This window comes from Streptomyces sp. NPDC005494, from assembly GCF_042872025.1.
In the GTDB taxonomy this organism is placed as follows: Bacteria; Actinomycetota; Actinomycetes; order Streptomycetales; family Streptomycetaceae; genus Streptomyces.
In genome coordinates this window covers 142,758-199,153 of sequence record NZ_JBIAJR010000012.1, presented here as the reverse complement: position 1 = coordinate 199,153, position 56,396 = coordinate 142,758, and the positions used below count along the sequence as shown (strand labels likewise).

The following is a 56,396-nucleotide window of genomic DNA, read 5'->3' as shown; positions in this document are numbered from 1 at the left end:
GGAACTTGTCCGCCTGCGAGGCGAGCCCGACCCGCTCCAGCAGTTCCCGGGAGCGCCGGTCGGCCTCCGCCTTCCTGCGCTTGCGGACCTTCAGCTGGGCGAGCGAGACGTTCGCCAGCACGGTCATGTGGGCGAAGAGGTTGAACGACTGGAAGACCATGCCCACTTCGGCCCGCAGCTGGGCGAGTCCCTTCCCCTCCTCGGGGAGCGGCTTCCCGTCGATGGCGATGCGGCCCGACTCGATCGTCTCGAGTCTGTTGATGGTCCGGCAGAGCGTCGACTTGCCCGATCCGGAGGGACCGATGACCACGACCACCTCCCCGCGGCCGACGGTGAGATTGATGTTCTGCAGTACGTGCAACTTCCCGAAGTACTTGTTGACGTCCCGCAGCTCGATCAACGGATCGACGGCCATACGTTGCCCTACCCACTTATCGCTTGTGTCGAGGTCAGCGCAAACTATCCACGGCGGACGCACGGGCAGGGGCCGACACGCACCGACAGCGCATAAGGCTGTTTATCGCGTTTTGGCCTCGGGGCCGCTCTCCGCCGATTCCGCGTACATCTCGGAGAGCTCCGGGCTCCCGGACATCGCCCAGTCCAGACCAGCGGCGACGACGTCGATCTCGCGCCCCGAGGCCAGCCGGACCACGGGCTGTCCGCCCGCCAGGATGTCCCAGGCCGCGCCCGGCACCGTACGCACGAGTACGGTGCCGAGGTAGAGGCCCGCGTCGTTGCCCACCCAGGGCAACTCCTCCGGATCGTCGCGCCAGACCGGCGGCAACTGGTCGAGCGCGGACAACGAGGCCGGGGTGTCGTCGAGTTCGAGCCCGCCCTGCGCCGCGCGCGCACGGAGCAACTCGCATTCCGCGAACAGCTCGGCCACGCCGTCGGGATCGGTCTCGACGGCTGCGGCGAGTGACACCGTGCGCGTACCGCCCTGACGCTTACGCCAGTTGTCCAGGAAAGGGATGTTCATACCAACAGGATCCCACTCCACGCGCCTTCCGCACCGCAGGCCACGCGACTCTTCCGGCACCCTGGCCGGGGGGAACAGGGTCCCGCTGTCTACTGTGTGGGCATGACCTCGCAGAACTACCTCTCCGAACTCTTCTCGCTGGAAGGCCGCGTCGCCGTGGTCACGGGTGGCAGCTCCGGCATCGGCCGGGGCATCACGGGAGCGCTGGCGAAGGCCGGCGCGAGCGTCGTGGTGGTGGCCCGCAGGGAGGCTGAGCTGACCCGGACGGTCGGTGAACTCACCGCCGACGGCCTGCGGGCGGCCTGGGTGAGCGCCGACCTCGCGACCGGTGAGGGTGTACGCACGGCCGGCGAGCAGGCGGTGGAGGCGTTCGGCGAGCCCGACATCCTGGTCAACTGCGCGGGCGTCAACCTGCGGCCTCCGATGAGCGAGCTCGACGAGGACGTGTGGGACACCACGATGACCGTGAACCTCAAGGCGCCCTATCTGCTGGGCCGCCGGTTCGGACCCGGTATGGCCGAGCGCGGCTTCGGCCGCATCATCCACATCACCTCGCAGCAGGCGCACCGCGCCTTCGTGCAGAGCGGGGCGTACGGGGTCTCCAAGGGCGCCCTGGAATCGCTGGCCCGCTCCCAGGCCGAGGCCTGGTCACCGTACGGCGTCACCTGCAACACCCTGGTCCCGGGCTTCGTGATGACGCCGCTGAACGCGCGGCTGTCGTCGGACCCTGAGCGGGTGTCGGCGCTGGCGGCCCGCACGATGGTGGGACGCAACGGGCTGGCCGAGGACTTCGAGGGCGCCGCGGTGTTCCTGGCCAGTGCCGCTTCGGCGTACGTGACAGGCCAGTCGATCTTCGTCGACGGCGGGTTCTCCGTGCACTGAACGCGCGATGCCGCCCCCCGGGAGGGGCGGCATCGGTCGTCCGTGAGCGCACGAGATCGAAGGCGGCGACGGAGACAAGATGCTGGGCCGCTGCACCACGTCCCGGCCGGAGCCGGGCCGCCAGGATTCGAACCTGGGTCCTCTTTTTTGCAGAAAGAAGTATCCGTTGCCTGCGCACCGGGCGCTCGGCGGCAACTCTAGCTCCTGGCGCCCGGGGACGGCTCCTGGATTTCGGCGGCCACGGACGCGGCGACGGCGGCCGAGGCGGCTTCCTTGTCGACGCCCAGTCCGGACAGGACACCGCTGCCGCCCTCGAACTCCAGGAGGGCCAGCAGCACATGGCCCGATCCGACCACGTCGTGGCCGAGGCGCAGCGCTTCCCGGAACGTCAGCTCCAGGACCTTGCGGGCCCCCGCGTCGAAGGGGATCAGCGCGGGCAACTCGTCCGCCGGGGCAGGCAGGGCGAGGGTCGCCGCTTCGCGGACCGCGTCCGGGGACACGCCCTGGCCGGCCATCGCCCGGACGGCGAGGCTGTCCGGCACGGCCACGAGGCCCAGGACGAGGTGCTCGGGGCGGATCTCGTCGTTGCCCGACGCGTGGGCGGCGTTGCTCGCGCCCACGACGGCGTTCCTTGCCTGCTCGTCGAACCGGCTGAAGCCCTGGCTCATGTCCAGGTCCGAGGCCTCGTCGGGCTTCTTGGGCACGAACCGCTTCTGGGCGGCCTGCCGGGTGACCCCCATGCTTCTGCCGATGTCCGTCCATGACGCGCCGGAGCGGCGCGCCTGGTCCACGAAGTGGCCGATGAGGTGGTCGGCGAGCTCGCCGAGGTGATCGGCCGCCACCACGGCACCGGTCAGCTGTTCCAGGGCGTCGGTATGGGTCTTCTTGATGCCCGCGATCAGGTCGTCGAGGCGGATGGGAGGGCTGGGCTGCAACGGATTCGCCATGGGGCAACCCTAGGTTGACACCCTACGTGCGTCAACCCGAAGTTGACACCTGGAAGGCGTTGCCCACTGCGCGTCGGGGCTGTTGAGTGTGAGCTGCGGAAGACCGGGAAACCCGAAGGAACCGATGGAAGGGCGTCCGATGGCGGGGACGCGCGGCGGCATGGTCGTCTACTGGCGGCCTGGCTGCCCGTACTGCATGAAGCTCCGGCTGCGGCTGCGCTTCTCCGGGCTCACCTACACGGAGGTGAACATCTGGCGGGACAAGGACGCCGCCGCCTTCGTGCGCTCCGTCGCCGACGGCAACGAGACCGTGCCGACGGTCTCCGTCGCGGGGCATTCCCTGGTGAACCCCTCCAAGCGTCAGGTGGTGCGGGCCGTCGCCGAGCACGCCCCGCACCTCCTGCCCGCGAAGGCGGCGCCGGCGAAGCGTTGACTCCGCACCGCGCCCGCACCGCCGGCCGTCAGACGTCGAGGTCCACCACCACCGGGGCGTGGTCCGACGCACCCTTGCCCTTGCGCTCCTCGCGGTCGACGTAACTGTCCTTGACCGCTGCGGCGAAGGGGGCGTTCCCGTAGACCAGGTCGATGCGCATGCCCTTGTTCTTCGGGAAGGAGAGCTGGCGGTAGTCCCAGTAGGTGTACGGGTGGTCGTACTTGAGGGGGCGCGGCACCACGTCCGACAGCCCTTCCTCACGCAGCGCGGCCAGCGCGGCGCGCTCCGCGGGGGTCACGTGCGTGGCGCCCTCGAAGACTGCCGGGTCCCAGACGTCCTCGTCCGTGGGCGCGATGTTGAAGTCGCCGAGGACCGCGAACGGCAGTGAGCCCGCCGCGTCCGGCGCGACGGCCTTCTGCAGGGCCTCGAGCCAGCGCAGCTTGTAGGCGTAGTGATCGTGGGCGACCTCGCGGCCGTTGGGGACGTAGACCGACCAGACGCGGACGGGCCCGCAGGTCGCCGAGACCGCCCTCGGCTCCTGCACGTCCTCGTAGCCAGGGCCCTCGGGCAGGCCCGTCACGACGTCCGCGAGACCGACACGGGAGAGCAGTGCCACGCCGTTCCACCGGCCCGTGGCGTTGACCGCGGACTCGTAGCCCAGCTCACGCAGCGCTTCGGCCGGGAACTGCTCGAGCGTGCACTTGGTCTCCTGGAGGCACAGCACGTCGGTGCCGCTGCTCTCCAGCCAGGCCAGCAGCCTCGGGAGCCGGGCGGTGATCGAATTGACGTTCCAGGTGGCGATGCGCATGCAGTAAACCTAACCGCTCCCACTGACAGCCGGGTCAGAGTCGGGTCGCGTCGCCCGGGGTGAGGCGGCCGTGGTCCGTCCCGCCGAGTGCGCCGATCTGCTTGTCGTAGATGGGGCGGGCGAGGTCGGTGAGCAGGGCGTCGTGGATGTCGATGGCACGGCGCGGCTTCACCTCGCGTACGTAGTCGATGACCTCCGAGATCTTGCTCCAGGGCGCCATGACCGGCAGCATCAGCGTGTCCACCGGGTGGTCGGGCACCGTCAGGGCGTCGCCGGGGTGGAAGACGGAACCGTCCACGAGGAAGCCGATGTTGGTGATCCTCGGGATGTCCGGGTGGATCACCGCGTGCAGCTCGCCGTGCACCTGGACGTCGAACCCGGCGGCGGTGAACGTGTCACCGTGGCCCACCGTGTGCACCCGCCCCGGGAAGGCGGCGGACAGCTGCCCAGCCACGCTCCGCAGGGTCCACAGCTGCGCGGCCGGGTTGGCTTCCAGGCCGGCGCGCAGCCGTTCCTCGTCGAAGTGGTCCGGGTGCTCGTGCGTCACCAGGAAGGCGTCGGCACCGGCGGTGGCGTCGTCCTCGGAGAATCCACCGGGATCGATGACGAGCGACTGCCCGCCGCGCTCCAGCCGGACGCAGGAGTGGGTCTTCTTGGTCAGCGTGAGAGACGAAGCGTTCATGCCACCATCCTGCTACGCGGGCGGGGTGGTTTCCTCCTCGATCACGGACTGCGCGATCTCGAACGCCGCGCCCGCCGCCGGGATGCCGCAGTAGACGGCCGTCTGCAGCAGCACCTCCTTGATCTCGACGGGGGTGAGTCCGTTGCGCAGGGCCGCCCTGACGTGCTGGCCGAGACCTCCCAGGTGACCGGAGGCGACGACGGCCGTGAGGGTCACGCAACTGCGTGACCTGCGGTCGAGGCCCTCCCGGGTCCAGATCTCGCCCCAGGCGTAGCGGGTGAGGAGCTCCTGGAAGTCCTCGGTGAAGCCGTCGGACGCCGCTGTCTCGGCGTCCACGTGGGCGTCGCCGAGCACTTCACGCCGGACCTTCATCCCCCGGTCGTACAGGTCACTGCGTCCTGTGGCGGAGTCCTCGGGCATCTCGACCGCGGCGGTGATCTCGGCCACGGGCACGACCGGGCCGAACGGCGCGGCGAATCCGGGGGACGGCGGCACCGGGATCGACGCCTGGGTGTCCTGCCAGGACGTCGAGAAGTGCATGAGCAGCAGGTCGGTGACGGCGGCAGGCTGCTCCACCGGGGCCAGGTGACTGGCTCCCGGCACGAGGGCGAGCCGGGCGTCGGGGATGCCCGCGACCAGCGTCCGGGCCTCGGCGGGCCCGGTGACCTTGTCCTCGGCACCGACCAGGACGAGGGTCGGCACGCCGATGCGGGAGAGTTCCGCCCGGATGTCGAACGCGGCCAGGGCCTCGCAGGACGCGATGTAGCAGCCGGGGTCGGTGGTGCGGACCATCTGGACGGCCCACTCCACGATCGCGGGCTGCGCGGCGGCGAAGCCGGGGGTGAACCAGCGCTCCGGGGAGGTCCGCGCGATCGGCTCCAGGCCGTTGCTGCGGACGATCACCCCGCGCTGACGGAACTCGTCGGCACTGCCGAAGCGCGGCGAGGCGGCGACGAGCGCCAGAGCGGCGACCCGGTGCGGATGGCGCAGGGCGAGGTCGGCGCCGACGGCTCCGCCTATGGCGCAGCCCGCGTAACCGAAGCGCTGCACGCCGACGCTGTCCAGGGTGGCGAGGAGCCGGTCCGCGAGGTCGGTGACCCCGGCGGCGGGGTGGGCGGGGGCCCCGCCGTGTCCCGGCAGGTCGTAGCGGAAGATCCGCCAGTGCTGGGAGAGCTCGGGTATCTGGCGGTCCCACATGTGCCAGGTGGTACCGAGGGAGGGCCCGATCACCAGGACCGGGGCGTCCTCCGGCCCGTCGAAGCGGTACTGGAGCAGCCGCCCGGACTGCGGCCCCTGGGGCGTCTGCGGCGCGGCGGGACCGGGCTGCGGTACCGGGGCGGGAGCAGAAGGCTCGGCGTAAGCGGGCCGGGGCGCCTGCGGCGCGGCGGGACCGGGCTGCACGCCTCGGAGGTCCTGAGGGCCCTGGGGATGCTGCTGCGCCTGGGGCAGGCTGTACTGCGGGCCGGGAGCCGGCTGTGCGTACGGCGGGGCGGCCTGCGGAGGCGGGGCGGCCATCTGCGGCGGCTGGAGGGCCTCTCCGGCGACCTGGGCGTACGGCTGCCCGGCTACGGGATGGGGGGTCGGGGGCAGCTGTCGGATCACCTCGCCCTGCAGGGGCTCGGGGTGGGCCGTCTGCGGGTGCATGGCGGGCTGGGGGGCGGTCTCGCTCACTTCACTCACTTGCTCCAGGGTAATGAGCGGCCCGTCCGCTCCCCGTCAGGGGGTCGCCGCGGAGACCACGTAGACGACCGGGGCCGCCGGATCGGTCATGTTGACGGTGATGTTCTGGGTCGGACGCGGGTCCTTGTTCTTGTGCACCGTGCCCGCCCAGTCGACCCCGGGTCCGAAGTACCACCCGGTGATCTTGATGTCCCGGTCGCTGATGGTGACCTTGCCGGTCTCCAGTGCGGCGCGCCCGGTGCCCACGCCGCTCAGGAAGCGGTCCAGCCCGGCGGAGGTCGTACGGAACTTCACGTACATCCGGCTGGCTTTCCAGTTGTTCGTCTCGTAGTACTGGACCCCGATCGCGTTGCCCGGGATGGGCAGTTCGAAGATCCGGCGCTGCATCCCGGACGGCCAGTCCTCCCGCAGCCCCTGGGCCGCCGCTTCGGCCTCCTTGTCCTTGCCGGAGCGCCTGCTCTGTCCGGCGGAGATCACGAGGTAGCCGGCCGGGATCCCGATGAGCAGCACGATGATGGTCAGCGTGATCAGACGCCGGCGGATCACCTTGCGCCGGTCCTGCGGAGGCGTCCCGCCTCCGTCTCCGGACGCACCGGTGGAACCCGGGCCGGAAGGGCCGGACGGCTCCGGTGAGCCGGACGGGGGCTGTCGCGGCACGATGTGGTGCTCGGCTGCGGTCATGTCGGAAGTCCCTCGATGCTGCGGTGCGGAGTGCGGGTGGCCGGGTGCCGCGTGCGCGGCCGCGGGTCAGTCGTCGGTGCGGGTACTGCGCGTGTTGCGGATGGTGCTCGCCGCCTGGTCGTAGAACTGGGCGTACCGCTCGTAACGCTCGACCCGGCGCCGGTTGGTGCGCCGGAACCTCCGGGCGACCAGACGGGCCAGATCGGCGGCGCCGACCATGCCGGCCTCGGGGCCGAGCTGCGCCTTCGCGATGCGGGCCTCGGGGCGGTAGCCGCGGCCCGTGAGGTGGCGCTTGAACGCGTCCCTGGCCGGACCGATCAGCAGGTCGTCGGCCGCGCTGACACCGCCGCCGATGACGAAGCACGAGGGGTCCAGGGCGGCGGCGAGGTTGGCGATGCCGACCCCGAGCCACTGGCCGATGTCCTGGAGGAGCTCGACGCACATCGCGTCGCCCTCGCGGGCCAGCTCCGTGATGAGCGGGCCGGTGATGTCGGGGATGTTGCCCTTGACGCGCTCGATGATGCCGTGTGCCACCGGGGAGTCCGCGGCGGCCAGCTCCCGGGCCTCGCGCACCAGGGCGTTGCCCGAGCTGTACTGCTCCCAGCAGCCGCGGTTGCCGCACGGGCAGCGGTGCCCGCCGGGCACCACCTGCATGTGCCCGAACTCCCCCGCCACGCCGTACTTGCCGCGCTTGACGTGCCCGTCCTCCAGGATCGCGCCGCCGATGCCCGTGCCCAGCGTGATCATGACCAGGTGGTCCTCGCCGCGTCCGGCTCCGAAGCGCCATTCGGCCCAGGCGGCCGTGTTGGCGTCGTTGTCGACCATCACGGGCACCACGAGCCGGGAGGCGATCGCGTCGCGCAGGGGTTCGTCGCGCCAGGCGAGGTGCGGGGCGAACAGCACCTTGGACCGGTCGGCGTCGACCCAGCCCGCCGCTCCGATGCCGACGGCGTGCACGTCGTGCCGGTCGGAGAGGTCCAGGACCAGCTCGACGATGGTGTCCTCGACGACCTTGGGGCTCTTGGACTTGTCCGGCGTCTCCGTGCGCAGGGTCTCCAGGATGTTGCCGTCGGCGTCGACGACCCCCGCCATGACCTTCGTGCCGCCGATGTCGATGCCGACGGTGGGTACCCGCGGCGCCGTGAGGTGCGAGCGGCGCTCCCTCGTGCCGACGGTCCGCAGGACGGTGGCGCGGGCGGAGCCGCGGTGTGTGAAGTCGCGGTACGTGCTCATCGTCCCTGCGCAGGTCGGAGGGCCGGTCGGTGATCCGTCCGGCGGCGGGCGGCGCCCGCCGTGCACGATTCTGCCATTCCCGCGCCCCCGGAACCGGTCCACCGGCCGGGGGCACGGGGCCAGGGGCACGGCTTACGGGGTGTCGTCCCCGGCCGGACGGCCACCGAGGTGACCCGGTGCGGGGGCGCGTTCGAGCTCGTGGCTGAGCTCCTCCAGCTCGCTCCCACCCGCCATCTGACGGGTCAGTTCGTCCAGGGTGACGTCGTCCTTGGTGTGGCTCCCGGACATCGCGCCGCGCTTGAGGAGCACGAACCGGTCGCCCACGAGATAGGCGTGATGCGGGTTGTGCGTGATGAGGACCACGCCGAGCCCGGCGTCCCTGGCGGCGGCGACGTACTTGAGCACCACCCCGGACTGCTTGACGCCGAGCGCCGCGGTCGGCTCGTCCAGGACGAGGACCTTGGCACCGAAGTACACGGCGCGCGCGATGGCCACGCACTGGCGTTCGCCGCCGGACAGGGTGCCGATGGGCTGGTCGACGTCACGCAGGTCGATGCCCATCCGGAGCAGCTCGGCGCGGGTGGTCTCCCGCATCTGCCGTACGTCGAGCCGTCTGAACGGCCCCGAGCCCTTCGTCGGCTCCGAGCCGAGGAAGAAGTTGCGCCAGACCGGCATGAGCGGGACCACGGCCAGGTCCTGGTAGACGGTGGCGATGCCACGGTCCAGGGCGTCGCGCGGGTTGGCGAGGGTGGTCTCCTCGCCCTCGATCAGGAACGTCCCGGCGTCGTGCCGGTGCAGCCCGGCGATGATCTTGATGAGCGTGGACTTGCCGGCACCGTTGTCGCCGAGGACGCAGGAGATCTCCCCCGCGTGGACCTCCAGCGAGACGTCTTCCAGGGCCTTGATGTTCCCGTAGTACTTGCTCACGCCGTCGAGCTCGACGAGCGCCGCACCGGCCGGGTCGCGGGGGGCCGGAGCCTGGGTGGCCGTCATTTCGTCGCCTCCGCGCGCTTGCGTACCCATGCGTTGAGCAGGGTGGCCAGGAGCAGCATCGCCCCGAGGAAGAACTTGAACCAGTCAGGGTTCCACTCCGCGTACACGATGCCCTTGCTGGTCATGCCGAAGATGATCGCGCCGACCGCGGAGCCGATCGCCGAGCCGTAGCCACCGGTGATCAGGCAGCCGCCGATGACGGCCGCGATGATGTAGATCAGCTCGTTGCCGACGCCCTCGCCGGACTGCACCACGTCGTAGGAGAAGAGCAGGTGCTGCCCGGAGACCCAGGCGGCGAAGGCCACACCGAGGTAGAGCCCGATGCGCGTACGGATCACCGGGACGCCGACCGCGCGCGCCGCGTCGGCCTCTCCGCCGACGGCGAAGATCCAGTTGCCGAAGCGGGTGCGGATCAGGATCCAGGTGGCGATCGCGACGAGTGCCGCCCACCACAGGATGGTGACCTTCAGCTCGACCTCACCGATGGTGAGGTAGGAGGCGAAGACCTTGCGCGCCGACTCGAAGCCCTCCATGTCGCCGATGGCCTTGGTGGAGACCGTGCCGCTGATCAGCTTCGTGAAGCCGAGGTTCAGGCCGGTCAGCATGAGGAAGGTGCCGAGGGTGATGATGAAGCTGGGCAGCTTGGTGCGGGTCAGCATGAAGCCGTTGAACGCGCCGAAGCCCAGCGTCACCAGCAGCGAGACGAAGACGCCGACCCAGACGTTGGCGGTCATCTGGTAGCTGAACATCGACGAGATCAGCGCGGAGCTGGTCACCATCACGCCGGCCGAGAGGTCGAACTCGCCGCCGATCATCAGCAGAGCAACCGGAGCCGCCATGATGCCGATGGTGGAGGCCGCGTAGAGGACCGTGCCCAGGCTGGATGCCTGGAGGAAGCTGTCGGCGAAGATCGCGAAGAAGAGGAAGACGGCCACGGCCCCGACGACGGAGCCGAGCTCGGGCCGGCCGAGCAGCTTGCGCAGCGGTGAGGTGCGCAGCAGGCGTTCGTCGGTGCGGGGCGCCACCGGTTGCCCGGTCGCCGTCATCGCGTGCCCCGCTTCGTGTACTCGGCGAGCGCGTCGGCGTCGTCGGCGGTGATGACCTGAGGTCCGGTCAGCACGGGCAGGCCGCCACCGAGGACGTTGCGGTTGTAGCGGTAGAGCCAGAGCAGGTCGACGGCCTCGTACCCCTGGAGGTAGGGCTGCTGGTCGACGGCGAAGCCGAGCGTGTCGTTCTGCAGTCCGGTGGCGACGCTCGCGTTGAGGTCGAAGGTGTCGATCTCGGCCTTGCTGCCGGCCGTCTGCTTGGCCTTGACCGCCGCGGCGGCGAAGGGTGCGCCGAGGGTGACGACCGCGTCGATGCTCTTGTCCGAGTCGAGCTTGGCCTCGATGGACGCCTGCACGTCGGGCATGTTGGTGCCGTCGACGTAGAGGTTCTGCATGGTCCCGTCGAAGGTCTTCTTCGCACCGGCGCAGCGCTGCTCGTGGCCGACGTTGCCCTGCTCGTGCAGGACACAGAGCACCTTCTCGCGCTTCCGCGTGTTCAGCTCGTCGCCGACGGCCTCGCCCGCGATGGACTCGTCCTGGCCGATGTGGGTGAGCGCCCCGAAGGCCTTGGACTCGGCGGACCCCGAGTTCACCGTGATGACCGGGATGCCGGCCTTCACCGCCTTGGCCACGACGGCCTTCATCGAGTCGGGCTTGGCCAGCGAGACGATCAGGCCGTCGACCTTCTTGTCGATCGCGGTCTGGACGAGCTCGGCCTGCTGCTGCCCCTCGTCGTTGTGCGAGTACAGGAAGTTGATGTTGTCCTTGGCGGCCGCCTGCTTGGCGCCCTTCTGGACGATGTCCCAGAAGGTGTCGCCATCACCCGAGTGGGTGACCATGGCGAACGTCCAGCGTGGCGTGCTCACCGCGGACCGGCCCTCGGCGGCCTCCTGGGCACGCTCCTCCGCCCGCTTGCCGCCGGTGCTGCTGCATCCCGCGAGGGAGGCCGCCAGTACCGCTGCCAGCACGGCGCCCATCGCGCGTACCCCTGTCCGAACCCTTGCCACGACGCCGTGCCCTTCTAGTGCTGCTCGCTGTGCTGCCTGGTGATGCCGGCGGGAGCGGACTCGCCGCCCGGCGGGCCAAGTATCCCCGAGCCCGGGTCGGCCGTGCCCGGCAGGGGCGCGGGCCGCGCCCTCCCGCCGTTCTAGCGACCTAGCATGACCGCGTCAATAACCTTGTCCGAACATACTGACCGCGGACCGCCGGGCGGAGGCGTCAGGACCGGACGAGCAGCTGGAACTCGAAGGCGTACCGGGAGGCGCGGTAGACGTGCGAGCCGAACTCGACCGCCCGGCCGCCGTCGTCGAAGGTGATCCGCTCCATCGTCAGCAGCGGGGCCCCCTCGGTCTCGGCGAGCAGTTCGGCCTCCTCGGCGGTGGCCGCACGGGCACCCACGGACTGGCGGGCGCTGTGCAGGGTGATCCCCGAGGCGCGCATCATCCGGTACAGCCCGGTCGACTCCAGCCGCTCGGTGGCGAGGTCGAGCAGCCGGAGCGGCAGATGGTTGCGCAGCAGGGCCATGGGCTCGCCGTGGGCGTGACGCACCCGCTCGACGACGTGCACGTCACCTCCCTCCTCCACGCCGAGCGCGGCGGCGACCTCGGGCGTGGCCGGTTCGAGCGTGTTGCGCAGGACCCGGGTCGCCGGGTGCCGCCCCGCGGTCTCCAGGTCGTCGTAGAGGCTGCTCAGTTCGAGCGGCCTCCTGATGCGGCTGTGCACGACCTGGGTGCCGATGCCACGGCGGCGCACCATCAGCCCCTTGTCCACGAGCGACTGGATGGCCTGACGGACGGTGGGCCGTGACAGTCCGAGCCGCGCGGCGAGCTCCAGTTCGTTGCCGAGGAGGCTGCCCGGGGCCAGCCGCCCCTGCTCGATGGCCGCCTCCAGCTGCTGGGCCAGCTGGTGGTAGAGCGGAACGGGACTGGTGCGGTCCACGCCCAGCCCCAGGGCGGCGGAGTCGGCGGCGGGTTTGGGCACGGCAGGGAGCGTACCCCGTGGGGCCGCGCCGCACCCCGCACTTTGTCAGGACATATAGTTGACAGTGCGCCTGGAGGGCGGCACGTTGGGTCCATGCGCATCGGACTCATCGGCACGGGCCGTATCGGTTCCTTCCACGCGAACGTCCTGGCACGCCATCCCGAGGTCGAATCCCTGCTGGTGACGGACCCCGACGCCGCCCGGGCCTCGGGCGTCGCGGCGCGGACCGGAGCTGTCGCGGTCGCCTCCGCGGACGAGGTCATCGGCGCGGGGGTGGACGCGGTGGTGATCGCGTCGGCGACCTCGGCCCACGCGGAGCTCATCGGCATGGCGGCCCGGGCCGGTCTGCCCGCTCTCTGCGAGAAGCCGATCGCCCTGGACCTGGCGGGGACCCTGGGCGCTCTGCGCGAGGTGGAACGGACGGGCAGCGTCCTCCAGCTCGGCTTCATGCGCCGCTTCGACGCGGGATACACGGCGGCCCGGGCCGCGGTGCGCGGCGGGGCACTGGGCCGGCTGCACACCGTACGGGCGACGACGTCGGATCCCGCGCCCCCGCCCGCCGCGTATCTGCCCCTGTCCGGTGGCCTGTTCAGGGACTGTCTGGTGCACGACTTCGACATGCTGCGCTGGGTCGCGGGCCGCGAGGTGGTGGAGGTGTACGCCACCGGTTCGGACGCGGGCCCGGCGATCTTCCGCGCCGCCGGCGACGTGGACACGGCCGCGGCGCTGCTGACCCTGGACGACGGCACACTGGCCACGGCCACCGCGACCCGCTGCAACGGGGCGGGTTACGACGTGCGCATGGAACTGGCGGGCGAGCGGGACCAGATCACCGTCGGCCTCGACGACCGCACACCTCTCACCTCCGCCGAGCCGGAGGGCCCGCCCGCTCCGGCCAAGCCGTGGCCCGGTTTCCTGGAGCGTTTCGCCCCGGCGTACGAGGCGGAACTGGACGCCTTCCTCGCCGTCGTACGCGGCGAGCGGGCGAACCCGTGCGACGGCAGGGAGGCGCTGCACGCGCTGCGCATCGCCGAGGCGTGCGAGCTGTCGCGCGCGGAGCGCCGTCCCGTGCGGATGACGGAGATCGCCGAGGACTGAGCGGCGTCACCAGGCCACCGGCAAGCTCACCGGCCCCCTTATCAGCATGCCGGTACGCCAGGCCAGCCGGGCCGGGTCCGCGTCGAGCCGCAGCCCCGGGCAGCGCTCCAGGAGCGAACGGATGGCCACGCGGGCCTCGATGCGCGCGAGCGGCGCGCCGAGGCAGTAGTGGATGCCGTGCCCGAAGGCCACATGCCCGCGGGCGTCCCGGGTGATGTCGAAGCGCCCGGGGTCCGGGAAACGGGCGGGGTCGCGGTCGCAGTCGGCCATCGCGATCAGGACGAGCTCGCCGCCGCCAGGGATCACGGTGCCGAAGACGTCGAGCGGCTCCGTGGTGAAGCGGTACGTCGGCGTCTCCACGGGCCCCTCGTAACGGAGCATCTCCTCGACCGCGTTGTCCATGAGCCCGAAATCGGCCCACAGGGCCGCCAGTTGGTCCGGGTGGGTGAGCAGGCTCAGCACGCCGTTGGAGATGAGGTTGACCGTGGTCTCGTGGCCGGCGACGAGCAGCAGCCAGGCCATGCCCAGGAGTTCGTCGGCGGAGAGCTGGTCGCCGTCCTCGTCCGAGGTGTGGATCAGGGCGCTCAGCAGGTCGTCCCCGTGACCCGCGCGCTTCTCCGCTATCAGCCCGGTCAGGTAGTCGTTCATGGCGGCGGCGGCCCGGCCCCGCGCATCCGCGTCGAGGGACGACACAGCGGTGTCGGACCATTCCCGGAACGCCTGCCGGTCCAGGGAGGGCACACCCAGCAGCTCGCAGATGACGGCCATCGGCAGGGGGGACGACAGCGCGCCCACCAGGTCGGCGCTCCGGGCCGGCCCCGCGGTCATGGAGTCGAGGAGCTCGTCCGTCATCTCCTGGATGCGGGGGGTGAGCCGTTCCATCCGGCGCGGGGTGAACTCCCGGGCCACGAGTCTGCGTAACCGGGTGTGCGCCGGGGCGTCCGAGCTCAGCATGGTCGTACCGGCGGACACCTTGCCGACCCCCAGCGAGGGCGATGCCCGGCGCCAGTCCTTGGAGAGCCGCTGGTCGGCGAGGAGGGCTCGTCCCGCCTCGTGACCGACCACGAGCCAGGCCCACGCCCCCTCCGGGATGCGGACGCGATGCACCGGCCCCACGGCGCGCAGCCGCGCGTAGACCGGATACGGGTCGCGGATGAAGTCGTCGCCGAGCGCTCCCAGATCGATCAGGTCCTCAGTGGTCACCACAGGTCCCTTCAGGCCGGACGGACGGACGGACGGAGAGGACGGTGCCCTGCGCCACCGCGCACAGCATCTCGGCGCCCTCGTCGTCCACGGTGTACAGGTCACAGCGCACGGTTGCCTGCCTCCGGCCGGTGTGGACCACAGAGGCACGGGCGAGCAGGGTGCGACCGCTCGCGGGACGGACGTACTGGATGGAGAAGCCGCCGGTCAGGACGGCGGGACCGAGCGTCGTCCCGGCGGCGAAGGTGAGCGCGTTGTCGGCGGCGTAGGACAGCACCCCGCCGTGGAGGAAGCCGTTCTGCTGGGTCAGCTCCTCGCGCACGTCCACTTCCAGGACGGCCCCGCCGTCCCCGAACTCCGTGATCCGCGCACCGACGAGACCGCTGAACGGCTGGCTGTCGAGTACCTGTTGCGCCGCTTCGAAGGAGAGCTCGGTCATCGTTCCCGTCCATGTCACCAGCGCACCGGCAGGCGCCGGACGCCCCGGAGCAGCAGTCCGGGCAGCCAGTCGGGCTCGCCGCCGTCCGGATCCCGTTCGAGTCCGGGGCACCGGTCGAGCAGCGCGCGGATCGCGATCCTGCCCTCCATGCGCGCGAGGGGCGCGCCGAGGCAGAAGTGGATGCCGTGGCCGAACGCCAGATGGCCCCTGGCCTCGCGCCGGATGTCGAAGGTGTCCGGGTCCGGATAGCGGGCGGGGTCGCGGTCCCCGGCCCCCAGGGCGATCAGTACGGCCTCGCCCTGAGGAATGACGACCTGCCCGATCGCGACCGGTTCCCGCGTGAAGCGGAAGGTCGCCGTCTCGACGGGGCCGTCGTAGCGGAGCATCTCCTCGACCGCGCCGTCCAGCAACTCCGGCCGGGCGCGGAGCAGGGCCAGTTGCCCGGGGTGGTCCAGCAGGGCGCGTACGCCGTTGGCGATGAGGTTCACGGTGGTCTCGTGGCCGGCCACCAGGAGCAGGAAGGCCATGCCGATGAGTTCGTCGCGCGAGAGCCGGTCCCCGTCGTCCTGACGCGCCCGGATCAGTGCGCTCATCAGGTCGTCGCCGGGGGCGCAGCGCTTGTCCTCGACCAGTTCCTCGAGGTAGGCGCCCATCGACCGGACGGCCTCCCCCTCCGCCTCCGCCGAGACGGGCGCGACGATGGCGTTGGACAGCAGGCGGAAGGTGTCCCGGTCGATGTCGGGTACGCCGAGGAGTTCGCAGATCACCGTCATCGGCAGCGGGAAGGCGAAGGCGTCGACGAGGTCGGCGCTCCCCGTCGGCACCATGGCGTCGAGCAGACCCGCGGTGATCTCCTCGACGCGCGGGCGGAGCGCCTCGATCCGCCGGGCGGTGAACTCGCGTGAGACGAGGCCGCGCAGCCGGGTGTGGTGCGGGGCGTCCATCTCCAGCATGTTGGCGTTGATCGGGTTGCCGGTGGCCGACCAGCGTTCCGTCGTGCGCCAGTTCTTGCTGAACCGCTGGTCGGCGAGGGCGGCGCGGGCCTCCTCGTATCCGACGACCATCCAGACGCGCTCGAAGTCGTCGGTGCGGACCGGGTGGGCCGGTCCTTCGGCGCGCAGCTTCGCGTAGTACGGATACGGATTCGCGCTGAAGTCCCGAGCCCCGCGCAGATCGACCACCGACATCGTCCCGCCCCCTCGTCCGGTCCGCTCCCTGCTCCGGTCAGCGTAGGCCGCCACCCCGCGCGCCGTCCTCGTCCTCATGGAGGAGACCGGCGTCATGCACCAGCAGGGCGATCTGCACACGGTTGTTGAACCCGAACCTCGCGAGGATCCGGGAGACGTGCGCCTTCACGGTGGCCACACTCAGGTGCAGTGCGGCCGCGATCTCGGCGTTCGAGCTGCCCCGCCCGACGGCTGATGCCACGTCCCGCTCCCGCTCCCCCAGTTCGGCGAACCGCTGCCGGGCGCGGTCCCGGCGGGTGTCGCCGTCGTCCGAGGAGCCGCCTGCCGCGCGGGCCATGAGCCTGCGGGTGACGGCGGGCGAGAGGACCGGCTCCCCCGCGGCGACCCGCAGCACCGCCTCGACGATCTGCGCGGGCGGGGTGTCCTTCAGCACGAACCCCGCCGCTCCCGCGCGGATGGCCCGCAGTACCTGCTCGTCGGCGTGGAAGGTGGTCAGGACGATCACCTCGGGCGCTGCGGGCCGGCGGCGCAGCGCCTCGGTCGCGGCCAGCCCGTCCATGCCGGGCATGCGGATGTCCATCAGTACGACGTCCGGCCGCGACCGGTCGACGAGCGCGGCGACCTCGGTGCCGTCTGCCGCCTCCCCGACGATGTCGATCCTTTCGGCTCCGCCGAGCATCAGGGCGAGTCCGGCCCGTACGAGCGGGTCGTCGTCGACGACGGCCAGCCGGACCGGTGGTGCCTCCGGAGACGTGGGAATGCTCATGCGGGCCACGGTAGCCGGGCCCGGACCGTGAATCCGCCGTCCGGCCGGGGCCCGTGGTCCAGGCTGCCGCCGGCCAGGTTCGCCCGTTCGGTGAGGCCGATGAGCCCCTGGCCGGATCCGGGTACCGGTGCGAACGGTTCGGCCGGTGCGGGATTGCCGACCTCCACGGCCAGCCCGTCCCCCGGTCCGCCGGCCACGGTGACGCGGACGGGCGCCCCGGGAGCGTGCTTGCGGGCGTTGGTAAGTGCTTCCTGGGCAATGCGGTAGACCGTGCGCCCGGTGGCAGCGGGTGCCTGGGCCGGGTCCGTGACGGTGTTGTCCAGCGTGACCTCCATGCCGGCCGACCGGGACTCCTCGATCAGGGCGTCCAGGGTGACCAGGGTGGGCTGCGGCCGGTTGCCCTCGTCGCCCTCACCGGGTGCCCGCAGTACGCCGATGATCTCGCGGAGGTCCTGGAGCGCGTCGTGGGCACTGTCCCGGATGACCCCGGCCGCCCTGCCGATCTCGGCCGGGGGCGCGTCGGGCCGGAACTCCAGGGCGCCCGCGTGGACGCTGAGCAGGGTCAGCCGGTGGGCGAGGACGTCGTGCATCTCGCGGGCGATGGCCTCCCGCGCCAGCCGCTGGGCCTGCTCGGCCCGCAGGGCGGCCTCGGTCTCGGCCCGGCGCGCGCGTTCACGGAGCGAGACGACGAGCCGGCGCCTCGACCGTACGACCATGCCCCAGCTGAGCACGAGGAGGACGAGCAGCACCCCGATGACGGTGGAGGCCACGAAGGACGTCGCGGGGTCCGGGCGAAGCATCGGCTGTACGGGGGCGACGACGAGGGCCACCGCGCCGACGAGGGCCACCGGCCTGAAGGGACGGTGCACCGCCAGGCTGAACAGGGCGATGAGCATCGCTCCGGCCGCGACGGGCTCCACGGCGCTCAGCACCGTCAGGGCCGAAGCGACCGCCACGGGCCACCGGCGCCGGGCCCAGAGGGCACAGCAGGCCGCGGCGCCGAGCAGCGAGTCGGCGAGGACGACGCCGTCGGGGGTGGTCCGGTCGGCGTCCACCGCGGCGAGGGCCAGCATCCCGAACCCGGCGGCGCAGAGGAAGAGCGTGAGGTCCACGGCCCAGTCCCGCACGGTCCGGCGCGGTCCGCCCGGGTCGCCGGGGCTCTCGTGTCCGGTCAGTGCAGAGGGCAGCAGCCAGGGGTATTCCGTACGGGCCATGTCGGCAAATGTAGGCAGGCCGCAGGCGCTGCCGGGCCCCGCGGGACGAGGGAGATACCGAAGTCGCACGACCGGATACTTCCGTCGGCCCTCGGCAGACCCCTGGCCGACGCGGGGCCCCGAGGGTTCGCGTCACGCTCGGGCGATGAAGAAATTCGTGGAGACGGCGGGGTTCATCGTGTTCGCGCAGGGGGCGGCGGGACTGCTGTACGAGTGGACGGGCTGGTTCCGTCTGTGGGCCGTGGTGGCGAAGCTCGACTTCCTCGACGACTACGGGGTGTTCGTCAACATCGTGCTCGTCGTGACGGGCGCCGCCGTGATGATCGCGGCGGACTCGATCAAGGTGTGACGTCGGCGCTGCGGCGCCCCCATGCCGTGCCCGCGAGGACGAGGACCGCGCCGGCCACCCCCAGGAGGCCGAGGCGCTCGCCTCCGATCGCGATGCCGACGGCCGCGGCCCAGAGCGGTTCCGTGCCGAGGAGCAGGCTGACCCGGGACGGCGAGGTGCGGCGTACGGACCACATCTGCACGAAGAACGCGAACAGCGTGCAGAACGCGGACAGGAAGATCAGCCCGGCCCATTCCTCCGCACCGAAGTCCGCGGCCACCGCCCAGGGGGCCGGGCCGGTGCCGGGGACGGTGGCGAGTACGGCGAAGACGGCGACGGCGCTGCCGAGCTGCACGGTGGTCAGCGACAGCGAGTCCGCGCCCTGGACCGCCTTGATGCGGGCCATCGCCAGGACGTGGACCGTGCGGGCGAGGGCCGCGAGCAGCATCAGGAGGTCGCCCCCGGAAGGGCTGGTGAATCCGCCGCCCTGGGTCAGCAGCACCACCCCGGCGACGGACAGCCCGGCCGCGGCAAGAAACGCCCCGGACGGCCGGACCCGGGTCACGGCGGCCTCGGCCAGCGGGGTGAAGATCATCGTGAGGCTGATGATGAGGCCTGCGTTGGTCGCCGACGTGTGCACGACGCCGTACGTCTCCAGCAGGAAGATCCCGCTGAGTACGAGACCCAGCAGGCCCGCGCCCCGCCACTGTGCCCCGCTCAGCGCACGGAGCCCGCGCCATCCGGCGACGGCCAGGGCGGGCAGTACGAGGACGAAGCGGAGCACGAGCACGGCGATCACGGTGTGCGTGGTGGTGATGCCCTTGGCCGCGAGATAGCTGGCACCCCAGACGGCGGCGACGAGCAGCAACGGCAGATCGGTGACCCACGCGCGGCGGGGGCCGGCGAGAGCGGGCACGGCGGCAGCGGACATCGGCGCTCCTGGTTCTCCACGACGGGAACGATGTGGAGACCTCGCCGGCTCGCACGGGAGCGAACACCGTACCGAACGGACTCCCCCCTCGGGAACCTCTGTCCGCAGGGCGGCCCGGCCATCCGCCCCCAGGGGTCGTAACGGGCCGAAAACGGTCCTGACGGGGTGCCGGCTCCTCCTAGAATGTCGGTCTTGGGACGCTCGGACACACGGAGTTGGCACATGGGTGGAGCGCGGCTGGACGGACGGATCGAGCGGGGGAACCAGACCAGGCAACTGGTCCTGGGGCGCGCGGTCCAGGTCGCCTCGGCCGAAGGGCTCGAAGGTCTGTCGCTCGGCCGGCTGGCGACGGAACTGAAGCTGAGCAAGAGCGGGGTGTTCGCCCTGTTCGGCTCCAAGGAGGAGCTGCAGCTCGCCACCGTGCGCGCCGCGGTGAACGTCTTCGTGGAGCACGTACTGACACCGACACGAGCGGCGGAGCCGGGCCTGGGCCGGGTCTGGCGGATGTGCGAGAGCTGGCTCTCCTACTCCCAGCGCCGGGTGTTCAGCGGCGGCTGCTTCTTCTACGCGACCATCGCCGAGTTCGACTCCCGGGAGGGCAAGGTGCACGACGCGCTGGCCTCCACGCAGACCGGTTGGGTCACCTTCGTCGAGGAGACGATCGAGGAAGCCAGGGTGCGGGGCGAACTGGCCGCGGACACCGATGTCTCCCAGCTGGCCTTCGAGCTCATCGCGTTCATGGAGCTGGCCAACGCGGAGTCGGTTCTGCACAACAACAACCCCGGCTACACCAAGGCGGCGCGGGCCATCCTGGGGCGGCTGCGCGCCGCGGCCACGGAGCGGTCGGCCCTGCCTCAGGCCCCCTGACCCCCGGCGCCTCTCACCGGCCGACGTCGAAGGTGCCGAACCGCGCGCGGCCGTCCAGCCGGTAGGTGTGCATGGCGATGCCGCTGCCGGTGGTCCGGGCGTCCGTCAGCTCGAAGGCGGTCGGCCGTCCGCCGTCCGGGAAGAGCCGTCTGCCGCTGCCCAGGTAGACGGGGTACAGGAGCAGGTTGACCTCGTCGATCAGGTCGTGGGCCAGCATGGACTGCGCCAGGGCGCCGCTGCCGTGGATCTGCAGCTCCCCCTCCGCCGTCCGTTCCTTGAGCCGGGCGACCTCGGCGGGGACGTCCTTGGGGACGACGGTGGTGTTCTCCCAGGCCGGGTCCTTCAGGGTCGTGGAGACGACGTGTTTGCGCAGGGTGTTCAGGCGGGACGCGACCGGGTCCTCCGGGTCGGTGACCTTGGGCCAGTAGGCCGCGAAGATGTCGTACGTACGCCGTCCGAGGAGAAAGGCCCCGGAGCGGTCGAAGACCTCGTGGACGAAGGCCTCCATCTCGTCGTCCGCGAAGGGCACCACCCAGCCGCCGTACTCGAATCCGCCGGTGGTGTCCTCCTCGGGCCCTCCGGGGGCCTGCATCACGCCGTCGAGGGACACGAACGTGGTGAGGGTCAGCTTCGCCATGGTCCCGCTCCTTCGTGTCGCGACCGCCGCAGCGCGGGCGCGCCGCCGGCGGCCCTCGCGCTCCCGTGACCCGGCCGCGCTGCCGCGGCCCCGGGGACGGGGTGTCTCCACCCGTACAGACCCCACTGTCGGACGGAAATCGTCGCCGCGCCCGGTGGAGGGGCCGGGCCGCGAGACCCCGGGCGGGCCGCGTCGCGCGCCTCGTCCGGGGTCCCGCCCTACGCTGGCGGGGACGGTATGCGAACGAAATGGGAGACCATGAGCGAGACACCGACCCCGGTCCGTAACCTGCACGACGGCAGCACGATCCCCGCGGTGGGCCTCGGTACCTGGCCGCTCGACGACGAGGCCGCGGAGAAGGCGGTCGCCGGGGCGCTGGAGCTCGGCTACCGGCTCGTGGACACCGCGCTGAACTACCGGAACGAGACCGGCACGGGCCGCGGCATCGCCCGCTCCGGAGTTCCCCGGGAGGACATCTTCGTCACGACGAAGGTGCCGGGCCGCCACCACGGCTACGAGGAGACGCTGGCGTCCTTCGAGGAGTCCCGGAGCAACCTCGGTCTGGACTACGTGGACCTGTACCTCATCCACTGGCCGCTGCCCGGGGTCGGCAAGTACGTCGACACCTGGAGGGCGATGATCAAACTGCGTGAGGAAGGCATCGTCCGCTCCATCGGCGTCTCCAACTTCACGGCGGAGCACCTGGAGAGGCTGGAGAGGGAGACGGGTGTACTGCCCGTGGTGAACCAGATCGAGATGCATCCGCTGCTCCCGCAGGAGGAGCTGCGGGCGGTGCACACGGCCAAGGGCATCGTCACGGAGAGCTGGAGCCCGCTGGCCCGGGGGCGCCAGGTGCTGGAGACCCCGGAGGTGGTCGCGGCGGCCGAGGCGCACGGCGTGTCGCCCGGCCAGGTCGTCCTGCGCTGGCACACGCAGCTGGGGGCCGTGCCGATCCCGAAGTCGGCCGACCCCGGGCGGCAGCGCGAGAATCTCGACCTGTTCGGCTTCCAGCTGACGCAGCAGGAGCTGGACCGCATCGGCGCACGGCCCCCGCACCGCTTCGGTGGGGACCCCGACACGCACGAGGAGTTCTGACAGCGGCCCTCGGGGCCGCACCGCGCGCCGCACGCCGCGCAGGCCGTCACCGGTCGCGCGGCGTGACGGGTCCGGTCGGTCGCGCGGCATCGCGGGGAGTCACCGGTCGCGTGGCGTGACGGGCTCCATCGGTCGCGCGGCGTCGCGGGGAGTCACCGGTTGCGGGGCGTGACCTCCGACATGCGGGACCAGTCGTCCCCGGGGGTCTCGACGTTGATGATCTCCGGCACCTCGCTGACGAGTTCGGACATCGTCTCGATCGCCGCCTTGAAGTGCTCGGAGTTCACGTGCGCCACGCCGGCCTCCTGCGAGGCGAAGGCTTCGAGCAGGACGAACTGGTCCGGGTTCTCCACGCTGTAGGACCAGTCGAAGAACAGGTTGCCCGGCTCCTGACGGGTGGCGAGGGTGAAGTCCTCGACGGCCGGAAGCCAGTTGTCGCGTTCGGCGGCACGCACGGTGAACTTGACGGCGATGAAGATCATGAAGACTCCTGGTCGGGACGAGAACGGCCCGACCAGGGTCCCATATGCCCACAGGCCGGGCAGGAAGCGGCACACCCGCCCCCGGGCGGCGTACGTGCCCTACCCGCCGAGCTCCACGTGACGGGTGGTCAGCCGTGCCGCGCCCTGCTCGGTCAGGGAACCGAAGAGCCGCAGCCGGGAGATCCCCCCGTCGGGGAAGATGTCGATCCGCACGTGGGTGCCCCGGACGGGCACCGGCAGGACGAAGCGGTGGTTCGTGTCGGGCTGGAGCCGGGTGCGGGGCAGGAGTTCGGCCGGTTCGCCGCCCTCTCCGTCAGCCACCGAGATCTGTGCCCAGCCCGCCGCGTTGCCCTTGAGGTAGGCGGTGTCGATCTCCACGGCACGGATCTCCGCCTGCTCGACCAGCCGGTAGCGGATCCAGTCGTTGCCCTTGTCGCGGCGTCGCCGCGTCTCCCAGCCGTCGTCCATCTTGCGGGAGCGGCCCGGTGCGATGGTGTTCGTGGCCGGGGAGTAGAAGCGGTCGGAGGCGTCCTCGACCTCGCCACCGTTCTCCAGGGCCACGAGATCGAAGGTGCCGAGGGCTGCCAGCCATGCGGGGTCGGGGGCCACCTCGCCGTGGACGCGCAGGCGGGCTATGCCCCCGTCGGGGTGCTGGTTGACCCGCAGATGGGTGAAGCGCTGCCCGGCGTCCACCGCGAAGCCGTTGGCCGCGTGTCCTCCGACAGCCGTACGGGGCAAGAGGGTTGTCCACTTCACCTCGGGCGCGAGGAGGTCCTCCGGGGACGGGGAACCGGGCAGCGAGGTTCCCTCCACCGAGACCGACTGCGGGTAGTTGCCACGGAAGTGGGCGGTGTCGACGACCAGTCCGCGCACAACGCCGGGAGCCCCGAGGCGTACGAGGGCCCAGTCGTGGTCCTCGTCGGCGGGGTGCGGCTCGGCGGCACTCGCACCGCGCCTGCGGCGGGTCTCCCAGCCGTCCATGATCTTGCCCTTGTGACCGAAGCGCTCGGGGTCGAACTCCGCGGGCTCCGGCTTCAGCAGGTTCTCGCGCTCGGCGAAGAACTCGTCGTTGGCGGCGACGACGCCGGCGCCGAGCCGCCGGTCGGCCAGGTCCACGAGGTGGGTGAAGGGGAAGTCGGCGGTGCGGTAGTCGGCGTACGGATCGCCGCCCCCGTACGGGCTCGCGTCGCCGGTGAAGTGCGGTGTCACCGTCATGGTCAGTGGTTCCTCTCCAGGAGACGGCCGGTGGGCTCGGCGAGTACGCCGTCGGACGCGATGCGCGTACCTCGCAGCCAGGTGGACCTGACGACGCCGTGCAGGGTCTTCCCGGCGTAGGCGGTGACGCGGTTACGGTGCTCCAGCCCGGCGGGGTCGACGGTGAAGGCGGCCTCGGGGTCGAGCACCGCGAAGTCGGCGTCCCGTCCCGCCTCGATGGCGCCCTTCCGCTCCAGGCCCGCGAGCCGCGCGGGACCGGCGGACATCCAGCGGACGACGTCGTCGAGGGTGTGCCCGCGCCGGCGCGCCTCGGTCCAGATGGCCGGCAGGCCGAGCTGGAGCGAGGAGATGCCGCCCCACGCGGACGCGAAGTCGGGGGTCTTGAGGTCGGCGGTGGAGGGCGAGTGGTCGGAGACGACGCAGTCGATCGTCCCGTCGGCGAGACCGGCCCACAGCGCGTCCTGGTTCGCGGCTTCCCGGATCGGCGGGCAGCACTTGAACTCCGTCGCCCCGTCCGGGACTTCCTCGGCGGTCAGGGTGAGGAAGTGGGGGCACGACTCCACGGTGACCCGTACGCCCTCACGCCGTGCCGCGGCGATCAGCCCGAGCGCGTCACCGGAGGACAGGTGCAGCACATGGACACGGGCGTTCAGCCGCCTGGCCTGCGCGATCAGGTTCTCGATCGCGTGGTTCTCGGCGTCGCGCGGCCGGGACGCGAGGAAGTCCGCGTACTTCCCACCGCTCCGCTGGGGCGCGGAGGCCAGCTCGTGCGGGTCCTCGGCGTGCACGATCATCAGGCCTCCGAAGCCCGCGACCTCCGCCAGAGAGCGGGCCAGTTGCTCCTGGTCGAGCTCGGGGAACTCGTCCACGCCGGAGGGCGAGAGGAAGCACTTGAAGCCGAAGACGCCGGCGTCGTGCAGCGGGCGCAGGTCCTTGACGTTGTCCGGCAGGGCACCGCCCCAGAAACCCACGTCGATGTGCGCCTTGGTCCGGGCGACCTCCTGCTTGATCCGCAGGTGCTCGACCGTGGTCGTCGGCGGCAACGAGTTCAGCGGCATGTCGAGCAGGGTCGTGACACCGCCGGCCGCGGCCGCCCGGGTCGCGGTCCAGAAACCCTCCCACTCGGTGCGGCCGGGGTCGTTCACATGGACATGGGTGTCGACGAGGCCCGGCAGGACCGCGAGGTCGCCGACATCCTCCAGCCGGGCGCCGACGGGCACCTCGGCGTCGTAGGGCAGGACCGCCTCGATCGCTCCGCCTGCGACGAGAACCACGGCAGGGCGGGTCCCCTCGGGGGTCACGACGCGCGTCGAGCGCAGTACCAGCTTCACGTCCACACCGGGCACCTCTGCTCCTCAAGGCTGATTTCAACGAACTGTTGAAGGAGTCTTCACTCGGGGAAGCGGCTCCGTCAAGACCTCACCCTCCTCATGGAACGCCCGGAGGATCATGAACGGCAACGGTTGGATGTTTCCACGAAGTAAAAGTTCTTTTTCGCAGGACGGAACGTAGAATGGGCCAGGAGCGGCAGCGCCGGAGCTCGGACCGAAGAGGGGCCGGACCGTCGACACCAGGACAAAACAGGTTCTGACCGGCAAGGACGCCGCACCGGGAGCAGTGGGCCGATCGGGAACAGCCCGGTAGGCTGCTGCCTTGCCTCCGCTTCGAAAGGACCGTTGACGTGCCGCCGTCCCACGCCAGCACTTCCGACTCCAAGCCCGCCGGTCCCAGTGGCGGCGTCCAGTCCCTGGAGCGTGCCTTCGATCTGCTGGAGCGCATGGCCGACGCCGGGGGCGAGGTCGGCCTCAGCGAACTCTCCGCGAGCAGCGGCCTCCCGCTGCCGACCATCCACCGGCTGATGCGCACGCTGGTGGTGTGCGGCTATGTGCGCCAGCAGCCCAACCGGCGTTACGCGCTGGGCCCGCGCCTGATCCGCCTCGGCGAGTCCGCGTCCCGTCTGCTGGGCACGTGGGCACGGCCCTATCTCCAGCGGCTGGTCGAGGAGACCGGCGAGACGGCGAACATGGCTCTGCTCGACGGCGACGAGATCGTGTACGTCGCCCAGGTGCCGTCGAAGCACTCGATGCGGATGTTCACCGAGGTGGGCCGACGGGTGCTCCCCCACTCCACCGGAGTCGGCAAGGCCCTCCTCGCCCACACCCCCGCCGACGAGGTGCGGGCCCTGCTGGCCCGCACGGGCATGCCGGCGGCCACCGAGAAGACGATCACCACGCCGGACGGCTTCCTGGACGCGCTGGAGCAGGTGCGTAGGGCCGGCTACGCGGTGGACGACAACGAGCAGGAGATCGGGGTGCGCTGCCTCGCGGTATCGGTGCCGGACTCCCCCACCTCGGCCGCCATCTCCATCTCCGGGCCCGCCGGCCGGGTGACGGAGACGGCGACGGAGCGGATCGTGCCGATCCTGCAGCAGATCGCGAAAGAACTCTCCGAGGCGCTCGCGAGCAGCGGCGGTTCGACGGGCTGACGACGCCGGGCGCCTCACGCCGTCACGGAATCCCACCGCTGCCCGGACGTCCGGGGACGCAGACGTCCGGGGACGCAGACGTCCGGGGACGCAGACGTCCGGGGGGGGGCGCGGACGTCCGGGCAGCGTCCCTCAGGCTCCCGTGGCTCCGGGAGCCGCTCGGACAGGGCCGGGAGCCGACAGCCGCCCGTCCTTCATGACCACCGTCCTGTCCACGCGGTCCAGGTGCGCCCGGTCGTGGGTGACCATGACCGTGGCCGTCGACCGTTCTTTGGTCAGGCCGAGCAGCAGGTCGAGGACGGCGGCGCCGCGTTCGTGGTCGAGCGCGCTGGTCGGCTCGTCGACGAGCAGCACCGCGGGCTCGTTCATCAGGGCCCTGGCGATGTTGATCCGCTGGCGCTGGCCGCCCGACAACTGGTGCGGTCTGCGGTTCGCCCGGTCGGCCAGACCGACCGCGGCCAGCAGTTCCATCGCCCGCCCGCGGGACGCGCGCACCGATCCCCCCGACAGGTGGGCCATCACCTGGAGCTGCTCCAGCGCCGTGAGGGACGGCAGCAGATGCGGTTGCTGGAAGACGATGCCGACGCGGTCGCGCCGCAGGGCCGCCTTGTCGGCACGGCCGAGCCCGGAGGTCTCCGTACCGGCGACGGCGACGCGTCCACGGTCCGGGGTGACGAGCGTGGCGGCCACCGCGAGGAGGCTGGACTTGCCGGAACCGGACGGCCCGGCGACCGCGGTGAGCGTGCCTGCCGGCACGGTCAGGGAGACCCGGTCGAGCGCGGTGAGCCGGGTGTCGCCGTCGGGGTAGGTCAAGGTGACGTCGGTGAGGGTGAGGGTCATCGTGCACTCCCGAGTGCGGCAAGGGGGTCGACGGCGGTGATACGCCGGATGGACAGGGCCGCCCCGAGCGCGCCGAGGACGATCATCACGCCCGCGGGGACGAGAACGGTCGACGCGTCGAGCACGAACGGCACGGCGCCGCCGTCCCCGCCGACCAGCGCGCCGGCTCCCGCGGCCAGCGCGGTGCCCACGCCCGTACCCGCGGCGAGCATCACCACGGCCTGCCCGAGCGCGTCCTTCAGCAGATACGGAGTGGAGGCGCCCAGCGCCTTGAGCACGGCCACGTCTCCGCTGCGCTGGATGGTCCACACGGTGAAGAAGGCACCGATGACGAGCGCGGAGATGGCGAAGAGGAAGCCTCGCATCAGCTGGAGCGAGCCGTTCTCGGCCTGGTAGGAACCGATCGCCGTGAGGGAGTCCTCCAGGGTCAGGGTGCTGGTGCCCGCCTCCTCGTCCCCTGCGGCGAGGTCGGCGCCGGCGGTCGTGGTCAGGGCGATCACGGTGGCCTGTTCCCGCGCGCCACCGAGGCGCTGCCAGTCACCGAGCGAGGTCCACACCACCGGTGTGTGGCTGTACGAGGCATCACCGGAGACCGCCGCCACGGTCACCCGGGACCCGGAGCCGAGGCCGAGCGCGTCACCGGCCACCGCGCCGAGGTCGTCGGCCGCCTGCTCGGAGAGCACGACCCGGCCTGCGGCCACGGCGCCGGGCGCGAGCCCGCTGCCCGGTTCGACGCCGAAGGCCGACACCGCGGCCGACCGCTCTCCCTCCCCGGCGACGGCGTTCACCGTCCGGATGCCCAGGGGCCGCGCGGCGGTGACCCCCGGCCGCTCCGCCCAGGCACGCCAGGCGCTCTCCTCGACGGCCGAGTCGGAGAAGGACACCGCCCGGCCGTCCGGCGGCGCGGCGAACGCGACGTGGTCGGCGTCGAGCCCGGTGACGGCCGAGGTGTTCTCCCTCCCCAAGCCTGCTGTGAGGCCGGACAGCAGCCCGACGAGCAACGTGATCAGCACGACGACCGTGCCCATGAGGGCGAACCTGCCCCTGGCGAACCGTAGATCTCTCCATGCGACGAACATGACTCCAGACTCGGGCCCCGGGCCTGGGAGGACATCGCGCGCGGGACGGGGCCGGCATCAACCTTTCGGTTGACCGGCCCGGCGGCCGGCGCGTCTACGCTGGAACGGCCATGGACACGCGTACCCCCACCCCCGTCACCACAGCGCTGCGGCTCTGTCTGCACGCACTGCTGGCCGGGCTGCTGGCGCTCGCCGCGCTGCGTGCGGCCGGCGGCGGCACCTCGAACGCCACCGCCGTCCTCGTGACGGCCGGTGTGATGGCCGCGCTGTACGCCGCCGGCGCGCTCGCGCCCGCCGTCCAGCCGCACACCCGGGCCGCCGCCGTCTGGCTCGCCGCGCTGGGCGCCGTGTGGCTGGCGCTGCTCGCCCTGTCGCCCGATGCCCTCTGGGTCGCCTTCCCGCTCTACTTCCTGCAACTGCACCTGTTGCCGGTGCGGTGGGGGCTGCCCACCGTCGCCGCCACGGCCGCGGCGGCGATCGCCGGTTTCCTGCTGCACGGGCAGGAGGTCTCGCCGGGTACCTTCGTCGGTCCGCTGCTCGGTGCGGCGGTGGCCGTGGCGACCGTACTCGGCTACGACGCGCTGTTCCGCGAGAGCGAGCGGCGCCGCGAGCTCATCGAGGAGCTCGTCGCCACCCGGGCGGAGCTCGCCGAGGCGGAGCGTGCCGCGGGCACCCTGGCCGAGCGGGAGCGGCTGGCCCGGGAGATCCACGACACCCTCGCCCAGGGCCTGTCCAGCATCCAGCTCCTGCTGCGGGCCGCCGAGCGTTCCCTCCCCGAGGGCGCGCCCGCGACCCCGCACGTGCGGCGGGCCCGCGAGGCCGCCCAGGACAACCTGGCCGAGGCCCGCAGGTTCGTCCGGGCGCTGACCCCGCCGGACCTGCAACGGGGCTCCCTGCCGGCGGCGCTGTCCCGTCTGGCCTCGCGCACCTCGGCCCCGGGGCTCGCGGTGCGGTTCGCGGTCAGTGGCAGCCCGGTCGGACTGCCGACCCCGTACGAGGTGGCGCTGCTGCGTACCGCGCAGTCGGCGCTGGCCAACACGGTGCGGCACTCCGGTGCGCGGCGGGCGGAGATCACGCTCAGCTTCATGGAGACCTCCGTGTCCCTGGACGTGGTGGACGACGGCCGCGGCTTCGACCCGGCCGCCGAACCGTCGGGCAGCACGGGCGGAGGCTTCGGCCTGCCCGCGATGCGGGCGCGGGCCCGGTCGCTGGGCGGCACGCTGAGTGTGGAGTCGGGGCAGGGCCGGGGGACGGCGCTCGCCGTGACGCTGCCGCTTCCGGCCGCTGACGGACGGGCCCCGGAGTACGCGCGGGACACCGCGCACGCCGACGGCGGAGAGAGCAGGGCGGCATGACGGACCCGATCAGGCTGCTGCTGGCCGACGACCACCCGGTGGTGCGTGCCGGGCTGCGCGCGGTCCTGGACACCGAGCCGGACTTCCAGGTCGTCGCCGAGGCGGCCACCGCCGAACGGGCCGTCGCCCTGGCCGCGACCGGCGCGTGCGACGTGGTCCTCATGGACCTGCAGTTCGGCTCGGGCATGCACGGGGCGGAGGCCACCGCGGCGATCACCGCCGCCGAGGGAGCACCCCGCGTGCTGATCCTCACCACGTACGACTCGGACGCCGACATCCTCGCCGCCGTCGAGGCGGGGGCCGGCGGTTACCTGCTGAAGGACGCCCCTCCCGAGGAGCTGGCCGCCGCCGTGCGGACGGCGGCGGCCGGCCGCTCGGCGCTGGCCCCCGCCGTCGCCCACCGGCTGATGGACCGGATGCGGACCCCGGCGCAGGCCCTGACCAGACGTGAGCTGGAGGTGCTCCAGCTGGTGGGCGAGGGCCTGTCGAACCAGCGGATCAGCGCGCGGCTCTTCCTCAGCCAGGCGACGGTGAAGTCCCATCTGGTGCACATCTTCGCCAAGCTGGGTGTCGACTCACGCACCGCGGCGGTGGCCGAGGCGACGGCGCGCCGCCTGCTCCGCCGCTGAGGGACGTCCGCTCCCCCGGCGGTCCTCCCCCGTCCGCCCACCCCGTCCGCGCGGCGGGCCTCAGCCGCGCGGGGGCTCCCCGAAGAGTTCGATGGCGATCCGCACCTCGCGGAGGCCCGGAGCCAGCGCGCTGACCGAGCCGATCGCCCCCGCGACCAGCAGCAGCGAGCGTCTGAGCCGTGGAATCTCGGGGCTGCCCCCGGCCGCCATGGCGTCCAGCGCGGCCAGCTCCTCCTCGGCGATGCCCCGGTCCGGGAACTCGGCCGGGTGGCCCGCCAGTTCGCGGCGGAGCCGGGAGACCGCCGTACGCAGCTCCGCCACCCTCGGGTCCTCACCGCTGCCGGCCAACCGCTCCTGCCCCACGCTTCGCAACAAAGCACTCCCCCTCGCACGTCCTCGTGCCGGTGTGTGAAACGACCTCGGGCGGTGGTCAAACGCCCCCGGTCGTCCGTCAGTTAACGCCATGAAAGGTGGCGTGCGCCACTGTGCGGACACAGGACGAGAGTACCCCCGAGGGGTGACATCACGTCCGCCGGTACGCACGGCTCAGTGGTATCCAGGGCGTATGACTCACACACGACCGGCCCCCGTGATCGCCGGGGTACTGCTGGCCGCCGGCGGCGGCCGTCGCCTCGGCGGACGGCCGAAGGCCCTGCTGGAGCACCGCGGCCGCCCCCTGGTCGAACACGCGGTGCGGACCCTGCGCGACGGCGGGTGCGACCCCGTCCACGTCGTCCTCGGCGCCTCGGCCGGCGAGGTGCGGGTGCGGGCGGACCTCGCCGGGTGCCTGGTGACCGTGAACCCGCTCTGGGAGGAGGGAATGGGCTCCTCCCTCCGGGCCGGGCTGAGGGCTCTCGCGGGGACGGATGCGGACGCCGCGCTCGTCCTCCTGGTCGACCAGCCGGGCATCGGGCCGGAGGCGGTGGCGCGGGTCGCTTCGGCGTACCGCTCGCGCACGGCCCTGGCGGCGGCCTCCTACGGAGGGGAGCGTGGTCACCCCGTGCTCTTCGGAGCCGACCGATGGGAGGACATCGCCGCGGGGGCGGTGGGCGACCAGGGGGCCCGGGCATACCTGAGGACACATCGCGAGGCAATCTCCCTCGTCGAGTGCTCCGATGTGGCTCAGGCGTACGACATCGACACGACGGAGGATCTGGCGCACCTGGAGTGAACGGACGGTGCCGGACCTGGCACGCCGCGCCACCACGGCAGGACGTCTGTCGACCCGGAGAATCTCGATATCAACAAACCATTGAACTTCCACCATGAGGAAACTAATATCCACTGATCAGAAGCCCATGGTTCCGCTTCCGGTCCTCGGCAGCATCCATGGCCGTATCTCGGAGCCCTGGCACCCCGTGCCGTCGCGGGCGACCCGGCGGCCGTGGATACCGCCGCACCACCCGCTGAAGGAGTGACAGCTCATGTCCGCACCAGCGCCGTCCCCGCTGGCCATCGTCGATGCCGAGCCCCTGCCCAGGCAGGACGAGGTCCTGACCGATGCGGCCCTCGCGTTCGTGGCCGAGCTGCACCGGCGGTTCACGCCCCGGCGTGACGAGCTGCTCGCCCGCCGCGCCGAGCGCCGCGCCGAGATCGCCCGTACCTCCACGCTGGACTTCCTGCCGGAGACGGAAGCGGTCCGCGTGGACGACACCTGGAAGGTCGCGCCGGCCCCGGCCGCGCTGGACGACCGCCGGGTCGAGATCACCGGCCCGACCGACCGCAAGATGACCATCAACGCCCTGAACTCGGGCGCCAAGGTCTGGCTCGCCGACTTCGAGGACGCGTCCGCCCCCACGTGGGAGAACGTCATCACCGGCCAGCTCAATCTGATCGACGCCTACACCCGGAACATCGACTTCACCGACCCGAGGTCCGGCAAGTCGTACGCCCTCAGGCCCGCCGAGGAACTCGCGACCGTCGTCACGCGCCCGCGCGGCTGGCACCTGGACGAGCGCCATCTCCAGCTCGACGGGACGCCGGTGCCCGGTGCGCTGGTCGACTTCGGCCTCTACTTCTTCCACAACGCGCAGCGCCTGATCGACCTCGGCAAGGGCCCGTACTTCTACCTGCCGAAGACGGAGTCGCATCTGGAGGCCCGCCTCTGGAACGAGATCTTCGTCTTCGCCCAGGACTACGTCGGCATCCCGCAGGGAACGGTCCGCGCGACCGTCCTGATCGAGACGATCACCGCCGCGTACGAGATGGAGGAGATCCTCTACGAGCTCCGCGACCACGCGTCCGGGCTCAACGCGGGCCGCTGGGACTACCTCTTCTCCATCGTCAAGAACTTCCGTGACGGCGGCTCGAAGTTCGTCCTGCCCGACCGCAACCTGGTCACCATGACCGCGCCGTTCATGCGGGCGTACACCGAACTCCTGGTCCGCACCTGCCACAAGCGCGGCGCGCACGCGATCGGCGGAATGGCGGCCTTCATCCCCTCGCGGCGCGACGCCGAGGTCAACAAGGTCGCCTTCGAGAAGGTCAAGGCCGACAAGGACCGCGAGGCCGGCGACGGCTTCGACGGCTCCTGGGTGGCCCACCCGGACCTGGTCCCGATCGCGATGGCCTCCTTCGACGCGGTCCTCGGCGACAAGCCGAACCAGAAGGACCGCCTGCGCGAGGACGTCTCGGTGGCCCCGGGCGACCTGATCGCCATCGACACCCTGGACGCCAAGCCCTCGTACGACGGCCTGCGCAACGCCGTCGCGGTCGGTATCCGCTACATCGAGGCGTGGCTGCGCGGCATGGGCGCCGTGGCCATCTTCAACCTGATGGAGGACGCCGCCACCGCCGAGATCTCGCGCTCGCAGATCTGGCAGTGGATCAACGCGGACGTGGTGTTCGAGAACGGCGAGCACGCCACCGCGGACCTCGCCCGCAAGGTCGCCGCCGAGGAACTGACCTCGATCCGCGCGGAGATCGGCGAGGAGGCGTTCGAGGCCGGCAAGTGGCAGCAGGCCCACGACCTCCTGCTCCAGGTCTCGCTGGACCAGGACTACGCGGACTTCCTGACGCTGCCGGCGTACGAGCAGCTGCGCTGACCCTCTCGCGTGCGCGACCGCCCCCGGTGCCGCACGGCGCCGGGGGCGGGGCGCGTCCAGGGCGTCCCACCGAGGCCCCGCATCAAGACGGGAGCCCACACCGGATCACTGCGGCACACTCTCACCCGTGCGGCGTCCGTCAGCTGCTGCTGTCAGGCCGTTGCCCTTCCCCCGGCTGCAACGCGCCACTACCCAGTCCCTCCCTTGCGACCTGCGCCATGCGGCGCACCGTGTCTGTGAGACGCGACGCCTGTGCTTCCGCTGCTTCGAGGGCCCTGAAGGCGGAGCCGTAGCGGCGCTGGACAGCGGGTTCCCGCTGCGGAATCCGAGCGCTCTTGGGGTCGGGACGGTAGGTGCCGCTCTGGGAGGTGGAACGGCGGATATTGGGTCCGGCGCCGAGGAAGCCGTCGAGGTAGTCGGGGTCGATCTGGTCCCCGGTGGCCCGGACACCGCCCTCACCCAGGTCTACAAGACCCGCGCGGGCCAGGTCGGCGATCGTGACGGTGGCGCCTTCCCACAGATCGGTGCCGTCGCCGGCGCACAGGTCGGGAAGCAGTGACTCGAGAGCTACGAGCGCCGCAGTGAGTTCTGCGCGAGCTTCTTCGTATTCAGCGGCCATGTCGCGCCGGACTACGGGCATGTGCAACGCGGGAGTGAGGTCGACGTCATCATCGAGAAGGTCGATGAGGGGAACCTCGGCGGTCTGCCCGTCCGCGGGTACGAGCGAGCCGTCGGGATCGTTGGAGGTGAGGTCGACCATGGTGACGGTGTCCGGCCTCGCACCCGCGTCATCGGGCCGGCGCAGGAGCCAGAGGTGTACCGGGAGGGCGTGAGAGGCGGCGACGCCGCCGGGCAGGGCGACAATCTTGCGGATGACTCCGCGTCGGACCAGGTCGGCGCGGATGCGCCGGCCCGCCTTGCGGTAGGCAACGGAGGCGGGCATGACCACAAGCAGGTGACCGCCGTGAGCGGTGTGCGCGTAAGCGTGCTGCAGCCAGGCGAGTTCGCCCTCTGCGCGGGAAGGGGTTCCGAACTCCCATCGGGGGTCCAGCAGGAGCTCTTCGCGTCCCCAGTCGGTGACGGCGGCCGGTGGGTCACAGACAACCAGGTCGGCCGCAAGACCGGGGAAGCCATCAGCACGCAGCGCGTCGCCGTGTGCGATGCGGATGTCTTCGCGGCTGCTCAGCGCGGATCGCACGCGCGCGATACGGACACAGTCCTCATCGCTGTCCTGGCCGACGCGGACGAGGCCGCGGGCTGGGCGCAGTCCGAACAGGAGCGTCCCGATACCGCAGGCGGGATCGAAGACGGTCTGGCCGCGGCGTAGGTCAGGGGCGAAATGGGCGACGGCCCGGACGATGCGCGGTGACGTGACGAGGTCGGAGCCCGAACGGCGGGCCGAGTCGGTCAGCCTGGCCACGAGGGCTTCGACGGCGCCCGTAGGGCCGGCATCCTCGGCGAGCCGGTCCAGCAGGCTCCGGAGGGAAACACCGGACGGTTCGCGCAGCGGGGGGCCGACCGGTCCCGTGGACGCGTCCGCTGCCACAGGCGCCGCGTCGCCGGCAAGGTATTCCACGGCAGCCGCGACAGCCGCGCCGGTGGCGTCACCGTACGCGGCACGGAGCGCCTGCCAGGTCTGGACCTCGAGGGAGACTTCCTGGCTCTTGTCGCGGCCGTCCAGCCACTTCTGGACCGCGTCCCATACGAAGAGTGGGCTGGAGGCACTGCCGCCCACAGCCGGAGGAAAGTCCTCATAACGGCGGCGCCAGTTGGATACAGCTGCGCGGGTCACTCCGGCGAGGCGTGCGATCTCGGCACCGGTGACAAGCGCTGACGACACCCCGGCGGGCTGGTCCGGGCGGGGTTTGACGGTGTCGGGCATAAGCGCCACCGTACACGGAAGCTCCCCCCTACACAGGCCCCCATCAGCGCGTTGACACAACTCACACACATCTCGGCGCGAAGGGCCTCATCCCGCAGACCCGGCTCCGCATCATCGGCGTCCGCATAGATGCCGCACGACCTCGGCTCCATCCTCGCCAAGGCGCCCGGGTCGCCGATCTGAACCTCTGCCGCACCGCTCGCCACAACCGAGAGAATCCGTTGGCGTCGTCAACGCACAACTCTTCCCTGTTTTACGTCCGATTGGGTGTACTCTGCTCGTCGGGGCGCTCGCAGCATGCGTACCCACCCTCCATCAGTCGGATGACGTAAGGGAGTGCCAGTGGACCTGCAGACGGTGGCCGGGCGGTTCCGGATCACAGGGGCCGTCGGCCGCGGGAACATGGGACAGGTCCACCGGGCCCTCGATCTGCAAGCGCCTGACGACGCGGCGGACCTCGAAGTCGCTCTGAAGACGATCCTGCGCAGCCGGACGGGTCTGGCAATCGACACCGCCCAGGACGGACACCTGGTCGAGCGATTCCGCCGCGAGGTGGACATCATGCGCCGCCTTTCCCCGCGTCACCCGAATCTCACGCGCCTCATCGCCGGCGGAGTCGACACCGCCGTCGCGCAGGGCGGCAGCGGTCTGCCCTACCTGGCGATGGAGCTTCTCGACGGCCATCCCCTGACCGAGCTGATCGACGAGGAGCCGCAGCTCCCCGTCTCCTGGGCTGCGGCCCTGGCCGCGCAGATCGCCGGTGGGCTCGCCTCGGCACACAGCGCGGGCATCGTCCACCGTGACCTCAAGCCCGCGAACCTCATGCTCACCCGCGACGGCACCGTCAAGATCCTCGACTTCGGCATGGGCCGCATGGTCGACGACGCCGACCAGACCCGTCTCACCAGTACCGGCGTCGCCGTGGGCACCGCCCGCTACATGGCCCCCGAGCAGTTCCGCGCCGAGCTTGTCACCGCCTCCGCCGACCTGTACGCGCTCGGTTGCGTCCTGTACGAACTTCTCATCGGTAAGCCGCCGTTCAACGCCAAGGTCGCCTTCGACCTCTCCGAGCAGCACCAGAACCTGCGGCCCCCGTCGCTCACCGTGGTCCGCCCCGACCTGCCCGACGAACTCGTCCTGCTGGTCAACCGGCTCCTGGAGAAGGACGCGGCGAACCGTCCGTCGAGCGCCACCCTGGTACGCGAGGTCCTCGTCCCGCTCGCCCTCGCTCCGGACGACAGCGCGGCCTTGCTCGCCCCCGAGTGGACGGCCATGGATCCGGTATCGCGGCTGCGCGAGGAGTTCCCCGCACCATCCGCTCCGGCGCCCGTGCCGGTGCCGCGCCGCGCACCCCGTGTTCCGGACGCGATGGACGTCTTCGGGATCCACCGTGAACTGATCGACGAGTACGAGCGCTTCACCAAGGGCGCCACCGTCGTACGCGACGGCCGGATCAGCGGCTTCATCGAGGACGATCTGGCGGGGAAGTCCCAGTGGCCCGACCCCTGGCTGTCCCTCAACCCGTTCTTCGACGACGGCGGCAACGTCCAGGACCTGGTCCGCGACGGTGTCCTGCACCAGAAGTGCGCCGAGATCTTCCAGGCCGGCAAGAAGGAGGACGCCCGCCGCCCGAGCGGCCGGCCGCTCACCTTCCACCGGCACCAGCGCGAGGCGATCGATGCCGCGCAGGCCGGCGACTCGTACGTGCTCACCACCGGCACGGGCTCCGGCAAGTCGCTCGCCTACATCGTCCCCATCGTCAACCAGGTCCTCAAGGAGCGGGAGACGGAGGGCTTTGGCGCACCCGGCCGGGTGCGGGCCATCATCGTCTACCCGATGAACGCGCTGGCCAACTCGCAGCTCAAGGAGTTGGAGAAGTACCTGCGGCACGGCTTCGGCGCCGGCCACGAGCCCGTCACCTTCGCCCGCTACACGGGCCAGGAGAGCGACGAGCAGCGGCGCGAGCTGCGCAAGAACCCACCGGACATCCTGCTCACCAACTACGTGATGCTGGAGCTGATGCTCACCCGGCCCGACGACCGGGCGAGCCTGATCCGGATGGCCGAGGGGCTGCAGTTCCTGGTCTTCGACGAGCTGCACACCTACCGCGGCCGCCAGGGGGCGGACGTCGCCCTGTTGATCCGACGGGTCCGCGAGGCCTGCCGTGCGGCGGACACCCTCCAGTGCATCGGTACGTCCGCGACGATGTCGACCGAGGGCACCTGGCCGGACCAGCAGCGCGAGGTCGCCAAGGTCGCGGGCCGGCTCTTCGGCACCACCGTGCTGCCCCGGCGTGTCATCGGCGAGACGCTGGTGCGCGCCACCGATGAGGCCCCGGACCAGGTCGCGGCCGAGCGGCTGCGCGCGGCCGCCGCGCCCCTGTCGTACCAGGCGCTCACCAAGGACCCGCTGGCGCGCTGGCTGGAGTCGCGGTTCGGCCTGGAGCGCGAACCCGGGACAGGCCGTCTGCGGCGCTGCCCGCCCGGCACGATCGAGCAGGCGGCGGATGACCTCGCCGCAGAGTCCGGCGTTGCGCCAGAAGCGGTCGGCGAGGCGATCCGCGCCACGCTGGAAGCCGGGTCGCAGGCGAAACACCCGGTGACCGAGCGGCCGTTGTTCGCGTTCCGGCTGCACCAGTTCCTCTCCAAGGGCGACACGGTCTACACGACGCTCCAGGATCCGCTCACCCGCCCGCTGACCCGCACCTACCAGCTGGAGCAGCCCGACAGCGACGGCAAGCCACTGTTCCCGCTGGCGTTCTGCCGTGAATGCGGACAGGAGTACGTCACCGTGTGGCGCACCGACGAGAACGGGACGTTCCGTTACGAGCCGCGCCGCGACACCTCCGGGTCCGGCGGCCGCGAGGGCGAGGGCTACCTGTACATCGGCACGCCCGGCGAGGACTACGAGTGGCCGGCCGATCCCCAGCAGGCCATCCAGGACCGGCGGCTGCCGGAATCCTGGCTGGAGCCTGACGGCCACGGTGTACACGCCGTCAAGAAGGCCTACCGGCCGCGCGTGCCCAAGCGTGTCGTCGTCGACGCGTTCGGGCACGAGTCCGGTGAAGGTCTGGTCGCCGCGTTCATCCCGGCTCCGTTCCTGTTCTGCCTGCACTGCCAGATCTCCTACGAGCAGACCCGCGGCCGGGACTTCGCCAAACTCGCCACACTCGACCAGGAGGGGCGTTCGTCGGCGACCTCCGTCGTGTCGGCGTCGATCGTGAAGTCCCTGCGCTCGGTCCCCGAGGACGTGCTCTCCAAGGAAGCCCGCAAGCTCCTCACGTTCGTGGACAACCGGCAGGACGCCTCGCTCCAGGCCGGACACTTCAACGACTTCGCCCAGGTGACGCAGTTGCGCAGCGCCCTGCACCAGGCGGCGCGCCTCGCCGGGGAGGAAGGGCTGCGCCATGACGACCTCACTCAGGCCGTCACCGAGGTCATGAACATCAGGCCACGCGAGTACACCGGCAACGCGAACATGGCCCCCGGGTTGGAGCGTCGCGCCACCAAGGTGTTCCGGGACGTCGTCGGCTACCGCCTCTACCGCGACCTCGAGCGCGGCTGGCGCATCACGATGCCGAACCTGGAGCAGTCCGGCCTGCTCCGCATCGACTACGAGGACCTCGACTGGCTGGCGGAGCAGCAGGACCGCTGGCAGTCCACGCATCTCGCACTGCGCGACGCCGAGCCGGCGCTGCGCTACGAGGTGGCCCACGCGCTCCTGGACCACATGCGCCGCCATCTCGCCATCGACGTGCAGTACTTCCGCGACGACTTCGACGCCCTGCAGCGCGCCAGCGAGGAGCGGCTCATCGACCCCTGGGTGCTCTCCGAAGGCGACAAGCCGCAGGTCGGGACCGCGTACCCGTACGCGTCCAAGCCCGGCATGGAGCGCTCCGCGCTGTTCCTGTCCGCGCGCGGCAAATTCGGCAAGTACCTCAAGCGCACGGCGGCCGCGTTCCGGGGCCTGGGCCTGGACGACGTCCAGACGATCATCGACGACCTGCTGAAGGTTCTGCGGGAGGCTGATCTGGTGCACGAGGTGCAGGCGGGGCCGGAGCAGTCCGGGCCGGTGTACCGCCGCCGCCAGGCGGAGCAGCGCACCGGCTTCCGGGTCTCGGCCGCGTCCCTGATCTGGAAGGCGGGTACGGGCGAGAGCGGAGCACAGGATCCGCTGACCCGGACGTACCACAGCGGTGAGGGCCCACGTGTGAACCCGTTCTTCCGCCGTCTGTACCAGGACGCCGCAGCGGAGCTGGCCGGTCTGTACGCCCGTGAGCACACCGCACAGGTAGCGCCCGAGGACCGCGAGCGCCGCGAGGAGGAGTTCCGTTCCGCCGAACTGCCCTTGCTGTACTGCTCGCCGACGATGGAGCTGGGCGTGGACATCTCCTCGCTCAACGCCGTCATGATGCGCAACGTGCCGCCCACTCCGGCCAATTACGCCCAGCGGTCCGGCCGCGCCGGCCGGTCGGGGCAGCCCGCTCTCGTCACCACCTACTGCGCCATGGGAAACAGCCACGACCAGTACTACTTCCGTCGTTCCCGGGACATGGTGGCCGGGCAGGTCGCTCCGCCCCGCCTCGACCTCGCCAACGAGGACCTGGTCCGCTCGCACCTGCAGGGCATCTGGCTCGCCGAGACGGGCATGAAGCTGGGCCGTGCCGTGCCCGATGTCGTCGACGTCGCGTACGACCCGGACGGCGAGGAGCGTCCGGACCCGGACATGCCGCTGCCGCTGCTGTCCGACATCCGCGACCGGTCGCTGGACGAGGAGGCACGACGTCGTGCGGTCGCGGCCGCGCGCGCGGCCCTGGGACCGTTGATCCCGGATTTCGCCGACACCACCTGGTGGTACGACGAGTGGATCGAGGACCAGGTCGTCAAGGCTCCCACCGCGTTCGACGCGGCGTTCGACCGGTGGCGTCAGCTGTTCCGCGCCGCTGTCCTGGACCAGTACGAGCAGAACAGGCGGGTCGTCGACCACACCCTCAGCCAGGGCGAGCAGGGGCGGGCCCGGTCCCGCAGGCGTGAGGCGGAGACCCAGACCGCGTTGTTGCTGAACCGTTCGTCGGACTCCAAGTCCGTGATGAGCGACTTCAACCCGTACCGCTACCTGGCTTCCGAGGGTTTCCTTCCCGGCTACAGCTTCCCGCGTCTGCCGCTGGCCGCGTACATCCCGCGTTCCGGCAACCGGCGGAACGCGGACGGCGACTACCTGCAGCGTCCGCGCTTCCTCGCCATCCGCGAGTTCGGTCCCGGCGCGCTGATCTACCACGAGGGCGCCCGCTACCAGGTCACCCGCGTGCAGTTGCCCCCGGACGCCTCGGGCGACCTGGCGACGGCCGAGGCCAAGCGCTGCGACCACTGCGGCTACCACTACGAGGGGTCCGCGGGCGCCGACGTCTGCGACATGTGCAAGGAGCCGCTGACGGGCCGGCGCACCAGCCTGCTGCACCTGCACACCGTGTTCACCACACCGCGGGAGCGGATCTCCTCGGACGAGGAGGAGCGGCGCAGGGCCGGCTTCCGTCTGGAGACCTCGTACGCCTTCCAGGACCACGGCACCCGCAAGGGCCGCCTCACCTCGCACGTCACCGATGCCGAGGCCGCGCCGGTCCTCGACCTCGACTACGGCGACTCCGCGACCGTCCGCATCACCAACCTGGGCCGGGTCCGCGACAAGCAGGGCGAACCGGACGGCTACTGGCTCGACCTGAGCGACGGCCGCTGGCTCAACGACAAGGCCGCCGCCGAGGCCATCGAGGGCACCGGCATGCCGGTCGTCGACGAGGACGGCAACGAGAAGCGCCGCAAGAAGCGCGTCCTGCCGTATGTGGAGGACCGGCGCAACATTCTCGTCGTCACGCTCGACGAGCCGCAGCCGGAGCCCGTCGCGCTGTCGTTCATGTACGCGCTGGAGCGCGGCATCGAGGCAGCCTTCGAGCTGGAGGACGCCGAGCTGACGGCCGAGCTCCTGCCACCTGACGACGGCCCGCGCCGCCGCGTCCTGTTCACGGAGGCCGCGGAGGGCGGGGCCGGCGTGCTGCGCCGCATCCAGCACGACAAGCGGGCCCTCGCCAAGGCCGCCCGCACCGCCCTGGAGATCTGCCACTTCGACCCGGCCGACGGCGCCGAGGGCGCAGACCTCGGCGGTCCGAGCAGCGACGAGAAGTGCGCCCGGGGCTGCTACGAGTGCCTGCTCACCTACGGCAACCAGGGCGTTCACCGGCAGCTGAGCCGCCATGCGGCCCGCCCGCTGCTGCTGCGCCTGGCGACCGCGACAACGGCCAAGGAGGACCGCGGCGAGTCGCGCACCGAGCAGTTCCAGCGGCTCGCGGCGCAGAACCCCGAAAGGCCCTCTTCCGTCACCCCGCTGGAGGCTGATCTGGCCGCGCTCGTCGAGACCGGGGACCTTCTCGGCTGGCTCAAGGCGAAGGGCTACCGACTGCCGGACGAGTCGGGCATGCTCGTCCCGGAGGCCGCCGCCAAGCCGGACTTCGTCTTCTTCCCCGCCGGCGCACGCGTGGCGGCGTTCGTGGACGACCCTTCCCACGAAAATGATCCGTCCCGGGACACCGATGCCGTCGAACGCCTGGAGGACGCCGGGTGGGAAGTGCTGCGCTTCGCCCCCGGGACGGACTGGGACTCCATCATCGAAGCCAACTCCGGCTACTTCCACACCCGCTGACCTCAACTGCTCCGCACCCTCCGTACGCGTCGAAGGATCCGAGACACTCCATGAGCCTCACGTACTCCGCCGGTTCCCTGGTGGCCGCCCGCGGCCGCGAATGGGTGGTGCTGCCCGAGAGCGCACCCGACATGCTGGTGCTGCGCCCGCTGGGCGGCAGCGACGACGACATCGCGGCCGTGTTCCCCACCTTCGAGGAGGTGCGCCCGGCGGAGTTCTCCGCCCCGGACGCCGACGACCTCGGCGACCAGCGGGCCGCCGGCCTGCTGCGCACCGCCCTGCGGGTGGGCTTCCGTTCGGGTGCGGGCCCCTTCCGCTCGCTGGCCTCGATCGCGGTCGAACCGCGCGCGTACCAGCTCGTTCCGCTGCTCATGGCGCTGCGCCAGAGCACGGTCCGGCTGCTGATCTCGGACGACGTCGGCATCGGGAAGACCGTCGAGGCGGGGCTCATCGCGACCGAGCTGCTCGCGCAGGGTGAGGCGAGCCGGATGACGGTCCTGTGCGCGCCCGCGCTGGCGGAGCAGTGGCAGGGCGAGCTGCGCGAAAAGTTCGGCATCGACGCCGAGCTCGTCCTCGCCTCGACCGTGTCCCGTCTGGAGCGCGGTCTGGATCTCGGCCAGTCGCTCTTCGACAAGCACCCGTACACGATCATCTCGACGGACTTCATCAAGTCCACCCGCCACCGCGAGGACTTCGTCCGCCACTGCCCGGACCTGGTCATCGTCGACGAGGCGCACACCTGCGTCTCCGCCGACGACGCCCAGGCGGGCAACAAGTCCGGCACCAGCCAGCTCCGTTACGAGCTGCTGCAGCGCGTCGCCGCCGACCAGGAACGGCATCTGCTGCTGCTGACGGCGACCCCGCACTCCGGCAAGGAGTCCGCGTTCCGTAACCTCCTCGGCCTGGTCCGGTCGGAACTGGCGACCGTCGACCTGGAGAGCCCGGCCGGCCGCGCCAGGCTCGCCGAGCACTTCGTCGCCCGTAAGCGCGCTGACGTACGCCAGTACCTCACCAAGGAGGACGGCCTGGCCGACGATTCGCTCGCCGAGCGCACCGCCTTCCCCTCCGACCGCTGGATGAAGGACGAGCCCTACAAGCTCACACCCGAGTACCGGGCACTGCTGGACGACGCCATCGCCTATGCCGCCGACCGCGTGCAGACGGCCGGCAGCCAGGGCAAGCGCGAGGCCCGGATCGCCTGGTGGTCGGTGATCGCCCTGCTCCGCTCGATGGTGTCCTCGCCGGAGGCGGCCGCCCAGACGCTGAAGACCCGCTCCACGGCGGCCGTCGCACGCAGCGCGGAAGAAGCCGACATCCTCGGTGCCCCGCTCAACCATGACGCCGCCGACACCGACACACTGGAGGGCCTGGACGTCGCCCCGGGTGCGAGCGAGAGCGAGAACGCCGGTGCCCGCCTGCTCGCACTGTCCGAGCGGGCCGCCGCCCTGGCCGGCCAGCAGGGCGACGCGAAGCTGAAGGCGTTGGTCAAGCACTTGAAGTCGCTGCTTGCCGACGGCTTCAACCCCATCGTCTTCTGCCGCTACATCCCGACCGCGGAGTACCTCGCCGAGGAACTGGGCGGCGCGGAGGGCAAGCCGGGCAAGCTCGGCAGGAAGGTGCACGTCGCTGCGGTGACGGGCACCCTGTCGCCGCAGCAGCGCCTGGAGCGGATCGAGCAGCTCGGCGCCGAGGGCGCGGACGACCCGGCCTCGCGCCGGGTCCTGATCGCCACGGACTGCCTGTCCGAGGGGGTCAACCTCCAGCATCACTTCGACTCCGTCATCCATTACGACCTCGCCTGGAACCCCACCCGGCACGACCAGCGCGAGGGCCGAGTCGACCGCTACGGTCAGAAGCGCGACCAGGTCCGGGTCATCACGATGTTCGGTGAGGACAACGGCATCGACGGCAAGGTCCTCGAAGTCCTGTTCAAGAAGCACCGCCAGATCCAGAAGGACCTCGGCATCTCCGTCTCCGTCCCCGACGAGACCGCGTCAGGTGTCACCGACGCCGTGGTCGAGTGGCTGCTGCTGCACGGCCGCCAGGGCAGTCAGGAGGCCCTCTTCGAGGTCCCGGGAGCCCAGCAGACCCTGGAGCGCGTCGAGCGGGACTGGAACTCGGCCGCCGAGCGCGAGAAGACCTCCCGCTCCAAGTACGCGCAGCGCTCCATCCACCCGGAGGACGTCGCCCGCGAGGTGGCGTCGGTACGCGCCGCGCTGGGGGGCGCCGACGAGGTCCGGGACTTCGCCCTCGCCGCCCTGCACGGCCTGGACGGCCTCGTACGCGATCCGCACGACGGCTCCGGCGACTTCACCGCCCAGGTCGGTGGGACCCCGGCCGGTCTGCGCGACGCCCTGGCCGCCACGCTCGGCAACCGTGTGGTGGAGGAGGACCGCGAGATCCCGTTCCGTACGTCCCCGGCGATCGCCCGCGGCGAGGCGGCCCTGGTGCGCACCGATCCGGCCGTCGGCGCCCTTGCCTCGTACGTCCTCAACTCGGCACTGGACAGCGAAGCCGAAGGCCCGCGCCCGGCCCGCCGCTGCGGGGTCATCACCACGGACGCGGTCACGTCCCGTACGACGTTGCTCCTGGTCCGCTACCGCTTTCACCTCACACTGCCGTCCCGTACGGGCGAGAAGCAGGTGGTCGCCGAGGACGCCCGGCTGCTCGCCTTCGAGGGGATGCCGCAGCGTGCCCGCTGGCTCGATGACGAAGCGGCGGCCGAGCTACTCGCGGCCCGCGCCTCGGCCAACACCAACCCGCAGATGTCCCGCAACCAGATCACGCGCACCCTCGACAACCTCGGCGAACTCACGGCCCACCTGGAGGAGTACGGGGAGCGCCTTGCCGCCGAACTGGACGCCTCGCACCGCCGGGTCCGCAGGGCCGACACCGACACCCGGCTCCGGGAGATCGTCCGTGGCCTGAAGGTCGTCCCGCAGAAGCCCGCCGACATCCTCGGCGCCTACGTCTACCTGCCCGCGAACCCGGCCGCCGCCGGTGTGACCCCCGCTGGAGCTGTCGCCTGATGTCCGCCGCCACCCGCACCGCCCCGGCCTTCACCTCCGTCACGACGGTCGGCGGCCTGCTCCCCTCCGACATGCTGCTGCGCATCGCGGAGGCAGCGAAGCTGCCCGGCACGAAGCCGGTCGACTACCACCTGCCCGCCTCCGTCGCCGTCCGCGACGAGGCCGAGCGCGCCTGGGAGTACCTCAAGCCACTCTGGCGCGACCTGCGCACCGCGCTCCCCTCGGACCCGAAGACGGGCGCCCCGGCCGCCGACCCGACGGGCCGCGCGGGTAACGACTGGCTCGCCCAGCTGTTCCGCAAGCTCGACTTCGGCCGCCTCACCGAGGTCGGCACGCCGGGCATCCCCGCCGACTCCGACCCGTCCAAGCACTTCCCCGTCTCCCACCGGCACGGCGCGGCGCTCGTCCACCAGATCGCCTGGAACCAGGAGCTCGACAAGCGCGCGTCGGCCAGGCAGGTACCGCCCCAGTCGATGCTCCAGGACTGCCTCAATCGCACCGAGGCCCACCTGTGGGCGATCCTCACCAACGGCCGCCGGGTACGCCTGCTGCGCGACTCGTCGGCGATGGCGACGGCGGCGTACGTCGAGTTCGACCTCGAGTCGATCTTCGACGGCGAACTCTTCAGCGAGTTCGTGCTGCTGTACATGACGCTGCACGCCTCGCGCTTCGAGGTGGGCGAGGGACAGCCGGCGTCGGGGTGCTGGCTGGAGAAGTGGCGCGCGGAAGCGGTGACGTCGGGCGCCCGCGCCCTCGACCAGCTCCGCCTCGGCGTCCAGCACGCGCTCACCGTCCTCGGCACGGGCTTCCTGCGCCACCCCGCCAACACGGCTCTGCGCGAGGATGTGAACCCGAAGGCACTCCAGGCAGCGCTCCTGCGTCTCGTCTACCGGCTGCTCTTCGTCTTCGTCGCCGAGGACCGCGAGGCGCTGCTCCGCCCCGACGCCACCGATCGCCAGCGCGAGACCTACGAGAAGTACTTCTCTTCCGCCCGCCTGCGCACCCACGCCCGCCGCCGCCAGGGCACGGCCCACGGCGACCTCTACGAGGCGCTGCGCATCGTCCTCGACGCACTGGGCGCGGAGGGCGGCCGCCCCGAGATCGGCCTGCCCGGCCTCGGCGGCCTGTTCTCCCACACGGACGCGGACGCCCCGCTCGACGGCCTGAAGCTGTCGAACGAGTCGCTGCTGACCGCCGTCCGCCACCTCGCCCAGGTCCGCGACCCCGGCGCCCGCCGCTGGCGCTCCGTCGACTACCGCCACCTGGACGCCGAGGAGCTCGGCTCGGTCTACGAGTCCCTGCTCGAACTGGAGCCGAAGCACTCGGCGGCCGACCGCTCCTTCGAACTGGTGGAGGTCGCGGGCAACAGTCGCAAGACGACGGGCAGCTACTACACCCCGTCCTCGCTCATCGAGTGCCTGCTCGACACGACGCTGAACCCGGTGATAGACGATGCGGTCAAGCGCGGTGAGCAGCGAGCCACCACGGCCGGCCGCCCCGACCCGGCGGACGACATCGTCGACGAGCTGCTGTCCCTGACGGTCTGCGACCCGGCCTGCGGCTCGGGCCACTTCCTGGTGGCGTCGGCGCGACGGATCGCGAAGCACGTCGCGTCGGTACGCGAGCGCAACCCGGAACCGACGGTCGACGCGGTGCGCCATGCCCTGCACGAGGTCATCGCACGGTGCATCTACGGCGTGGACCTCAACCCGATGGCGGTGGAACTGGCGAAGGTCTCGCTGTGGCTGGAGGCGCTGGAGCCGGGGAAGCCGCTGGGATTCCTGGACGCGCACGTGAAGCGGGGCAACGGCTTGATCGGCGCGACCCCGAAGCTGCTCGCGGACGGTGTCCCGGACGAAGCGTTCAAGCCGATCGAGGGGGACGACAAGAAGTACGCGGCGGGGTTGGTCAGGAGGAACAAGTCCCAGCGGGGCGGGCAGGACGAGCTGCTCTTCGGCACGGAGCCCCTACCGAGAAACGATCGGTACGCCGCCGAACTCGCCCGTATCACCGCTGCGCCCGCAGACTCCCTGAGGCAGGTACGGGCGCAGGAGTCCGCCTACCGCGCATACACCGAGTCGTCCACCTACATGCACGACTTGCACGCCGCCGACGCATGGTGCGCGGCGTTTGTTTGGCCAAAGCACGAGGGGGCGCCGGAGGCGCCAACCGACCAGGTGTTCCGAGCACTGCGAGGGCGCGACCAGTCGGCAGCGCCGAACCACACGCATGAGCAGATTCTGCTGCTGCGGGACCAGTACAGCTTCTTCCACTGGCACTTGGAGTTCCCAGAAATCTTCTCTGTTTCCGAGCCAGGAGTAGACGTTCAAGCGGCTGCGGGCTGGAGCGGCGGGTTTGATGTGGTGGTGGGCAACCCTCCGTGGGATCAAGTTCAGGTAGACGCACGCGAGTTCTTTGCGACAGACCGAGTGGATATTACTGAAGCAGTGAACTTGACGGCCCGCAACAAGCTGATCCGCCGGCTGGCCACTGAGGACCCCGAACTGTACGCGAGCTTCAAGGGGGAACAGCGTAAGAATGACGGCTTCAAGCATTTCGCGCACGCCTCCGGGCGTTTCCCGCTGACGGCCTTTGGACGCCTCAATACGTACTCACTCTTCGCGGAACACGCCCGTAGCGCCATGGGCGCTCAAGGGCGCGTCGGTCAGATTGTACCCTCGGGCATCGCCACGGATTCCTTCAATCAATACTTCTTCAAAGATGTGGTCATCAAGGGGCAGCTCGCCGCTCTCTACGATTTCGAGAACGAGGACAAAGTCTTTCCCGAAGTCCACAATCAGCTGCGCTTCTGCCTATTCATGCTGCGTGGCTCAGGCAGCCTTCGCGAGCCGATCAGGATGGTATTCAAGGTACGACACCCTGAACAGATCGCCGACCGGAGCTACCTGCTGGCATCCGAGGATATCCTGGCCATGAACCCGAATACCGGAACCTGCCCCGTCTTCCGCTCCCGCCGCGACATGGAAATCACACTGGGCATATACCGGCGCATCCCGGTGCTACTCAAAGAAGGCGCTACGGACGGAAACCCGTGGGACCTGAAGTTCCAGCTCATGTTTATGATGAACACGGACTCGGACAAGTTCCACACCCATCAGGACCTCATCGCCGACGGCTGGCACCTTGAAGGAAACACCTTCACGAAGGCTGGTAAGAACATGCTCCCGCTATACGAGGGGAAAATGCTCCACCATTACGACCACCGATTCTCAACATATGAGCATGCCACCGAGAAACAGCTCAATAAGGGCACCCTCCCTCGCTTGTCCGTGAAACAGCACCAGGATCCCGAAGCGGCCCCGCTGCCCCGTTACTGGGTCTCTGAAGAGGACACCCCCACCGGCAAGTTCGACAACGCGGGACAGGACATTATGGCGCCTGGCGTACGAAGCCGCCTGGCCGCGAAGGGCTGGGACAGGCAGTGGGTAGTGGGGTGGCGCGACGTTACGAACACAAGCAACGAACGAACTCTGATTGCAGCAGCTGCTCCAGCCCACGCCTTCGGTCACAAGTTCCTATTGGCACTTGCCCCGCAGGGTGCCTTCCTTACTGCGATCTGGTCATCCATGATCGTTGACTATGCTGCCCGGCAAGCTATGGGCGGCACTTCAATGAGCTTTTTCATCGTGCGACAGCTACCCATTCCCGCCCCCAACCAACTAACTTGTCACGCAGCCGCAATCACACCTCGCCTACTCGAACTCACATACACTGCTAATGACATGGCTTCTTTCGCCCGCGACCTCGGCGACACCGGCCCCCCCTTCCGCTGGGATGAAGACCGTCGCGCCGTCATCCGCGCCGAGTTGGACGCCCTCTTCTTCCACCTCTACGGCATCAGCCGCGACGACACCGCGTACATCCTGGACACGTTCAACGTCGCCCGCGCCAACGACGTGAAGGCCCACGGCGAGTACCGCACCAAGCGCCTGATCCTCGCTGAGTACGACCGCATGGCCGCCGCCGGCCTCACCCTGGAAAAGCCGCTCACCGAAGGCGAGAACGGCACCTACCGCTCCACCCTCACCCCGCCCCCCGGCCAGGGCCCCCGCCACAACGCCACCCGAGACGGAGACACTGGATGAGCACGGACTCGGCGATGCCCGTCGACGGCATACCCGTCATGAGCGCGTACGACCAGCAGGCATGGGACGCTCTCAACGAGTACTGGGAGCGGCGCAACAACCGCCGCGGACTGCCCAACTGGGCGAGCAACGCGCTCGGCCGCTCAGGGGAGGCCGCGGGGAAGGTTGCGAGCCGGGCCAGCCAGGCCGTGCCGGAGGCGGCGAAGGTGCCGATCCGCCGCGCGGGTGACGCCGTCGCCGCGGCGGCTCTGCGCCCGGCCATGGAGGGCGCGGTCGCGCTGCTGGAGCTGGCCAACACCTGGGCTCTGGATCTCAACGACCCGACGAAGGTGGAGGACCTCGCCCGTAAGCAGGGCGTCGACCTGGAGTCGTTCGCCTCGCTGCGGAAGGAAGACCTCAAGACGTGTGACCGGCTGCTCACTTCCAACGTCCTCAAGTGGCGAACAGCCGGCGCGGTCGAAGGCGGGGCCATGGGCGTGCTGGCCACAGTCCCCGTGGCCGGCACCCTCGCGGCGATGAGTGCGGACATCCTCGTCGTCCAGGTGCTGAGCACGTCGATCGCCGCGCGTGTCGCTTACTCCTACGGCTACGACGCCAAGGACCCAGACGAGCAGGCGTTCATCGAGCGTCTGGTGCGCCGGTCCTTCATGGCGCAGGCGGCGAAGGTCAAGCCGATGAACGAGGCAGCACTGGCCGCGAAGGCGATCAAGGGGCGCGTCAGGTGGTCGGAGAAGCTCCGCAGCGACCACCGCCTGCTGGCCGCCATCGAGAAATTGCTGAAGCAGCTCGGCCCGGCCGGCGCCCGGGTACCGGTCAAGGACGTGGCCAAGTTCGTACCGGTCGTGGGCATACTCGTCGGTGCCGGGGCGAACGCCGCCATCCTCGGTCGCATCGCCGCAGATGCCCAGCGATACTGCCAGACCCGGTTCCTTTGCGAGAGGTACGGGATTCCGTTGCCGGCCGCTCTGGCGACCGTCTGGGACGACGAGCCGCAGGCCGACGCCGTGTGAAGAGCGGGCCGGTGCCTCGGCATCGAGCGAGGTCAGGAGTCGTTGAAGCACGTCGTTGGAAGGAAGCCGCGGTGGAGGCGAGGGACAAGGCGCTGGAGAACGGCGCGGAGAACGTCGACGCCGCCCGGCGTATCGGCACCGACTCGGCCGGGCGAGATCGGCGACAGGCAAGCTTTCCAACGAAATCGCCGAACGAGCACTCCGTCGGCGCGGGGCGGCAAGGATACCTAGGAGCGCATCGGCTCTACCCCTAGAGAGCCGCTTACCGAGCGTGGGTCCGACACCTATCCTCCGCCAGGGTTACGGCCCTTATCCCCGCCCAGAACCTGACTGTCAGCGCAACCAACCGACCCGGCAGCCAGAGGCTGCCGCCCTCAACCAAGCGGCAGCCACTTGTAGGCCAATCCGCTCACTTCCTTCGCAGCCCCACCTGCCTCCACCACCGTGACCTCCGGAGTGCACCGTGCACCTCTCCAGCCTCCACCTGCAAGGATTCCGAACAGCCGCCGACACCAAGATCACGTTTCAGCCCGGCGTGACTGTTCTCGTAGGTGAGAACAACGCCGGCAAATCCAACATCATGGATGCCCTGCGCCATGTCACCCCGCCCCTTGACCCGCGAGAGCGGAGCCCGTACCCGTCCCGGGACGATCTCCACCGCGATGGCTGCGCAGAGGGGCAGCACGGCGAGACATGCCGGACGTCTATGGACCTGACTGTTCGCTACACCTCTCACAACGCGGCCGACCTGCACATCTACAGCTCGGCATTCGTTCACGATCAACGCCCCTCCCAGCCCTCGAAAACTGCCCAGCTCGACACCCCGAGAACCATCCAGTACCGCCTCTCCATCACCCCACCCGCCACAGCTCTCGGTACGGCGCGGCGCACTTGGGTGGCCGGCGTCGGCAATACCGCCGACCGGGACCCCGAGCCCGCCGCCCGCGAGCGCGTCCGACACGTCTACCTTCAGCCTCTGCGCGACGCCCAACGTGAACTCGGCACGAGCGGCGGCGCCCGCATTCAGCACATCCTTGAGCGCCTGCTCCGTGACGAGACGGAGCGCGACGAGTTCCTCTCGAACGTCAGCGACACCTTCGCCGAGCTGGCGTCCGAGAAGCCTCTGCAGGCCGCCGCAGGCGCCGTCCAGGAACGCCTCGCAGGATTGACCGAGGGAGCCCACCCTCAGACGGCCGGCCTCAGTTTCGCTGACGCCACGATCCAGTCCATCGCCCGCAACTTGCGCTTCCTCATGGCGCAGACGGGCCTGGACCCTCGTGACCTTGCCGAATCCGGCCTGGGTTACGCCAACCTGATGTTCATGGCGACCGTGCTCACCCAGCTGGAGAAGGCCGCCGAAGCGGACCTGACGCTACTTCTCGTCGAGGAGCCCGAGGCACACCTTCACCCCCAGTTGCAGACAATTCTCCTTGACTATCTGGCGGAGGAAACACGCAGGAGCCAACTGAGGGAAACCGACGCGGAAGGCTGGCTCGGCCGTGTCCAGGTCATCGTCACCACGCATTCTCCGCACGTGGCGACCGCTGTTGACCCGCAGAGCCTCGTGGTACTGCAGCGCCGTGCAGAACCGGTCACCGCACCTGAGCAACACCAGGACGAGTCAGCCGCAGCCGCCCCCTCCGCTGGCGAACTCTCCACGACCACTGAGGCCGTCGAAGCCTCCGCCGCTGGGCCGCAACGCGTGCAATGTAGACCGGCATTTATGACGACAGCTGTCTCAGTGGGGCGGCTTTCACTCAAGGCCACAGACCGGAACAAGATCCGCAACTACCTCAACGCCACCCGCAACGTTATGCTCTTCGGCCAGCGGGTCCTTCTTGTCGAGGGAATCGCCGAGTCCATCGTCCTGCCAGCCTTCGCCCGCGCACTCTTTGCCAACGATCCACCTCGGCTCCAGCGGTTCCACGGCACGGCGTTGGTGCCGATCGACGGCGTCGACTTCTCCCCATACCTTGGGGTCCTGGCCGCCCCGGACCCCGACACAGGCCAGTGCATCGCCCGTCGCGTAGCGGTCGTCACCGATGGTGACGCCGGGCGGGAAAAGCGCGAAGCGCAAGCTGTCACTCGGATCGCGAAGATTCGCGAGTTCATCACGGTGAACGGCCCCGTGGAGGTCTTCCCCAATACGTACACGCTCGAAGCGGAGCTGCTTCGGGCCGGGGGCGCCAACCGCGCCCTTCTGCTGGAAGCGTGGAAGCTACAGCGTCCTCAGGCGTGGGTGGCGGACTGGAAGTCTGTCGGGGACGGACCAGCCGACGAGCAGGCACGCGCGCTCTCAGCGCTTCTTGACACGCTGAAGATCCTCAAGGGAGACCTTGCGCAAGACTTCCTCGCCAGCGCTGAGCAACCGTTCACCAGAGACTCCTTCGTCATTCCCGAGTACCTGGCGGATGCACTTCGATGGGTCACTGAAGAAGTGCCGGATGATCATGCCTGATGCCATGGAATCTCCATCGCCGATACAGCACTTCGACGCTGCGGGACCTGCTGTCGTCGGTGTGGAGCAACTTCGTGCGCAAGCACGCGCCGCGCAGAAGTCGGTCGTCGACCTTCCCTGCGATCCAGGCCGCATCGTTCGGGTCGAGGCATGCCCCGGGGCGGGGAAAACACGGACGATTATCGATCGTCACCTGAACCGCCCTCTTGCCCTACGGCAGGGCAGGGCCGTCGTGTCCTTCACCAGAGCCGCTTCAGCAGAGATTGCCCGGCGGTGCGCGGACGCAGGACGCCCGGCGCTTGCCACGTATCCGCACTTCATCGGCACCTTCGACAACTTCTTGTGGACACACATCGTACGACCGCACATCGCCTCGCCAACAGGGCAGACCTGGCGCAGGCTCGAATCTTGGGACGACCATCCGAAGGCTCGTAAGAACGGGGTGAGCCTGAGTGACTTTCATTTCGCACACGACGAACTGGCCCGTGTACGCATCATCAAGCCACAGTGGAAGAACGTGCCCTATGCGCTGAGACGAGATCCCGTCCGGCAAAGACACTTTCTCGTCTGGGCAACTGAACAGATGCAAGCCCTATGGAAGGAGGGCTTCATCGCAGGTGAGCAACTTCGCGATATCTCGCTGCACATGCTCGGCCATCCGGAACGTGGGGCCCGCATTGCCGCGATGCTGGCGTCGCGCTTCGGGGAGATCGTCATCGACGAGTCTCAGGACCTCTCGTCCGAGGATCATCGCGTCCTCTCTCGGCTCGCCGCCAGAAACGTCCCCCTGCTCGCCGTCGGAGACCCGGACCAGAGCATCTACGGATTCCGCGAGCCCTCCGCCGGGACTGTCATCCGCGCGACAGCCGAGCCGGTCGCAGATTTCCGGTTGCGGCACAACTGGCGTAGCACACAAATTATTTGCGACCTGGCGCGCACCCTGCGTCCGTCGGGTGAACCGGCCGATGTTGCAGTGGGCGATCACCGAGACGAAGCCGTTCCTGTCCTGCTCATCGGTCTGGAAAAGGGCAGAACGCGCTCGCCGCTTGTGAAGTTCGAGGAAGAAGCCGACCGGCTGGAGATCAAGGACCCGGCGCAGCGAATGGTCCTCGCGTACCGACACGAAGCACTCACAGTGGCTCAGGCCAACCTGAAAGAAGATCCGCCGTCAGCGCAACTGGGCGCCCTGGTTTGGGCGACCGCCGTGCTGCGGGATCCGGGTGCGCAGGGAAAGCGCCGAGAGAGGGCTGAGCGTGTCTTCAGCGAGTGCGTACGGCACCACTGGCTGGGGGACATGGACGTTCCCGAACGAGAGCATTTGGACCGACATGACATCAGCGCGCTTGAGTTCCGTCTGGCTACCCAGATCGTCCTCACCTCGCTGCCGAACCTGGAACTACCGGCTGGCGAATGGAGCAGGGCTGCGGTTCAGATCATGAAGGAGCACCTTTTCGGAAAGCTCGGCCGCTTCGCAACAGCCAGGGCCCTGGCATGCCCGCAGGAAAAGAAAGCGAAAGCCGCGGTGCTGCTCGCGAGCAAGGGAAGCAAGCTCGGTGGGCGCATGGATGGTTTGCGGAGCAACACCATCCACGGGGTGAAGGGTGAGGAGTTCGACGCCGTGCTCGTTCTCGTGCCGCCGACAGACAAGTCCGGCGGGGAGCGGCAGCGGACAGATACCTTTATCGAGACCTGGTCCAGTGGGCGGCACATCGATCCCACCGACCGGGCGGCCGAGGCGATGCGCGTCCACTACGTCGCGGCCACCCGGGCCCGGCGCCTGCTGGCCTTCGCCGTGGACCAGCAACACCTTCCACAGCTTGCGACACTCCTGAGGGCCAACCATGTACCAGTGTCGGAGCGGTGATCCTCAGGCGCAGCTCCTCCGTCCGGGCGCTGAGATCTCAGCGCCCGGCGGCGAACTTCACGAATGGCTGCCACTCGGCACGGCCGATAGCGAAGGCGGGACGGCTCATGTCCTTGGAGTCCCTTACATGGACATCTTGTTCGGCGAACGCGATCTCCACGCAGTCGTCGCCCTGGCTGCCGCTGTAGCTGGACTTGAACCAGGCGAGTTCCGTCGGTCCGCTGTTCATAGCTCTCCTCGCAGTCGCTCCAGCAAGGCCCGCGATTCCATGGGGTTCAAGGCCTGCGAGCGCAGTGTTTCATAGCGATGACAGAGCAGGCTCATCTCTTTCGGGGCAGAGATCAGCCGCCCGTTCTCCTGCCCTTCGGAGTACCCGAGCCTCCGCCCCTCCGGAGTCTCCAGAATCCGCAGCGGACCGTCCAGGCACGAGTGCAACCCCATCTCCAACGGCACCACCTGCAAGGTCACATTTCGCGGCGCACTCCGCTCCAGCACGTGGTCGAACATCTCCCGCATGGCCGTCGCATCACCGAACCGACGCCGGAACACATGCTCCTCGACGATGAAGCTGAACGGCACGGTCGGCCGCTGTCGCATCATCGCCTGGCGCTCCATCCGGGCGGTGAGCCGCGCCTCCAGCTCCTCGTCCGTCCGCAGCGGGATCGTCCCGTCGAACACCGCCCGCGCGTACCCCTCCGACTGCAACAACCCCGGCACCAGCCGGCACTCGTACGTACACAGACTCGCCGCCTCCCGCTCCAACCGGGCCCACCTCCGGAACCACGACGCGAGGCCGGCCTCCCCGCGGCTGAGGTGACGGGCAGCCTTCCGTATGGCGCCCGTGTTGCCGAGCGCCTCCTCCGCGCGCTCGACGAACGCCTCGTCCGGCATCCGGCGGCCCAGTTCCACCGACTCCACGGTGTGTTTGGAGTACCGGACTCGAGCGGCAAGCTCCGTCCGGCTGAGCCCCGCGTGCTCACGCAGGGCCTGGACGACCGCGCCGAACGTACGCAGGCTGTCCGACGGATGGGGCTCGCGCTCCCAGTCACCCTCCGGCGCGGCCCGCGTCCCGACGCCCCGACCTCGTCCCGGTCCTCGTCGACGTACCCCATCCACGGCCCCTCTCCTCGCTCGCCCGCACACCGCCGCACACACCGTGCCCACACAGCGTGACCGACACCACCCCGTACCGTCCACTCCATGTGTCCGTACGCTGACTCCGCGTACGGGGTCCGGCCCTCGCCATGAACACCTCGCGCCCACCACGCTGGCCTCATGAACCAAGCGCATCCCCAACCGGTGCGACCAGCACGGACGTTCTCGCTGCTGCTGTCGTCCACACCGCGCGGCGCCCGTCTCGCCCGCCTCCTCGCCGTCACCGAGCTGCAAGCCTGGGACGCGCCACCCGGTCTTACGGAGCGTGCCGAACTCGTCGTGGCCGAGCTCGCTGCGAACGCCGTCCTGCATGGCCGCGTCCCCGGCCGCGACTTCCGCCTGGCGCTCGCCTACGCGCCGCCGACCCAGCACCTCCGCATCGAGGTCACCGACGCCCGCGGCGACCGGCGACCCGAGCTGCCGTCCTACGAACCCGCATCGCTGGCGGACGGCGGGCGCGGGCTGCTCCTTGTCGCTGCGCTCTCCGACCACTGGGACTGCGTGCCCTACCCGCCCTCCGGCAAGACCGTCCGCGCCGAGCTCTCGGCAACGCCGTCGTCCCCGACGCCGCAGCCGCTCATGGAACGCTCCCATGCCATCGAAAGTGCGGGGGAGGTCTGGTTTCAGGGAGCAGCGGTCAGCGCGATCCGGTCGCCTCAGAGGCCGTACTCATCCGGGTCGAAGTCGTCGTAAGGGTCGTGCTGTGCGGGGGCCGCGCCAGCACCGTCGTCGCCGACTGAGGCCGCGCGGGCGGCGAGGTCGTCGGCCCACGCGGCTGCCCAGGTGCGGAGGCCGGCGACGGCCGGGGCGTCGAGCCCGTAGGCGGTGAAGGCTTCGTCCTCGAACCAGTCGGCGCCCTCCAGACGGGCCTGGAGTTCGGCTTCACCGAACAGACCGCCGGGGCGGGCGTGGCGGCGGCCGAACCGTTCCAGGTCAGCGGTGGTCCACCGGCGGGAGGCCGCAT

At 70.5% G+C, this 56,396-nt stretch carries 47 protein-coding genes and 1 tRNA gene (2 of these 48 cut by a window edge); 18 read left to right on the top strand and 30 right to left on the bottom strand.

Translation table 11 applies throughout. The annotated features are described in order from the left end of the window. Positions 1-415, bottom strand: the 5' portion of a protein-coding gene (locus ACFYQ6_RS30315) for an amino acid ABC transporter ATP-binding protein (RefSeq protein ID WP_361581047.1). The gene continues 329 nt to the left of window position 1, outside the view; 415 of the gene's 744 nt are visible here — the first part of the coding sequence; it begins with the start codon at positions 413-415; the stop codon falls past the left edge of the window. 102 nt (positions 416-517) lie between these two features. After that, positions 518-979, bottom strand: coding sequence for a DUF6278 family protein (locus ACFYQ6_RS30310; RefSeq protein ID WP_361581045.1), 462 nt, complete (start codon positions 977-979; stop codon positions 518-520). Between the two features lie 102 nt (positions 980-1,081). On the opposite strand from ACFYQ6_RS30310, the gene ACFYQ6_RS30305 reads away from it, so the two are divergent. After that, on the top strand, positions 1,082-1,861 hold the full coding sequence (locus ACFYQ6_RS30305; protein ID WP_361581042.1) for an SDR family oxidoreductase: 780 nt from the start codon (positions 1,082-1,084) through the stop codon (positions 1,859-1,861). A 110-nt stretch (positions 1,862-1,971) separates the two neighbouring features. Here the strand turns inward: ACFYQ6_RS30305 and ACFYQ6_RS30300 are convergent. Together ACFYQ6_RS30300 and ACFYQ6_RS30295 are read right to left on the bottom strand one after the other, a co-directional pair. Then, a tRNA-Cys gene (locus ACFYQ6_RS30300) sits at positions 1,972-2,051 on the bottom strand. 7 nt (positions 2,052-2,058) lie between these two features. Then, positions 2,059-2,808: a Clp protease N-terminal domain-containing protein gene (locus tag ACFYQ6_RS30295; RefSeq protein ID WP_388766003.1), complete on the bottom strand. Its 750-nt coding sequence runs from the start codon at positions 2,806-2,808 to the stop codon at positions 2,059-2,061. Between the two features lie 124 nt (positions 2,809-2,932). Between ACFYQ6_RS30295 and ACFYQ6_RS30290 the strand changes: the two genes are divergently transcribed. After that, on the top strand, positions 2,933-3,241 hold the full coding sequence (locus ACFYQ6_RS30290) for a mycoredoxin (protein WP_361581036.1): 309 nt from the start codon (positions 2,933-2,935) through the stop codon (positions 3,239-3,241). 28 nt (positions 3,242-3,269) lie between these two features. On the opposite strand, the gene ACFYQ6_RS30285 is transcribed toward ACFYQ6_RS30290, so the two are convergent. The 9 genes from ACFYQ6_RS30285 to ACFYQ6_RS30245 form a co-directional block, all read right to left on the bottom strand. Further along, on the bottom strand, positions 3,270-4,049 hold the full coding sequence (locus tag ACFYQ6_RS30285; RefSeq protein WP_361581033.1) for an exodeoxyribonuclease III: 780 nt from the start codon (positions 4,047-4,049) through the stop codon (positions 3,270-3,272). Positions 4,050-4,083: 34 nt separating this feature from the next. Then, a complete protein-coding gene (locus ACFYQ6_RS30280) occupies positions 4,084-4,731 on the bottom strand; it encodes an MBL fold metallo-hydrolase (RefSeq protein WP_361581030.1) in 648 nt (215 codons plus the stop codon). Positions 4,732-4,743: 12 nt separating this feature from the next. Beyond that, positions 4,744-6,006 (bottom strand): alpha/beta fold hydrolase, encoded by a 1,263-nt coding sequence (locus tag ACFYQ6_RS30275; RefSeq protein WP_388766038.1) that lies wholly within the window; start codon positions 6,004-6,006, stop codon positions 4,744-4,746. A 441-nt stretch (positions 6,007-6,447) separates the two neighbouring features. Then, positions 6,448-7,092, bottom strand: coding sequence for a hypothetical protein (locus ACFYQ6_RS30270; protein ID WP_361581024.1), 645 nt, complete (start codon positions 7,090-7,092; stop codon positions 6,448-6,450). Between the two features lie 66 nt (positions 7,093-7,158). Then, entirely contained in the window at positions 7,159-8,325 is a 1,167-nt protein-coding gene (locus ACFYQ6_RS30265) for an ROK family glucokinase (RefSeq protein ID WP_356744799.1), read from the bottom strand. Positions 8,326-8,457: 132 nt separating this feature from the next. Continuing rightward, positions 8,458-9,318 (bottom strand): ATP-binding cassette domain-containing protein, encoded by an 861-nt coding sequence (locus ACFYQ6_RS30260; protein WP_361581020.1) that lies wholly within the window; start codon positions 9,316-9,318, stop codon positions 8,458-8,460. Then, positions 9,315-10,364, bottom strand: a complete 1,050-nt coding sequence (locus tag ACFYQ6_RS30255; RefSeq protein ID WP_361581017.1) for an ABC transporter permease — start codon at positions 10,362-10,364, stop codon at positions 9,315-9,317. The genes ACFYQ6_RS30260 and ACFYQ6_RS30255 overlap by 4 nt, the downstream gene beginning before the upstream one ends. Further along, positions 10,361-11,341 (bottom strand): substrate-binding domain-containing protein, encoded by a 981-nt coding sequence (locus ACFYQ6_RS30250; protein WP_361581014.1) that lies wholly within the window; start codon positions 11,339-11,341, stop codon positions 10,361-10,363. Before ACFYQ6_RS30250 ends, ACFYQ6_RS30255 begins: the two co-directional genes overlap by 4 nt. Before the next feature lie 241 nt (positions 11,342-11,582). After that, on the bottom strand, positions 11,583-12,344 hold the full coding sequence (locus ACFYQ6_RS30245) for a GntR family transcriptional regulator (protein WP_361581011.1): 762 nt from the start codon (positions 12,342-12,344) through the stop codon (positions 11,583-11,585). 93 nt (positions 12,345-12,437) lie between these two features. Between ACFYQ6_RS30245 and ACFYQ6_RS30240 the strand changes: the two genes are divergently transcribed. Further along, complete coding sequence (locus ACFYQ6_RS30240) at positions 12,438-13,442, top strand: Gfo/Idh/MocA family oxidoreductase (protein WP_388765999.1); 1,005 nt, start codon at positions 12,438-12,440, stop codon at positions 13,440-13,442. Positions 13,443-13,448: 6 nt separating this feature from the next. Here the strand turns inward: ACFYQ6_RS30240 and ACFYQ6_RS30235 are convergent, their stop codons facing one another. Genes ACFYQ6_RS30235 through ACFYQ6_RS30215 form a run of 5 tightly spaced genes read right to left on the bottom strand, consistent with a single transcriptional unit; the run spans position 13,449 to position 18,251 of the window. Beyond that, the gene (locus tag ACFYQ6_RS30235; protein WP_388765997.1) at positions 13,449-14,645 is read right to left on the bottom strand and encodes a cytochrome P450; all 1,197 of its coding nucleotides are present in this window, start codon (positions 14,643-14,645) and stop codon (positions 13,449-13,451) included. Then, positions 14,635-15,084: a PaaI family thioesterase gene (locus ACFYQ6_RS30230; protein WP_361581139.1), complete on the bottom strand. Its 450-nt coding sequence runs from the start codon at positions 15,082-15,084 to the stop codon at positions 14,635-14,637. Before ACFYQ6_RS30230 ends, ACFYQ6_RS30235 begins: the two co-directional genes overlap by 11 nt. Before the next feature lie 14 nt (positions 15,085-15,098). Beyond that, positions 15,099-16,271 carry a cytochrome P450 gene (locus ACFYQ6_RS30225; RefSeq protein WP_361581002.1) on the bottom strand — a complete coding sequence of 391 codons (1,173 nt, stop codon included), beginning with the start codon at positions 16,269-16,271 and terminating at the stop codon, positions 15,099-15,101. 37 nt (positions 16,272-16,308) lie between these two features. Continuing rightward, on the bottom strand, positions 16,309-17,037 hold the full coding sequence (locus ACFYQ6_RS30220) for a response regulator transcription factor (protein WP_361581000.1): 729 nt from the start codon (positions 17,035-17,037) through the stop codon (positions 16,309-16,311). Next, positions 17,034-18,251, bottom strand: a complete 1,218-nt coding sequence (locus ACFYQ6_RS30215) for a histidine kinase (protein WP_361580997.1) — start codon at positions 18,249-18,251, stop codon at positions 17,034-17,036. Before ACFYQ6_RS30215 ends, ACFYQ6_RS30220 begins: the two co-directional genes overlap by 4 nt. 145 nt (positions 18,252-18,396) lie before the next feature. Between ACFYQ6_RS30215 and ACFYQ6_RS30210 the strand changes: the two genes are divergently transcribed. Continuing rightward, positions 18,397-18,600: a hypothetical protein gene (locus ACFYQ6_RS30210; protein WP_361580994.1), complete on the top strand. Its 204-nt coding sequence runs from the start codon at positions 18,397-18,399 to the stop codon at positions 18,598-18,600. On the opposite strand, the gene ACFYQ6_RS30205 is transcribed toward ACFYQ6_RS30210, so the two are convergent. Then, positions 18,590-19,510: a DMT family transporter gene (locus ACFYQ6_RS30205; RefSeq protein ID WP_361580991.1), complete on the bottom strand. Its 921-nt coding sequence runs from the start codon at positions 19,508-19,510 to the stop codon at positions 18,590-18,592. The genes ACFYQ6_RS30210 and ACFYQ6_RS30205 overlap by 11 nt on opposite strands. Positions 19,511-19,732: 222 nt before the next feature. On the opposite strand from ACFYQ6_RS30205, the gene ACFYQ6_RS30200 reads away from it, so the two are divergent. Beyond that, positions 19,733-20,377 (top strand): TetR/AcrR family transcriptional regulator, encoded by a 645-nt coding sequence (locus ACFYQ6_RS30200; protein ID WP_361580988.1) that lies wholly within the window; start codon positions 19,733-19,735, stop codon positions 20,375-20,377. A 13-nt stretch (positions 20,378-20,390) separates the two neighbouring features. On the opposite strand, the gene ACFYQ6_RS30195 is transcribed toward ACFYQ6_RS30200, so the two are convergent. Continuing rightward, positions 20,391-21,014, bottom strand: coding sequence for a dihydrofolate reductase family protein (locus ACFYQ6_RS30195; RefSeq protein ID WP_361580986.1), 624 nt, complete (start codon positions 21,012-21,014; stop codon positions 20,391-20,393). Positions 21,015-21,272: 258 nt separating this feature from the next. On the opposite strand from ACFYQ6_RS30195, the gene ACFYQ6_RS30190 reads away from it, so the two are divergent. Beyond that, the gene (locus ACFYQ6_RS30190) at positions 21,273-22,109 is read left to right on the top strand and encodes an aldo/keto reductase (protein WP_361580983.1); all 837 of its coding nucleotides are present in this window, start codon (positions 21,273-21,275) and stop codon (positions 22,107-22,109) included. A 152-nt stretch (positions 22,110-22,261) separates the two neighbouring features. Here the strand turns inward: ACFYQ6_RS30190 and ACFYQ6_RS30185 are convergent, their stop codons facing one another. The 3 genes from ACFYQ6_RS30185 to allB form a co-directional block, all read right to left on the bottom strand. Then, the gene (locus tag ACFYQ6_RS30185; RefSeq protein WP_361580980.1) at positions 22,262-22,591 is read right to left on the bottom strand and encodes a putative quinol monooxygenase; all 330 of its coding nucleotides are present in this window, start codon (positions 22,589-22,591) and stop codon (positions 22,262-22,264) included. A 99-nt stretch (positions 22,592-22,690) separates the two neighbouring features. After that, positions 22,691-23,806, bottom strand: coding sequence for an allantoicase (alc, locus tag ACFYQ6_RS30180; RefSeq protein WP_388765991.1), 1,116 nt, complete (start codon positions 23,804-23,806; stop codon positions 22,691-22,693). A 2-nt stretch (positions 23,807-23,808) separates the two neighbouring features. Continuing rightward, the gene (gene allB, locus ACFYQ6_RS30175) at positions 23,809-25,152 is read right to left on the bottom strand and encodes an allantoinase AllB (protein ID WP_361580974.1); all 1,344 of its coding nucleotides are present in this window, start codon (positions 25,150-25,152) and stop codon (positions 23,809-23,811) included. 335 nt (positions 25,153-25,487) lie between these two features. Between allB and ACFYQ6_RS30170 the strand changes: the two genes are divergently transcribed. Beyond that, positions 25,488-26,291 carry an IclR family transcriptional regulator gene (locus ACFYQ6_RS30170; RefSeq protein ID WP_356744771.1) on the top strand — a complete coding sequence of 268 codons (804 nt, stop codon included), beginning with the start codon at positions 25,488-25,490 and terminating at the stop codon, positions 26,289-26,291. Positions 26,292-26,423: 132 nt separating this feature from the next. Here the strand turns inward: ACFYQ6_RS30170 and ACFYQ6_RS30165 are convergent, their stop codons facing one another. Further along, entirely contained in the window at positions 26,424-27,131 is a 708-nt protein-coding gene (locus tag ACFYQ6_RS30165) for an ABC transporter ATP-binding protein (RefSeq protein ID WP_388765988.1), read from the bottom strand. Then, the gene (locus ACFYQ6_RS30160) at positions 27,128-28,210 is read right to left on the bottom strand and encodes an FtsX-like permease family protein (protein WP_361580967.1); all 1,083 of its coding nucleotides are present in this window, start codon (positions 28,208-28,210) and stop codon (positions 27,128-27,130) included. Before ACFYQ6_RS30160 ends, ACFYQ6_RS30165 begins: the two co-directional genes overlap by 4 nt. A 110-nt stretch (positions 28,211-28,320) precedes the next feature. On the opposite strand from ACFYQ6_RS30160, the gene ACFYQ6_RS30155 reads away from it, so the two are divergent. After that, positions 28,321-29,565, top strand: coding sequence for a sensor histidine kinase (locus ACFYQ6_RS30155; RefSeq protein WP_388765986.1), 1,245 nt, complete (start codon positions 28,321-28,323; stop codon positions 29,563-29,565). After that, on the top strand, positions 29,562-30,194 hold the full coding sequence (locus ACFYQ6_RS30150; protein WP_388765984.1) for a response regulator: 633 nt from the start codon (positions 29,562-29,564) through the stop codon (positions 30,192-30,194). Before ACFYQ6_RS30155 ends, ACFYQ6_RS30150 begins: the two co-directional genes overlap by 4 nt. Before the next feature lie 60 nt (positions 30,195-30,254). Here ACFYQ6_RS30150 and ACFYQ6_RS30145 read toward each other — a convergent pair whose 3' ends face one another. Further along, on the bottom strand, positions 30,255-30,569 hold the full coding sequence (locus ACFYQ6_RS30145) for a DUF5955 family protein (protein WP_388765982.1): 315 nt from the start codon (positions 30,567-30,569) through the stop codon (positions 30,255-30,257). 190 nt (positions 30,570-30,759) lie between these two features. Between ACFYQ6_RS30145 and ACFYQ6_RS30140 the strand changes: the two genes are divergently transcribed. Beyond that, a complete protein-coding gene (locus tag ACFYQ6_RS30140) occupies positions 30,760-31,365 on the top strand; it encodes an NTP transferase domain-containing protein (protein WP_388765980.1) in 606 nt (201 codons plus the stop codon). A 253-nt stretch (positions 31,366-31,618) separates the two neighbouring features. After that, the gene (aceB, locus tag ACFYQ6_RS30135; RefSeq protein ID WP_388765978.1) at positions 31,619-33,238 is read left to right on the top strand and encodes a malate synthase A; all 1,620 of its coding nucleotides are present in this window, start codon (positions 31,619-31,621) and stop codon (positions 33,236-33,238) included. 139 nt (positions 33,239-33,377) lie between these two features. Here aceB and ACFYQ6_RS30130 read toward each other — a convergent pair whose 3' ends face one another. After that, a complete protein-coding gene (locus ACFYQ6_RS30130; protein WP_388765976.1) occupies positions 33,378-35,120 on the bottom strand; it encodes an N-6 DNA methylase in 1,743 nt (580 codons plus the stop codon). A 342-nt stretch (positions 35,121-35,462) separates the two neighbouring features. On the opposite strand from ACFYQ6_RS30130, the gene ACFYQ6_RS30125 reads away from it, so the two are divergent. The 6 genes from ACFYQ6_RS30125 to ACFYQ6_RS30100 all read left to right on the top strand — a co-directional run bounded on the left by ACFYQ6_RS30125 (position 35,463) and on the right by ACFYQ6_RS30100 (position 54,277). Continuing rightward, positions 35,463-41,810 (top strand): protein kinase, encoded by a 6,348-nt coding sequence (locus tag ACFYQ6_RS30125; RefSeq protein WP_388765974.1) that lies wholly within the window; start codon positions 35,463-35,465, stop codon positions 41,808-41,810. A gap of 50 nt (positions 41,811-41,860) precedes the next feature. Then, positions 41,861-44,839: a DEAD/DEAH box helicase gene (locus ACFYQ6_RS30120; RefSeq protein ID WP_388765972.1), complete on the top strand. Its 2,979-nt coding sequence runs from the start codon at positions 41,861-41,863 to the stop codon at positions 44,837-44,839. After that, positions 44,839-48,945 carry an Eco57I restriction-modification methylase domain-containing protein gene (locus ACFYQ6_RS30115; RefSeq protein ID WP_388765970.1) on the top strand — a complete coding sequence of 1,369 codons (4,107 nt, stop codon included), beginning with the start codon at positions 44,839-44,841 and terminating at the stop codon, positions 48,943-48,945. The genes ACFYQ6_RS30120 and ACFYQ6_RS30115 overlap by 1 nt, the downstream gene beginning before the upstream one ends. Next, on the top strand, positions 48,942-49,955 hold the full coding sequence (locus tag ACFYQ6_RS30110) for an EcsC family protein (RefSeq protein ID WP_388765968.1): 1,014 nt from the start codon (positions 48,942-48,944) through the stop codon (positions 49,953-49,955). Before ACFYQ6_RS30115 ends, ACFYQ6_RS30110 begins: the two co-directional genes overlap by 4 nt. A gap of 463 nt (positions 49,956-50,418) precedes the next feature. Next, entirely contained in the window at positions 50,419-52,413 is a 1,995-nt protein-coding gene (locus ACFYQ6_RS30105) for an ATP-dependent endonuclease (protein WP_388765967.1), read from the top strand. Continuing rightward, positions 52,400-54,277 carry a UvrD-helicase domain-containing protein gene (locus tag ACFYQ6_RS30100; protein WP_388765965.1) on the top strand — a complete coding sequence of 626 codons (1,878 nt, stop codon included), beginning with the start codon at positions 52,400-52,402 and terminating at the stop codon, positions 54,275-54,277. Before ACFYQ6_RS30105 ends, ACFYQ6_RS30100 begins: the two co-directional genes overlap by 14 nt. Positions 54,278-54,314: 37 nt before the next feature. Here ACFYQ6_RS30100 and ACFYQ6_RS30095 read toward each other — a convergent pair whose 3' ends face one another. After that, the gene (locus ACFYQ6_RS30095; RefSeq protein ID WP_388765963.1) at positions 54,315-54,506 is read right to left on the bottom strand and encodes a DUF397 domain-containing protein; all 192 of its coding nucleotides are present in this window, start codon (positions 54,504-54,506) and stop codon (positions 54,315-54,317) included. Further along, positions 54,503-55,393, bottom strand: a complete 891-nt coding sequence (locus ACFYQ6_RS30090) for a Scr1 family TA system antitoxin-like transcriptional regulator (RefSeq protein WP_388765961.1) — start codon at positions 55,391-55,393, stop codon at positions 54,503-54,505. Before ACFYQ6_RS30090 ends, ACFYQ6_RS30095 begins: the two co-directional genes overlap by 4 nt. A gap of 159 nt (positions 55,394-55,552) precedes the next feature. On the opposite strand from ACFYQ6_RS30090, the gene ACFYQ6_RS30085 reads away from it, so the two are divergent. Continuing rightward, a complete protein-coding gene (locus tag ACFYQ6_RS30085) occupies positions 55,553-56,125 on the top strand; it encodes an ATP-binding protein (protein WP_388765959.1) in 573 nt (190 codons plus the stop codon). Here ACFYQ6_RS30085 and ACFYQ6_RS30080 read toward each other — a convergent pair. Beyond that, a protein-coding gene (locus tag ACFYQ6_RS30080) for a nucleotidyl transferase AbiEii/AbiGii toxin family protein (protein WP_388765957.1) crosses the window boundary here: on the bottom strand, positions 56,089-56,396 show its end. 421 nt of this gene lie beyond the right edge of the window; only the last 308 of its 729 coding nucleotides appear in the window; the start codon falls outside the window, past its right edge; its stop codon occupies positions 56,089-56,091. The two genes, ACFYQ6_RS30085 and ACFYQ6_RS30080, sit on opposite strands and share 37 nt — an antisense overlap.

Bases quoted from the DNA above. Each gene is read 5' to 3' on its own strand.
- ACFYQ6_RS30310 (WP_361581045.1), bottom strand. From the start codon at position 979: ATGAACATCCCTTTCCTGGACAACTGGCGTAAGCGTCAGGGCGGTACG.
- ACFYQ6_RS30305 (WP_361581042.1), top strand. From the start codon at position 1,082: ATGACCTCGCAGAACTACCTCTCCGAACTCTTCTCGCTGGAAGGCCGC.
- ACFYQ6_RS30295 (WP_388766003.1), bottom strand. From the start codon at position 2,808: ATGGCGAATCCGTTGCAGCCCAGCCCTCCCATCCGCCTCGACGACCTG.
- ACFYQ6_RS30290 (WP_361581036.1), top strand. From the start codon at position 2,933: ATGGAAGGGCGTCCGATGGCGGGGACGCGCGGCGGCATGGTCGTCTAC.
- ACFYQ6_RS30285 (WP_361581033.1), bottom strand. From the start codon at position 4,049: ATGCGCATCGCCACCTGGAACGTCAATTCGATCACCGCCCGGCTCCCG.
- ACFYQ6_RS30280 (WP_361581030.1), bottom strand. From the start codon at position 4,731: ATGAACGCTTCGTCTCTCACGCTGACCAAGAAGACCCACTCCTGCGTC.
- ACFYQ6_RS30270 (WP_361581024.1), bottom strand. From the start codon at position 7,092: ATGACCGCAGCCGAGCACCACATCGTGCCGCGACAGCCCCCGTCCGGC.
- ACFYQ6_RS30265 (WP_356744799.1), bottom strand. From the start codon at position 8,325: ATGAGCACGTACCGCGACTTCACACACCGCGGCTCCGCCCGCGCCACC.
- ACFYQ6_RS30260 (WP_361581020.1), bottom strand. From the start codon at position 9,318: ATGACGGCCACCCAGGCTCCGGCCCCCCGCGACCCGGCCGGTGCGGCG.
- ACFYQ6_RS30255 (WP_361581017.1), bottom strand. From the start codon at position 10,364: ATGACGGCGACCGGGCAACCGGTGGCGCCCCGCACCGACGAACGCCTG.
- ACFYQ6_RS30250 (WP_361581014.1), bottom strand. From the start codon at position 11,341: ATGGGCGCCGTGCTGGCAGCGGTACTGGCGGCCTCCCTCGCGGGATGC.
- ACFYQ6_RS30240 (WP_388765999.1), top strand. From the start codon at position 12,438: ATGCGCATCGGACTCATCGGCACGGGCCGTATCGGTTCCTTCCACGCG.
- ACFYQ6_RS30230 (WP_361581139.1), bottom strand. From the start codon at position 15,084: ATGACCGAGCTCTCCTTCGAAGCGGCGCAACAGGTACTCGACAGCCAG.
- ACFYQ6_RS30225 (WP_361581002.1), bottom strand. From the start codon at position 16,271: ATGTCGGTGGTCGATCTGCGCGGGGCTCGGGACTTCAGCGCGAATCCG.
- ACFYQ6_RS30220 (WP_361581000.1), bottom strand. From the start codon at position 17,037: ATGAGCATTCCCACGTCTCCGGAGGCACCACCGGTCCGGCTGGCCGTC.
- ACFYQ6_RS30215 (WP_361580997.1), bottom strand. From the start codon at position 18,251: ATGGCCCGTACGGAATACCCCTGGCTGCTGCCCTCTGCACTGACCGGA.
- ACFYQ6_RS30210 (WP_361580994.1), top strand. From the start codon at position 18,397: ATGAAGAAATTCGTGGAGACGGCGGGGTTCATCGTGTTCGCGCAGGGG.
- ACFYQ6_RS30205 (WP_361580991.1), bottom strand. From the start codon at position 19,510: ATGTCCGCTGCCGCCGTGCCCGCTCTCGCCGGCCCCCGCCGCGCGTGG.
- ACFYQ6_RS30200 (WP_361580988.1), top strand. From the start codon at position 19,733: ATGGGTGGAGCGCGGCTGGACGGACGGATCGAGCGGGGGAACCAGACC.
- ACFYQ6_RS30195 (WP_361580986.1), bottom strand. From the start codon at position 21,014: ATGGCGAAGCTGACCCTCACCACGTTCGTGTCCCTCGACGGCGTGATG.
- ACFYQ6_RS30190 (WP_361580983.1), top strand. From the start codon at position 21,273: ATGAGCGAGACACCGACCCCGGTCCGTAACCTGCACGACGGCAGCACG.
- ACFYQ6_RS30185 (WP_361580980.1), bottom strand. From the start codon at position 22,591: ATGATCTTCATCGCCGTCAAGTTCACCGTGCGTGCCGCCGAACGCGAC.
- alc (WP_388765991.1), bottom strand. From the start codon at position 23,806: ATGACGGTGACACCGCACTTCACCGGCGACGCGAGCCCGTACGGGGGC.
- ACFYQ6_RS30165 (WP_388765988.1), bottom strand. From the start codon at position 27,131: ATGACCCTCACCCTCACCGACGTCACCTTGACCTACCCCGACGGCGAC.
- ACFYQ6_RS30160 (WP_361580967.1), bottom strand. From the start codon at position 28,210: ATGTTCGTCGCATGGAGAGATCTACGGTTCGCCAGGGGCAGGTTCGCC.
- ACFYQ6_RS30155 (WP_388765986.1), top strand. From the start codon at position 28,321: ATGGACACGCGTACCCCCACCCCCGTCACCACAGCGCTGCGGCTCTGT.
- ACFYQ6_RS30150 (WP_388765984.1), top strand. From the start codon at position 29,562: ATGACGGACCCGATCAGGCTGCTGCTGGCCGACGACCACCCGGTGGTG.
- ACFYQ6_RS30140 (WP_388765980.1), top strand. From the start codon at position 30,760: ATGACTCACACACGACCGGCCCCCGTGATCGCCGGGGTACTGCTGGCC.
- aceB (WP_388765978.1), top strand. From the start codon at position 31,619: ATGTCCGCACCAGCGCCGTCCCCGCTGGCCATCGTCGATGCCGAGCCC.
- ACFYQ6_RS30130 (WP_388765976.1), bottom strand. From the start codon at position 35,120: ATGCCCGACACCGTCAAACCCCGCCCGGACCAGCCCGCCGGGGTGTCG.
- ACFYQ6_RS30120 (WP_388765972.1), top strand. From the start codon at position 41,861: ATGAGCCTCACGTACTCCGCCGGTTCCCTGGTGGCCGCCCGCGGCCGC.
- ACFYQ6_RS30115 (WP_388765970.1), top strand. From the start codon at position 44,839: ATGTCCGCCGCCACCCGCACCGCCCCGGCCTTCACCTCCGTCACGACG.
- ACFYQ6_RS30110 (WP_388765968.1), top strand. From the start codon at position 48,942: ATGAGCACGGACTCGGCGATGCCCGTCGACGGCATACCCGTCATGAGC.
- ACFYQ6_RS30100 (WP_388765965.1), top strand. From the start codon at position 52,400: ATGATCATGCCTGATGCCATGGAATCTCCATCGCCGATACAGCACTTC.
- ACFYQ6_RS30095 (WP_388765963.1), bottom strand. From the start codon at position 54,506: ATGAACAGCGGACCGACGGAACTCGCCTGGTTCAAGTCCAGCTACAGC.
- ACFYQ6_RS30085 (WP_388765959.1), top strand. From the start codon at position 55,553: ATGAACCAAGCGCATCCCCAACCGGTGCGACCAGCACGGACGTTCTCG.